This is a genomic window from Serratia sp. 121840015-1, assembly GCF_053627655.1.
The window spans coordinates 55619-109928 of the sequence record NZ_JBSEYF010000003.1; the positions used below are offsets into that span (position 1 = coordinate 55619).

Genomic DNA, 54310 nt, shown 5'->3' on the forward strand with positions numbered 1-54310 from the left:
AACGGGCTATCGTCGGCAAGGCCTCGTCGCTCTGGGTCCATTGCCACTGTGCATAGCGTTGCTCAGGGGCGAGAAAATAGACGCCCAGCGCGCTGGCCAAAAACAGCGTCAGGATAATAAGGGGTCTTTTATAAAGCGCTAACGTCATCATTTCAGCTCCGTCACCTGCTCCTGCCGCCATAGCCTGCGGCGCAGATTGCGCAGGTATTTGAACGTCTTAAACGTGCGGTGCTGCTCAAAAGCGTAGAGGCGACAGATCTGGGCGAAGCCCTCGATCAGCAGCGCCAGGCCGCTGATCATCAACATCAGCAGCAGCAGAATCGGCGGCAATTCACTGCCGAGGCGCTTCAGGGTCCAGGCATCCAGGTAAACGCCCGCTGGGGTATCGGCGTTATCCCACACGATAAGGCCGAGCATCAAACACATCATGATCGCGCCGAGGATGAAGACGACGCGCGCGCTCAGGCTAAGGCCGGCTTCGGTGAAGTAGCGGCTGCCGCCGATGAGATAGGTCTGGCGATCGCGGTGATTGATGATCCCACGCACCGTAGGCAGCTCGGGGACGGTGTCGTTCTCGCAATACAACACCTGCAGCGGATCGCCTTTGGCGATGAAAAGCGGATGCTGCCGACGAAATACCGGATGCAGTTTGGTATTGGGGACGTTGAGCGCGCGGGTCGTCAACGCGAAGTGCGTCTCCTTCTGGCGCCACGCATAAGTGTCCAAATACTGCACCTGCCGCGGGATCTCATAGTGGAGGAGTTCGTAGCTCAGGGCGTTGACCGTCTCGATGCCGGAGGCCTCGACGCCGTCAGGGAGGGGAAACTCGGTTTGTTGCGATGTGGGCGCTGACGTTGCGTCTGCACGGATGGCCCGGTATCTGATGCCGGGGATTTTCAGGCTGAGCGAGCCGGGCGGCGTGACGTCTTGCCCCTGCAGCACGCGATCCAGCGCCCTGAGCAGGCGCCTGCGGCCGCGGTGCGCTATCAGCAGGAGCTCCGAACCGACGAACAGCACCAGGCCGATGCCGATAAGGCCGGCGATAATGGCGATAAAGAACAGGGCGATGGTCAGCCAGGAATCTTCTCGGTCCATGATGAAAAAGGCCGCCGGGAAACCGCCGGTGAGCGCCGCGCCCAGCACCAGCAGGGCGAAGTATTTCAGCTTGTATTTCAGCGTTCTGTCTGGCTCCAGCCGGCCTTTAGTGCCGTGTAGCAGCCAGTGCAGCCAATAGCTGCCGTCTTGCAGGCGGTGGGCGCCAATCTTCACCCGATCGCCGGCGGCGAGCCTGGCCAGCAGATTTTCGCTGTCGCTGAAGTCGTCACGGTAAAAAAAGAACGTCTGGCCGGAAGCGATGATCCTCACCAGGTTGTCGGGCGCCGTCTGTTGGCTAGCGCATTGCTCGACGGTCACATGAAAAAATTGGGTTTGCATGTCATTCCCTGTCAGCGGGCGTGGCCCGAAAATTCATCCCTGGCGCCAGGTAGTCAGCGCTTTTTCATCAGTGGCAGCATGCGCACCAGCGCATTGTCCTTGACGATATAGTGGTGGAACAGCGCGGCGGCAGCATGCAGGCCGATCAGCCAGTAGCCGAACGACGCCAGCGTTTTGTGCCAGCCGATAATCATCCGCGCCTGCGGCCGATCCGCCACGTCGGCGAACGGCATCGGCAGGCCGAACAGATACCACTCCTTGCCGCCCAGATAGCGCGAGTACACCCCCAGTACCGGCAGCGTTAGCAGCAGCAGGTAAATCAGGGTGTGCGTCAGGTGCGCCAGGCCGGTTTGCCACTTCGGCGGTTTGGGCACGATAGCGGGCGAAGGGTGGCGCCAGCGCAGGAACAGGCGGGCGATCATCAGCGCAAACACCGTTACGCCGCAGCTGAAGTGGGTGACAACCAGCACGTACCAGGGGGCGCTGCCCGGTTCGGCAAAGCCGCGCAGCTCGATGGTGACGCAGGTGATGACCAGCAGGATCGCCACCAGCCAGTGCAGGCGAATTTGCCACGGCATGTAGGTGTTCTGCACCGGGTTACCTTTTGATGTTAAAGGGTCTGTGTGCCGATGGTAACGAAATGTTACAGGCGAGGAAAGCGCCTGCGTGCAGTTTAAGCAAAATGCCAGGGATTACGCCGCTTATTAAGCTATGAACTTAGTGGATTAAATGCCTGGCGGCAGGGGAGGGCGCTAGCATCGTAAGTTGTGAAGTTAATGCGCGGTAGGTTCAGAGGCTGGCAGCTTATTAAGCGATGAGGCGGGTAGCGCCGCAGCTCTCGCCGCGGCGCCTGGGATCAGTTCAATTTGGCCTTGGCGAAGTCGCTGCCGTTCACGTCCACCACGTAGCCGCTCAGGTTGCTGCGGGTGGCGTAGAACACTTTGCCGGTGGCCAGCGGCAGCCACGGCGCCTGTTTGGCGAAGATCACCTGCGCCTGTTGATACAGCTTGGCGCGCGCCTGCGGCTGATTTTCCTGAATCGCCTGCTGGATCAGGCTGTCGTAATCCTTATCGCACCAGCGCGCCACGTTGGCGCCGCTCTGCACCCCGGCGCAGCCGAGCAGGGTGGCGAAGTTATCCGGATCGCCGTTGTCCGACACCCAACCGTACAGCGCGCTCTGCTGTTCGCCTTTGCGCAGCCCGGCCAGATACTGGCCCCACTCCCAGGTGACGATCTTGGCTTTCACGCCCACCTTCGCCCAGTCGCTCTGGATCATCTCGGCGATGCGCTTCGAGTTCGGGTTGTAGGGGCGCTGTACCGGCATCGACCAGATGTCGGTCTCAAAGCCCTGCTCCAGCCCGGCCTGCTTCAGCAGCTCGCGCGCCTTCTGCGGATCGTAGGCGTACTCCGGCAGTTTATCGTTGTAGCCCAGCATGCCCGGCGGCAGCAGCGAGTTGGCCGGCGTGCCGCTGTCTTTGAACACTGCGGCGACGATCGCTTTCTTGTCCACTGCATAGCTCAGCGCCTGGCGCACCAGCAGGTTGTCGAACGGTTTTTTCTGGGTGTTGAACGCCAGATAGCCGACGTTCAGCCCGGTAATGTCGTGCAGCTGCAGGTTGCCGTCGGCCTTGATGGCGGCGAACTGTTCCGGCAGCGGCGCGGGGATGATCTGGCATTCATTGGTCTTCAGCTTGGCCAGCCGGGTTTGCGGATCCGGCGTAATCGAGAAGATCAGATGCTTGCTGGCCACTTCGCCCTGCCAGTAGTGCGGGTTGGCGATGTAGCGGATCAGCGAATCCTGCTTGTACTGCTGCAGCGCGAACGGCCCGGTGCCGATCGGCCAGTTGTCGACGTATTCCGGCGTGCCCTTTTTCAGCATGGCGTCGGCGTATTCGGCGGACAGGATTGAGGCGAAATCCATCGCCCAGTCGGCGACGAAGGCGGCGTTGGGCTGGCTCAGCGTGAAGCGTACGTGATGCTCGTCCACCGCTTCCACCTTGGCGATCAGTTTATCCAGGCCCATGTCGGTGAAGTATTCATAGTTGCCGCCGGAGACCTTGTGATACGGGTTAGCGGGATCCTTCTGCCGCATCACGGTGAACACCACGTCTTCGGCGTTGAAGTCGCGCGTTGGGGTGAAATATTTGTTGCTGTTGAATTTCACGCCCTGGCGCAGGGTAAAGGTGTAGGTCTTGCCGTCCGGGCTGACGCTCCACTCGGTGGCCAGCGAAGGGGCAGGGGTTTTATCGCTTTCGCGCAGAGTTACCAGCCGGTTGTACAGCACCTGCGAGGTGGCGATAAAGGTCGGCCCGGAGCTGGAAAGCTGCGGGTTGAACGATTCCGGCGAGGCGACGGTGCAGTACACCAGCGCATCGGAAGCGGCCAGCGCGCTGCCCGCCGACAGCAGGCCGGCGCTTGCCAGCGCCAGCGCGGCGATAGGGTGTTTTGAAAACGTCAAGGCAAGATCCTCAGGTGGGGGGAGCCGTTAGCGGCGAATTGATTTAACTATAGATAACGGATGGCGCGACGGGGAACAAGCGCCTCAGCTGCGCATTCTGTGCGCCCCGCGTTGCCTGCCACCGCAGCGCAGATCTACACTGCGGGACAATCAGTCACTCGCAAGGATTTCCCGATGAGCCACTTTCGCCCTGTCGCCCTCGAACACGCCAGCCGCCTGCTGAACCACGGCCCGACGGTATTGATCACCAGCCGCAGCCGCGACGGCGCCAAACGCAACGTGATGGCTGCCGCCTGGTCGATGCCGGTGGAGTTCAGCCCGCCGCGCATTGCCATCGTGGTGGACAAAGGGGCGCACAGCCGGCAAATGATCGAGGAAAGCGGCGCATTCGGCATTTGCGTGCCGGCGGCCATGTTCATCGACGCCACCTACGCGGTCGGCAGCGTGTCCGGGCTGGATGACGACAAGTTCGCCCGCTTCCACATCGCCGCGGCGCCGAGCGCCACCCTGCAGGTGCCGCTGATCGAACAGGGTTGCGTGGCGTGGCTGGAGTGCCGCTTATTGCCGGAAAGCGGCGCGCAGGAAAAATACGACACCTGCTTCGGCGAGGTGCTGAGCGCGGCGGCGGACGAGCGGGTGTTCCAGCAGGGGCGCTGGAACTTCACCGCCGCCAATGCGGATCTGCATACGATTCATCATCTGGGGGCGGGCAACTTCGTGCGCAGCGGCGAGACGCTGCGGGCCAAACCGCTTTAATCGGCCTCGCGCCCGCGGTCGGCATCATAGCGCTCGCGGGCGGCGTCCAACTCGGGGAAATGGTATTCCGCCCATCGGTCCAGCGCCGTCAGCGTCTCGACCAGCGAGCAGGCGACGGCGCTGAGCCGGTATTCCACATGCGCCTGATTCTTTTCACTTAAATCCAGCCGTTCGAGCAGCCCGTTGCGTTCCAGCTGGCGCAGCGTTTGCGTCAGCACCTTCTGTGAAATGCCGTCGATGCGGCGCAGCAGCTCGCCGTTGCGCATCGGCCGCTGCGCCAGCGCGGGCAGGATCAGCATCACCCACTTGCCGGAAATCAGCGCCAGCGCATCGCGCGCGGAGCATTTACTCGAATAGACGTCGCCGGGATAGGCCATGGGGGGTTACCTTCAGGTGCGTAATTGCCAAGGATGCGATAAAGCCACAGCATAGCAGCACCACCTTACCGTGGGAGAAACAGGATGAACGTGCTGATTGTGCTGGCTCACCCCGAGCCACATTCTTTCAATGCCCATTTGGCCGAACAGGCGCGGCAGGCCTGGCTGGCGCAGGGGCACCAGGTGAAGACGGTCGATCTGTATCAGGAGGGGGTTGATCCGCGCGAAGGCGCCGGCCATTACCCCAGCAGAAAGCAGGCGGACAGGTTCGATGCGATGCAGGAGCAGCGCCATCACTGGACGATCCAGGCGCTGCCGGCGGAGATTCGGCGGCATATCGAGCTGCTGCGCTGGGCGGATACGCTGGTGCTGCAGTTCCCTTTCTGGTGGTTCGGCGCACCGGCCATCCTCAAAGGCTGGATGGATCGGGTGTTCGTTTACGGCGGGGTGTACGACAGCCGCCACCGCCATGAGAACGGCGTGATGCGCGGCAAACGGGCGCTGCTGACCGTTACCGCTGGCGCTTCCGCTCAGGCCTGTGCGCCGGACGGGCGTGACGGCGATATGCGGTTGATGCTGTGGCCGATCATGCATGCGCTGCACTATATCGGCTTTAGCGTGCTGGAGCCGTTCCTGGTCTATGGCGTGCGCGGCGGGTTGGCGGGCGAGGAGCGGCGGGCGCAGAACGCCGCTTTGGCGCAGGTGACGCAGGCGTATCGGGAAGGCTTAAGCGATCTTGCCGCCTGGCCGGCGGTACCGTTCAACCGCAATGACGATTTTGACGCCGATATGGCGCTGAAGCCCGGCGCGCCGGTCTACAGCCCGTTCGTGCGGCACCGCGATCCGATTTAGAACCCGGCCTTCAGCAGTTCCTCGCGCAAGTCGTCGATAATCGCCGGTTCGATGTCGGGGAACTGTTGCTGGATATCGGCGATGGCGTCGGCCACGCTCGGGCCGGCGAAGGTGCCGGAGAAGGGCACCAGCGGCAGGTTGGCGTCGCTGTCCGGCAGTTCACCGCGGATAGTGCCGGTGATCATGCCCGCTTTTTTTTCCGCCGTGAGGTCGTACTCCCCCACGTTTTTGTCGATCGGTTTCATTGGCCGCCTCGCTGTCGGTGAGTGTTTACCCTGTTCTGTTAAAGCATAGTGTTTCAGGCAATGAATACCAATCAATGTATATAATATTAATATAAAACAATATGATGCGATTTTTTGTCGTTTGACGTTCACCGGGGGCCGGCGCTATGCTCTTGGCGCTAAAGGACCTTCCTCACTGACAGGGACAGACGACATGAAAAAACTGAAAAGCGCGGCGCTGTTGTTGCCGCTGTTGGCGCTCAGCGCCTGCACCCACCACCTCAGCAGCGCGGAGCTGCACGCCAAGCATTACGTTTATCAAACGCGCGACGACTTCGATCCGCAATTCCGCACCGATGTGAACGGCAGCATTAAAAACGCCGTGCCGATGTTCGAACAGTTCTACCAATGGGGGAAAAAGGATCGCGCGGCGGGCGTAGCGCGCAGCGAGGCGCAGAAAAAGGCCGACTATCTGGCCAGCGCGGAGTTCCAGCAGAACATGGAACACAAGACCATTTTCATCAATCGCGCCTACAGCGGCTCCGACAATCCTAAGCGTCGCCAGGTGCTGTCGCAGGAAGCGGTAGGTGCCTATTGGGACGGCTACGAAGGGCGCTGACTGAATCCCACATAAACAGAAGGTAATAAAAACTGGCCTTCTTCCGGTTATTTGATTATAAAAACCGCCGCTAAGGACGATGTTCATAATCGAAACCAGGAGTGTTTATGTTGGCAAAAGTTAAGCGTTCGTTCGCCGCCGCCGTCGTATTGATGTTGGCGTTGCCCGCGGTTCAGGCCGCGGATTACCGTGCGGGCGAGCAATACACCCGGCTGGATAAGCCGGTGGCCGCCGCGCCGGCGGTGGTGGAATTTTTCTCCTTCTACTGCGGCCCTTGCTATCAGTTCGCCGAAACCTACCGCGTAGGCAGTACTGTGGCGCAGGCGTTGCCCGCCGGTGAGAAAGTCACCAAGTATCACGTCAGCCTGATGGGCAAACTGGGCAATGAGCTGACCGAAGCCTGGGCGGTGGCGACGGTGCTGGGCGTGGAAGACAAGATTGAAGGAGCGATGTTCGACGCGGTGCAGAAACAGCGCGCCGTCAACGGCGCCGAAGATATTCAGCGGGTGTTCACGGCGGCCGGCATCGATGCCGCTACCTATGAAAACGCGCGTCACAGCCTGCTGGTCAAAGGATTGATCGCCAAGCAGAATGAAGCGGTGAAAGCGTTCGAGGTGCGCGGCACCCCATCGTTCTACGTGGCAGGCAAATACAAGATAGACAATGCCGGCATGGCGAGCACCAGCGTCGAAGGCTACGCCAAAGAGTACGCGGCGGTGGTGCGTTACCTGTTGGACAAGCAGCCGTAAACCGGGCCATCAGGGCCCGGTGTTAGCCGCCGGGTCTATTTTTCCGCAGGCAAATCCAGCGCCAGGCGCAGCTCGTCGCGCGCTTGCCGGTACTGCTGCTGGAAATCCTGCTGCTGTGAAAGCTGCTGGCTGATCACGCTGCCGGCGATGCGGCCCATCTCGATATCGGAAGGGTAGTGGATCCCTGCCACCACTCGGTTGTCACCGTATTGCCAGGCGCGGGTCATAATGGCGGCGCGCTTTTCCGGCACCATATTGGCCAGGGTGATGCCCATCAGCGTGCCCAGCGTGGTGTGGCCGGAAGGCCAGGAGCCGGAGCTGGAGCGCTTGACGATCGGCTCGATGCGGCTGTCCAGCATATGCGGGCGCGGGCGCTTCCAGAAATCTTTCGCCGGATCGACCACCGCCGCTTCGGTGGCGACGATGCGATCGAAGAAGGCGCTCACGGCCGGCAACGCTTTGGCGTTGAACTTCGGCCCCATCACGTTGCTGTACACCCAGACGTTCTCTTCCGCATCCGCCTTGGCCTGGCTGGCCATTTCCGGCGTGCGTTTCTGCTGCATGTCGAGCACTTCCCGCAGTTCGCGCTGGGTCTGCGCCGAGTCGTTGGCCGGCGGCGGCGGCAGGATGTGGGTCAGATCCACCTGCTGCGCGGTGGTGAACGGTTGGGCTTCCTCTGCCGCCTGCGCGTGGAACGCGGTCAGGGCGCTGGTGGTAAACAAACACAGCGCTAAAACGGATTTCTGCAACGATTTCATCGGATCATGTCCAGGGTGTCAAAGTGAAAGGGGAGCAGTCTGTATCTTTGGCGAGGCCTGTGACGATGAGATGACGGTTTCGTGGCGGATTGATGACGGGCGCCGGGTGAACTGTGATCGCGGCGCCAAATCCCCCGCTCGCCATTGATTGTGTGTTAACGGATTGTTATGGTGTTTTTCTGTTCAACGGCGCAGCACCGCTGCTGTTTGAAGGGAGAGATCATGACGGCATTGGCAACGCTCCGGGACGTCGGCTTCGAAGAGTGGCTGGGGAAAATCAACACCGCCTGCGGCCGATTCTGCGCGAAAACGCTGGGGCCGGGCTTCAGCGGGGCGATGCAGGAATTCCGCGCCCATGCGCTGCGCCTGAGCGTGGTCGACGTGTCTCAGGCCCGGCTGTACCGCACGCCGCGCGAGATCGCCCGCAGCGACGGCGCGCACTTTTTTACCGTCTTCCAGCTGCGCGGCAGCGCGTTGATGGAACAGGGCGAGAGCCAGACGGTGCTCTCTCCCGGCGACATCACGCTGATCGACGCCTCACGGCCCAGCAGCTTCACCTTCCAGCGCGATTCACGCCAAATCTCACTGCTGTTGCCGCGCGGCTGCCTGCCGGTGCCGCCGCCTTGTGCCCAGCGTCTCGGAGCAGAGCTCAGCGCGGTGCGCCTCAGCCGCCAGCTGGTGCTGAGCAGCATGCAGGATCCTCAGCTCGCCGCGGCGGAAAGCGAAGCGGTGCTGAATGCGCTGGCGGCGCTGCTGCGCCCGGCGCTGGCGCTCGAACAGGCGCGCCCGGAGGGGCAACAGCCGGTTTTCGACAAGGCGCTGGCGTTGATTGACAGGCATATTCAGTCGGCGCAGCTGCGCCCGGAATGGGTGGCGGCCGAGTTGGGGGTGTCGCTGCGCAGCCTGTATCGGCTGTTCGCCCGCCAGGGGCTGGTGGTGGCGCAGTACATCAGAAATCGCCGGCTGGATCTGTGCGCGCAGGCGCTGCGCAGTGCCGCCGGGCAGGAAAAGCTGGCCGGAGTCGGCCTCGACTGGGGTTTCGCCGATCACAGCCATTTCTCGACCGCTTTCAAGCAGCGTTTCGGCATGTCGCCGAGCGAGTACCGCCGGCAATATCAATAAGTCAGGGCGCGGGCCAGGCCCGCGCCGCCTCACTCAATAGCGGATGCAGACCGATTTGGTTTCGGTGTAGGCATCCAGCCAATCCGGGCCGAAGTCACGGCCGCTGCCCGACTGTTTGAACCCGCCGAACGGCATGTTCGGGTCGATCAGCGTATGGGTGTTGACCCACACGGTGCCGGCCTGGATGCGCGGCGTCAGCGCCATCGCTTTCTGCAGGCTGGTGGTCCACAGGCTGGCGGTCAGCCCGAAGTCGGTGTCGTTGGCCTTGCTCAATGCCTCTTCGGCGCTCGCTACCCGAATCAGGTTAACCACCGGGCCGAACACTTCCTCGCGCGTCAGGTTCAGCCTGTCGTCCGGGTTGATCACCAGCGTTGGCGGGATGTAGAAGCCATTGGCATCCGGCCCGGCCGCGCCGCCGATAAGCTCGGCGTTTTTCGCCCGGGCATCGTCCAGGTAGGCCGCTACCTTGTTGCGGTGCGCGAGCGACACCAGCGGGTTGATTTGCGCGCCGGTATCCATGCCCGGCCCGACCGACAGCGATTTCACCGCCTGTTCGAAACCGGCCACCAGTTGGTCATAGATCGGCGCTTCGATATAAATCCGCGAGCTGGCAGCGCACACCTGCCCCTGGTTGAGGAAGCTGCCGAGCATCAGGCCTTCGACCACCTGCTGCGGATCGGCGTCTTTCAGCACGATGGCCGGGTTTTTGCCGCCCAGCTCCAGCGTCACGCGGGTCAGGCGATCCGCCGCCGCGCGCGCGATGCTTTTGCCCACCGGCGTGGAGCCGGTAAAGCTGACTTTGGCGATCAGCGGATGTTCGGTCAGCGCCTTGCCGCACAGGGTGCCGCGGCCGGTGACCACGTTGAACACGCCCGGCGGCACGCCGGCTTCGCTCGCCAGTTCGGCCATGCGCAGCAGGGTGAGCGGGGTGGTTTCCGACGGCTTGATGACGATGGAGCAGCCTGCCGCCAGCGCCGGCATCACTTTCCACATGCCGATCATCAGCGGGAAGTTCCAGGGCACGATGCCAGCGACCACGCCAATCGGCTCTTTACGGGTATAAACCTGATATTTGGCGCCCGGCGGCATCGGAATGGAGACGTCCAGCGTCTGGCCGGTGATTTTGGTTGCCAGACCGGCGGTGTAGCGCATCCAGTTCAGGGTGCTGCCGACTTCGAAAGCGCGGGCGATGTTGATGGACTTGCCCTGCTCCAGGGTTTCCAGCTGCGCCAGCTCCTCGGCGTGTTGCTCCACCAAATCGGCGTAGCGCAGCAGGATGCGTTCGCGCTCTACCGGCAGACGCTGTGCCCAGACGCCTTCGCTGAAGGCTTTGTGGGCGGACTGCACCGCCAGCGCGACGTCTTGCTCGTTGGCGTCGGCGGTGGTGGCGATCTGCTGCCCATTGGCGGGGTTATACACCGCCAGGCGGCCTTCCGCGGCGGACGCGCGCCACTGGCCGTCGATATACAGCCCATGCTGACGATCGAGAAAACGCGACACGCTATCCAGCACGGCTACGGTATTGTCAGACATACATCCTCCGATCAGGCTCATCAGGTTATCGTTAACCCTGCAAGTCTAGATCAGCGGGAAAGCGGCGGCTTTGGTCTGCCTGACATTCGGTTTGCCCTGCGTGTCATTTTGCCGTGACGAACGAGTAAACCGCGGCCGGCGGGCGCCGGCCGGGAGGGATCACGAACTCAGGGTTGCCAGACGGGTGGCGAAGCCGAGGAACAGCAGGCCGATCAGGCCGTTGCCGAGCTTCGCCAGACCTTTCTTGTGATTGAAGAAATGCGCCAGCATCGCGCCGGAGAAGATCAGCGTGCTCATGTAGATAAAGCTGACGGCTTCGAGGATCAGCGCCAAAATGGTGAACGACAGTCCGGTGTGTGCGTAGTTGAAGTCGATGAACTGCACGAAGAACGACACGTAAAACAGGATAGCTTTTGGGTTGGTCAGGCTCAGCGTCAGCGATTTGCGCAGAATGCTGTGGCCGCCCTCAATTTGCTGCTGTTGCGCCTGCGCCTTCTGCACGAAGGTGGCGTAGAGGATTTTTGCGCCGAGGAACAGCAGGTAAATCGCGCCGAGAAAACGCACCAGGGTAAACAGGAACGGCGTGGTGCGGATCAGCGAAGCCACGCCGATATAGGCGCAGAAGATCAGGATCGCATCGCCGATGAACACGCCGAGCGCTGCGGTGTAGCCGGCGCGCACGCCGCGCGATACGCCGGTTTTCAGTACGTACAGCGTATTCGGCCCCGGCAGAATGATAATAAAGACCACCCCGGCCAAATAGGTCCATAAATTCAGGACGCCAAAACTCTCTAACACAATAACCTCTCCATGCGCGCAACTAACAGGCAAAAACACTGGCCACGCCCGTGGCCGGCCGCGATCCTAACGCTGTGCAACCGGGTTGGCAACGTAATAAACTTCATGTTGTTGGTTAAAAATTGTCGAAACATTGTTGAAAACGTCGGCGCCGAATTAAAAAGCAAGAGTCGGCGTGTTTCGCCAACGGCCCGTCACTATGCTGGTTAACATCGAAACCGCAGTGAGGAACGGATGATGAAAAACGTAATCGACAGCGCCGATCCGCGCTGGCTGGCGATCGTCAGCCGCGACAAGCACGCCGACGGCCGCTTTATCTACGCGGTGAAAACCACCGGCGTGTATTGCTCACCTTCTTGCCCGTCACGCCAGCCGAACCGGCAAAACGTGGAGCTGTTCGACGACGCCGAGCAGGCGGAGGCAGCGGGTTATCGGCCCTGCAAACGCTGCCGCCAGGGGCTGACGCCGTTGACGGAGCAGCATGCGCGGCAGATAGCCGAGGCCTGCCGCTATATCGAACGGGCGGAGAAAGCGCCGTCGCTGCAGACGCTGGCGCGCCACGTCGGGTTGAGCCAATACCATTTCCACCGGTTGTTCAAAGCGATCACCGGCCTGACGCCGAAAGGCTATGCCGACGCGCAGCGCAGCCAACGGCTGCGCACCGGTCTTACGCAGCAGGAGACGGTGACCGACGCGATCTTCGACGCCGGCTATGGCGCCAACGGCCGCTTCTACCAGCAAGCCAACGCCGCGCTGGGCATGACGCCGAAGGCTTACCGGGCGGGCGGCAAAGGCATGCGCATCCATTTCGCCGTCGGGCGCTGTTCGCTGGGCGAGATCCTGGCGGCACAGAGTGAGGTGGGCATCTGCGCCATTTTGCTGGGGGACGATGCGCAGCGGTTGGTGCAGGATCTGCAGGACAAGTTCCCTAATGCCGAGCTGATCGGCGGCGACGCGCAGTATGAAGCGCTGATGGCGCAGGTGGTGGGGTTGATTGAAGCGCCGGAGAACGGGTTGGCGCTGCCGCTGGATATTCGCGGCACCGCGTTTCAACAGCGGGTTTGGCAGGCGCTGCGGACGATACCGGTCGGCGAGACCGTCAGCTATGCCGATATCGCCCGGCGCATCGGCGCGCCCAAAGCGGTGCGCGCGGTGGCCGGCGCCTGCGCCGCCAACGTGCTGGCGGTGGCGATCCCCTGTCACCGGGTGGTGCGCAACGACGGCGCCTTGTCCGGCTATCGCTGGGGCGTCGAGCGCAAGCAAGCCTTGCTGGAAAAAGAGGCGCAGCGATGAGCGGCCCGCTGGCGGCGCGGCTGGCCGAATTGGACTGGGCGGCGATTGAACGCGAACTCGATGCGCAGGGCTGCGCGCGGTTGCCAGGCGTGCTCAGCCAAGACCTGTGCCGCGAGCTGGCGGCGTTCTACCCGCACGATGCGCACTTCCGCAGCCGCATCGTGATGGCGAAGCACGGTTTTGGCCGCGGCGAGTACCGCTATTTCGCCTATCCGCTGCCGCTTCCGGTGGCCGAGGTGCGCAGCCTGATGTATGCACGGCTGGCGCCGGTGGCCAACCGGTGGAATACCTTATTGGGTTTGACGGCGCGCTATCCCGCCGAACACGAGGCCTACCTGTCCGAATGCCACCGGGCCGGCCAACGGCGGCCGACGCCGCTGCTGTTGCGTTACGAAGCGGGGGATTACAACTGCCTGCATCAGGATCTGTACGGCGAGCGGGTGTTTCCGCTGCAGGTGGCGTTTTTACTTTCCGCCCCTGAACGGGACTTCACCGGCGGCGAATTCGTGCTGACCGAACAGCGGCCGCGGATGCAGAGTCGGCCTGAGGTGGTGCCGCTGCAGCAGGGCGACGCGGTAGTGTTCGCCGTGCATCACCGGCCGGTGGCGGGAGTGAAAGGCTACTATCGGGTCAATCTGCGCCACGGCGTCAGCCGGATACACGCCGGCCAACGCCACACGCTGGGGGTTATCTTTCACGACGCGCTATAGCTTGCGCGCCAGCAGGGTGGCGAAGCGCAGCGAGATGCGGTTGCCGGCGGCGTCGGTCTTGTGCAGTTGGCCGACGTCTTCGTTGTATTTGAGGATCTCCCAGTTGCGATAATAATGCTTCAGCTCACCCGGGCTGAAGGTGAACGGGAACGGCAGCGGGCAGGGATAATCCTCGGTATCCATCGCCGCCACGATCAGGTTATGGCCGCCGCGCACGGTGCTGTCCTGCATGTTTTGCACGATAGACGGAATTTGCTGGCGTTCGAGGAACATCATCACCACGGTGGACAGGATGAAGTCGTATTCGCCGCTGAAGCGGTGGGTATTGAGATCCTGCACGCTGGCGCTCAGGCGGGTCAGCTGCTCGGCGTCGATGATCTGATTGAGGCGGTCTATCGACGGCGCGTGCTTGTCCCAGGCGGTGACGTCGAAACCTTTCAGATTGAGATAGAGCGAATTGCGGCCGCCGCCGCAGCCCAGATCCAGCGCCTTGCCCGGCGCGATGCGCGCCGCCGCCTCGATCACTTCAGAGTGGGTGCGCGTCAGTTCGTATTTCTTGTGGTAGTAATCTTCCGGCGTGCAGTAAAACGCCAGCCGGCAGGTCATGTCGTCCGAGAAGGAAACGATGCGATGCCACTGCTGCGGTGCGATAAACGGCGGCTGGCTTTCGGGGCTGAACTGCCAGGTCTCGGTGGTGGCGCCGTCTTCGGTCATCATGGCGAACGTCAGGCTGCCGCTCAGGACGGTGAGCTTCGCCCAGGTGCCGCTCTGGGTGTTGTGGCGCTGGCGGAAGGCTTCCGGCAGCGTGTCGCTGTTCCATTCCGGCAGGGTTTTATAGCAAAGCAGCTGCTGCTCCATAAGGGGCTCCTCTGGCTGGACAAGCAAAGTGATTTATATGATGTATATAAAATACATCTTTATGAGGCGTTTGAACATAGCGGCCTGACGGGAAGGCGCGGCGATATCTTTATACTGGATTGTGCGCGGCGGCTGGGCTAATTTCAGTGCTGTTCATGTCATCACGTTCAGGGAAAAGATGCCGATACCTCGTTTATTTCACCCGACGCCCTTCCGTTGGCTGAGCCTGGCCGCGCTGCTGGCGCTGGCGGGCTGTACCAGTAAAACCCCCACCACGGCGCCGGCGGCGCGCCCCGCCGACGTCAAAGCCCGACTGATGACGCTGATCCCGGCCAACGCCGGCGATCGTCAGGGCTGGGCTACCGATATTACCGCCGCCTTTGCCGCGCAGGGCATCGAGCCGAGCGATGAGAACCTGTGTTCGGTGCTGGCGGTGACCGAACAGGAATCGACGTTCCAGGCCAACCCGCAGGTGCCGGGGCTGCCGAAGATCGCCTGGAAGGAGATCGATCGCCGTGCCGATCAGATGCACATCCCGAACTTTTTGGTGCACACCGCGTTGAAGATCTCGTCGTCGAACGGGAAGAGCTACAGCGAGCGGTTGGATAAGGTGCGTACCGAGAAGGATCTGAGCGATATCTTCGATGACATGATCGACCGCGTGCCGATGGGGCAGAAGCTGTTCGGGCATTTAAACCCGGTACATACCGGCGGCCCGATGCAGGTGAGCGTCGCCTTCGCCGAGGCGCACGCCAAAGGGTACCCTTATCCGATCGACGGCTCGATTCGCCGCGAAGTCTTCAGCCGGCGCGGTGGCATGTACTTCGGCATTATGCATTTGCTGGGGTATCCGGTCGATTACAGCCGGCCGATTTATCGCTTTGCCGACTTCAACGCCGGCTGGTACGCCAGCCGCAACGCGGCGTTCCAAAACGCGGTCAGCCGGGCGAGCGCGATTCCGCTGGCGCTGGACGGCGACCTGATCGATTTCGGCAGCGACAAGCCCGGCTCGACCGAGCTGGCGGTGCGCACGCTCGGCAAGCGCCTGAACATGAGCGACAGCGCCATTCGCCGGGCGCTCGAGAAAGGCGACACGGCCGGCTTTGCCGACACCGACCTGTATAAGAAGGTCTACGCGCTGGCGGGCGGCAAGCTGCCGCGTGAGATGCTGCCGGGTATCCAGCTGGAGAGCCCGAAAATCACCCGCAAGCTGACCACCGCCTGGTTCGCCAAGCGGGTGGACGAACGCCGCCAGCGTTGCATGGCGCGCGCCGGCGGGTAACGACATAAAAAAATGCCGCCGGTGGCCTGAACCACCGGCGGCGCGGTAGCGCCTCAGGCGCTGCGGCGTGGGTTGGTCAGGCCGAAGTTAAAGCTGTTGCAGCGGTTGCAGAACTCTTTCATCACCGGCGGCGTGTCCATCATCGGCACTTTCACCTCGATAAACGCCAGCCGATCCTGCCGCGAGGCGCGTTCCAGGGCCATTTCCAGCTGCTGCGTGGTCTCCACCGCCACGCTGAACGGCTGCGCCTGAGTATTCAGCACCGCCGGCAGTTTGGCGTAGTCCCACGGGCCGATGTCGTTGTAGGACGAGTTTTCGCCGAGGATATAACGCTCGATGGTGTAGCCGTCGTTGTTGATCAGGAAGATGATCGGCTTTTGCTCGCAGCGCAGCAGGGTAGACACTTCCTGCGCGGTGAGCTGGAAGGAGCCGTCACCGATGAACAGCAGATGCCGGCGCTCCGGCGCCGCCATCAGGGTGCCGAGCAGCGCCGGCAGGGTATAGCCGATCGAACCCCAGATCGGTTGGTTGACCACCTTGACGCCGCCGGGCATGCGCATGCCGCCGATGGCGGCGCCCGAGGTGCCGTTTTCCACCACCACCACGTCATCTGCCCGGATAAATCGCTGGATCCGTTGCCACAGATAGGCCTGGTCGATGGGGGTATCGCTCGGCGTCGCCAGCTTCTCTCGTGGATCGGGCAGCGGCGCCAGGGGCTGTACCGGCGCGTCTTCACTCAGATCCAGCAGCGCCTGCAGCAGATCCGCCGCCGCCACCGCCGGGTAGGAGGTGTTGTCCAGCTTCAGCGAGAACGGCTGGATATCCACCTGAGCGGCGGCGGGAATTTGCTGCGAGAAATAGCCGGTGGTGGAGTCCACCAGACGCACGCCGAAGCTCAGCACGCAGTCCGAGTGGGCCATGCGTTCATACAGTTCGGGGCGCGACAGGTTGCCGCTGTAGCCGCCCATCCAACCGGCGGTATCTTCCGGAATAATGCATTTGGCGGTCGGCATATTGGTCAGCGGAATGGCAAAGCGATGAGCGACCTCGATAACCCGCTGCTGCAGCTGATAGCGATCCACCATTTGGTCGATCAACATGATCGGGCGCTGTGCGCGTTTTATTTTGGTTAACAGCGCCATCGCCGCTAATTGCACATTGTATTTATCGCTGGCCGGCAACTGCGGCGCCGCTGCGGCTGCGGTGATTTCAATTTCGACGTCGCAAATATCGGAAGGCAGCTGTAAATAGACCGGTTTCTTCTCTATCCAGGCGCGGGAAATAACGCGCGGAATTTCCTGCGCGGCATTTTCCGGCGTAATCAAGGCTTGAGCAACGGTGAATTGTTTAAAACAGTTCATGACGTTGTCGAAATTGCCGTCGCCCAAGGTATGGTGCAATAGCTGATGATTCTTCATCGCGTGCAGCGGCGGCGTGCCGGCAATGCAGATCACCGGCGAAGATTCGGCATAGGCACCGGCGATGCCGGACAGCGCGGCCAGATCGCCAACGCCGTAGGTGACGATCAGCGCGCCGGCGCCTTTCATTCGGGCGTAGCCGTCGGCGGCGTAGGAGGCGTTCAATTCATTGCAGTTGCCGATAAACGCCAATCGGTCGTCGCTTTCCAGCAGCTCCAGCAGGCTGAGGTTATAGTCGCCGGGCACGCCGTAAATACGATCGACGTTCAGGGCGTGAAGCTGTTGCAGAATGAATGACCCGATAGTTATTTTCATTGATTGCTCCGGATTATTTATCTTTATTTTGTCAGGCGAAAATCAGCAAAAATAAATTGCTGGCGATGTTGTGTCGTTAGCTTTAACAGTTATTTAAAGCGTCGACTTGTTCAAGATAGGGTTGGCAGCCGAAAAATGGGCGGTTTGTATTCGGCGCTTTACGCGATTGAGTAATACATAAAAAGTAGGGGTATTGCGTATTGGCGTGCGGCGGTATTTTTCCTTGATGGAATATCAGCAGAGAAACGGCGCCGCGTTGGCATTTATCATGACGCAGGGGGAGTTTACCGGTACTTTTGATGCCGCGTTAAATCCTGTCTGGCGGTATCCGGCAGTTAGCCTGGAAAAGAAAAGCCGACGCTGACGTAAAGGGGGATTTTGGTGATCCGCCGCACGCTTATTTCAAGAAACCATTCTGTAACCAATTAAAAACAAAAAATTAACAGCGATCGTTTTTTATTCGTCGGTTTCCGTCAGCTTTGCTTTACGGGGGCGGCGGTGCGCGCCACGTCGGGCCGGCGTTAAAATGCGCCGCCACGGTCGCTAAGATAACGTGGTGGCCATCACATTCCGTGGGAAGTGATACGTAAACTTTTCTCTACGTGCGCGCAGATGGCGTATACCTACCAAAGAGGGCGGTGCCCCAGTGGCACTGACTGACGGGGGAAAGAGCGATGAAAAGCTATCGACACATTCTGGTACTGATTCACGATGAGCGCGATGGGCTGCCGTTACTGCGTCAAACGCTAGCGATGGTGGGCGGGCTGCCGATCGCCATCACCGTCGGCCACCTCAACGCCGACTATGCGGAGCTGGAGTACGGCAGCGATGCGCTGGTCAAAGATCGCCAGGCGCAGGAGGTGATCGCCGCCAAGGCGATGCTGAGCCGGCTGGTTAGCGCCGTCGAGGCGCCGGTTGCGGTCAAGGAAATCGTCACTATCCGGCGCTTTAAGGACGTCAACGATTTCATTCATCAGGCCGGTATCGATCTGGTGGTGGTCGGGCACCAGAATCGCCTGTTCGGTCTCTATTCTTCTTATTCCCTGGAGTTTGTGAACCGTCTCGATGTCGATGTGTTGGTCAAGCACCTTGCCCGCGAGTCGTGTGCGACAAAGCGGACTTTTCCCACGGCTTTGCCGCCCGAAAGGCGATAGCATACGCAGGCCGGCACAACCTGTTAAAAGTTATCGGGAATTTTCCGGTGCTAAACTTAACCAAAGCACAACGGGCGTTGGATAAATTAGATACAGCTTGATCTTGCCTGGGCTATCGGTAAGAATCTTCGGCCGTATTTTTACAGGAGCTTTACGATGTTTCTCAAACGGACTCTTTTGGCATGTTCTCTGGCGTTGATATTTCCTGCACTGCCTTCTTACGCTGAGGTTGGTACAGAAAGTGGCAATACCGCGCAGGCTGAAAAACCGGGTCTATGGCAGCGTTTTACCGATAACGTGGCGGAGACCTGGAACAACTCGCCTAACCACGATCTCTATATTCCGGCCATCACCTGGCACAACCGTTGGACTTACGATGATGAACATATCGATAAGTACAACGAGCGCCCGTGGGGGGCCGGTTACGGTATCTCCCGCTACGACAGCGACGGTGACTGGCACGGCATCTACATCATGGCGTTCAAGGATTCCTTCAACAAGTGGGAGCCGATCGGCGGCTACGCCTACGAGAAGATCTGGCGCCCGCTGGATGACAAGGATTTCCGCCTGGGGCTGGGCTTCACCGCCAGCGTCACCGCGCGTGACAACTGGAAATACATTCCTATCCCGGCACCGCTGCCGCTGGCCTCTATCGGCTATCAGCGGCTGACGTTCCAGGCGACCTACATTCCCGGCACCTATAACAACGGCAACGTGTTCTTCGCCTGGCTGCGCTGGCAGTTCTAAATTTCCTGAATTCCGAAAAACGGCGCAGCGGCGAGATAAAAGGAACTTGTCGCCGCCGGCGGCGTCGGAAGGGTATCCCGGCGCGCTGCGCCGATCGCATGCCGTTATTACAGGAGTTTTACCACTATGATCACCAAACATCGTTTACTGCTGGCCTTGGCGCTGTCCGCTACCCTGGCTAGCGGCGCCACTCAGGCTGCCGGGCTGATGGATTCCCTCAGCAGCGCGGCGGGCGAACTGAGCAAGTCGGGCGGCGACAGCAGCGGCGGCATGTCGCTCTCCTCGCTGACCGGCCTGTTGAACGGTGGCGACAAGGCGTTGAGCTCCAGCAGCATGACCAATGCCGCCGGTATCCTGCAGTACTGTGTGAAAAACAACGTGCTGTCGGCTAACGGTGCCGAAGGGGTGAAAGATCAGCTGCTCAGCAAGCTGGGCATCACCAGCACCGAAAACGCCAAGAGCCAGGATTATCAGCAGGGCCTGGGCGGCTTGCTGCAGACCGGCGAAGGCAAGAGCCTGGATCTGAACAGCCTGGGCACCTCGCAGATCACCGAGAAGGTGAAGCAAAAAGCCTGCGATCTGGTGCTGAAACAGGGCAAATCCTTTATTTCATGATGAACGAACGGCGGAGCGCTCCGCCGTTCTTTTTTGCATAAGCTGGAAAAATGAAAAAAACGTTGATGCTTTCCCTGTTGGCGGGGATGACGATGTTGCAGGGGTGTTCCGTGAAATCCAACGATGCGCCGCCACCGCCGCAGGTGAAACCGATCGGCATGGCGAACCCGGCCGACGTGTATTGCACCCAAATCGGCGGCAAGCTGAATGCCAAAGAGAACGCGGCAGGCCAGTATTCCACCTGCACCTTGCCGAGTGGGCAGGAAATTGAAAGCTGGGAACTGTTCCGCCGCGATCACCCGGTGAAAAAGTAACCCTCGCGGCGCCGGCGCTTCCGCCTGGTGCCCGATCAGAATTGGCGATCCCCTATCGACTGCAGCTGCAGGCTGCCGTCTTTTTGTAGCGTCAGCGGCATGCGCCAATCGCTCTGTTTATCCAGGTTGAACGGCCGGGAGCGGAACATGCAGCCGGTCTTGATGTTCTTGATTTTCATGACGTGTTCCGCGTCCGCATTGATTTTCACCTCGAAGCTGCCGGCGGGCGGAATAAAAACTTCCGCCAGCTGCTGCGGTGCCGTCGGCGTTTCCAGCTTGACCAGCACCGCGAAATCGTTGCCCTGATTATCCAGCGTCAGCCGATGCAGACCGGTCGCGGGCAGCCGCATCGGCTGGTGCAGATAACCGGCTGAGGCGGGCCACGGCTGCCCGGCATTGTCGTGCAGCGGCCCCCCGCACTGTTCACGCGCCTCGCGCAGCGGCATTTCGCGCTTTATCGCGCGGTTGTAATCGGTGGGGGCGGCGAGGCTGAACTCGTCGTCATATTGATGAGCGCGCAGATAGCGCTTGGCGCCGAGCACCGCGATGGCGACCAGCATAAAGAACAAAAATATCCTCAGGCGATTTTTAAAAATCAGCCCGAACAGCTTCCCGGGGAGTTGAAACAGCCACCTTGCGATCGTCAATAACATCGTTTTCCCTTTACGCCCAAGCCGTTACGTCTACGGTAACTTCGCCTGCCTCAGTATAGCCAAAGCGTTGCCTCCGGGCGGCATGCGCCATGAAATTCCTGTTTTTTTACCCCAAACCTTCCTCTAACAGCAACAGCAGCAGGAAGCCGGCAAAGAACATCGCGGTGGCGAACGGTGTCTCTTTTCCGCCTTCATGCGCTTCGACCAGCAGCTCCTCGGTGACCAGGTAGAGCAGGGCGATCAGGCCAAAGGCCAAAAAGGCGGTCAGCCAAAATGCGCCCAGCATGGCCACCGGCGCCCCCAGCAGGCCACCGATGGGCAGCAGCAGCGCCAGGCCGACTATCGCCGCCATGGCCCGCAGCCGCCTGCCGAGAAAGTCTTTCAAATCGCCGACGATCGACAACCCCAGGAACAGCACTTCCAGCGTCAACGCCAGCGTCAACAGCAGACCGGCCTTGGCACCGGCCGCGAAGGCAATACCCAGCACCAGCCCATCGATAAAGATATCGACGCCGACCGCGGCGATAAAACCGACCGGCCCCTGCGCTTTTTCACCCAGATGCCTAACCAACAGCATTAACAGCACCCCCGCAGCGCCGCCCAGCAACACGGCCAAAGGCGACTGCTGCTTGAGATCGGGCAGGATTTCGGTGGCGGCGGCGGCAAAAACGATGCCGGCGGTAAAGTGATGGATGACGCGCATCGTGGCGGCACCGGGGCGGCGATAGAGTGCCACCGCAGCGCCGATGACGGTGGCTGCGGCGGGAAACAGCGTATAAAGCACGGCGGAGGTCATCGCGTCATAATCCCTTATCGGTGATGTCACTCTCAGTCTAGACGAGCGCCGCCGCTTCAGCGTGGCGAAAAAAATGATTGTTCGATTGTGTACGTTTATGTACATTCGTGATCACTTTAGCGTCACCGGATTTACGCGATGTCCAAACTGTTACCGAATGAACGCCACCAGGCCATTCTCGACGCGCTTCGCCAACAGGGGCGGGTGTTGGCCCTGGAGATGGCGCAGCGGTTGAATACCACCGAAGCCACCATCCGCCGCGATCTGCGCCAGCTGGCGGCGCAGAACCTGTGTAAACGTATCTATGGCGGCGCGCTGGCGCCGACGCCGGCCGAAGGCCCCGTTGCGGCGCGCATGGCGCTCAGCGGCGATGAGAAGCTGACGCTGGCGCAGACCGCGCTGGGGTTGATCGGTGAAGAGCAGCTGATCTTCCTCGATGCCGGCAGCACCCACCTGTATCTGGCGGATATGTTGCCGCGCGATCGGCGTTTGACGGTGGTGACCAATGCATTGAGCATCGCCGGCAAAATGCTGGAACGGCCGGGGATCCGCACCATCCTGATCGGCGGTGAGCTGGATGCGCAGGTTGGCGGCTGCGTGGACGCCAAGGCGGCGGAAGAGATAGATGGTTTCCATTTCGATCTGGTGTTCACCGGCATCTGCGCCTACGACCCGGACGGCGGCTTCTCCGCGCTGAGCTACCAGGACGCCACCTTCAAAAAGCGGCTGCTGACGCGCGCCGGCAGCGTGGCGGTGCTGTGTACCCGCGACAAGCTCAATACCTACGCCCCTTACCCCTTCCTGCCCGCCGGGCGGGTGGATCATCTGGTGACGGCGCGCGGCGCGCACCCGCAGCTCGAGCTGCAGGTGGCGCAGGGCGGCGGCCAGGTTTGGCACAGCGATTTACCGACCGGAGAATGATGATGAAAATAGCCCATGTTGCCCTGTGGACCCGTGATATCGACGCGCAGCTGGCGTTTTGGCAGCGCTATTTCAACGGTGAGGCGGGTGAGGAGTACGTCAGCCGCAACCGGCCGGGGTTTGTTTCCCGTTTCGTCAGCCTGGCGGCCGGGCCGACGCTGGAGATCATGCGCGTGCCGACGCTGTTGCCGGCGCAGGCCCTGGAAGAACGGGTGGGCTGGGCGCACATCGCGCTGTCGCTGGGGGATGAACGGCAGGTCGATCGATTGGCGCAGCGCGCGCAGCAGGAGGGTATCTTGCAGTCCGCTCCGCGCTGGACCGGCGACGGCTTCTATGAGGCCGTCATCCGCGATCCGGACGGCAACGCGATCGAAATTACCGCCTAATCACTCCTCTTCGATGCTGGCGAACTGCTCGCCCAGATAATCGAGCAGCAGCCGCACCGCCGGCAATAAACCGCGGCGCGACGGGTAGACCGCATGCACCACGCCGCCCTGCGGCTGCCAGCCGGGCAGCAGCTGGACCAGTTCGCCGCGCAGCATGTCGTCACGCATCATCATCGCCGGCAGCTGAACGATGCCGGCGCCGGCGATGGCGGCGGTGCGCAGCATCAGCATGTCGTCGGTGACCAGCCGCGGCGTGTGTTCCCACTCGACCCGTTCACCCTGCGGGCCGGTCAGCCGCCATTGGTGCTGAGCGCGCGCCGGGCCGAGATCGAGCGTCGGGTATTTACGCAGGTCTTCCGGCGTGTGCGCCGGCCCGAGGGTGCGCACCAGCGCCGGGCTGGCGGCGACGCACCAGGTGCGCTGCGCCAGGATCTTCAGCACCAGATCGCTGTCTTCCAGCGGCGGCGGCCGCACGCGGATCGCCAGATCCAACCCTTCCCCCACCACGTCCACCCGGCGGTTGGTGGCCTCCAGATGCACCGTCACCTTCGGATAGTCGGCCATAAAGGCCGCCACCATGCTGCCGACGCGGGTGTGCAGGATCGCCACCGGGCACGACATGCGCACCGTGCCGCAGGGCTCGGCGCGCGTCTGTTCGATCGCCTGCTGCGCCGCTTCCGCTTCCACCAGCATCGCCTTGCAGTGTGCGTAATAGTTTTGGCCGACCTCGGTCACCGAGAAACGCCGCGTCGAGCGCTGGATCAGGCGCACGCCCAGCCGCTCTTCCAGCAGCGCCACGCGGCGGCTGAGCTTGGATTTGGGAATGCCCAGCGCCCGGCCGGCGGGAGCAAATCCCTGGTGATCGACCACGCTGGCGAAGAAAAACAGATCGTTCAGATCGGTCAGCATCGTATCCCTTATCGTTCTACCAGTAGAACGCTGAGTGTACATCTTGCCTACTACTGCAGCAAACCCCGACAGATTAAACTTCTGCCATCAACTTAAGGCCGTGAGGTCTGAAACGGGAGTTCAAGATGAAAAAAATCCTCGGTATTCACAACAGCCCGGAAGCACATTGGGTCGGTAACGGTTTCCTGGTGAATTCGCTGTTCTCTTATAACGATTTGGGGGCGGAAATGAGCCCGTTCCTGCTGCTGGATCATGCGGCGCCAACCAAATTCCGCTCTGCCTCCGGCACCCGCGGCGTGGGTCAGCATCCGCATCGCGGGTTTGAAACGGTGACCATCGTCTATCAGGGCGAAGTGGAACACCGCGACTCGACCGGCAGCGGCGGGGTGATTGGCCCCGGCGACGTCCAGTGGATGACCGCCGCCTCCGGCATTCTGCACGAAGAGTTCCATTCGCGGGACTTCTCGCGCAAGGGCGGCACCATGGAAATGGTGCAGCTGTGGGTCAACCTGCCGGCCAAGGACAAAATGGCCGAGCCTGGTTACCAGACGCTGCTGAACGCCGATATTCCGGTGGTTCCGCTGGCGGACGGCGCAGGGCAGGTGCGGGTGATCGCCGGTGACTTTGGCGGCCACGCCGGCCCGGCACGCACTTTCAGTCCGCTCAACGTGTGGGATATGAAGCTGAATGCCGGCCACACCACCACGCTGACGGTGAAAGAAGGCCATACGCTGGCGCTGGTGATGCTGCACGGCGCGATCCTGGTCAACGGCGAAGAGGTGGTGCGCGAAACCCAAATGGTGCGTTTCGACCGGGCGGGGGATTCGATCACGATTGAAGCCAACAACGACGTCGCGCTGCTGGTGCTGAGCGGCGAACCGATCGATGAGCCTATCGTCGGCTACGGCCCGTTCGTCATGAACAGCGACGCGGAAATCCAGCAGGCGTTCCGCGACTTCAACAGCGGCAAGTTCGGTAGCATGAACGCCGAAGCGAGCGCCGGCTGACCTTGGTGCCTGGGGCGGGACGTGTTCCCCGGCCCAGGCGCTACACTTAAACCTCAACGCCCCGTCCCAGCGGCGGGGCGTTTCATCCGCAACATCAACCCCCACAGGAGTAAAACCATGACTGCAAATTACAAGCGCCTCGACAAGGACCAGGCCGCCGTATTGCTGGTGGATCATCAGGCAGGGCTGCTTTCGCTGGTGCGCGATATCGATCCCGATCGGTTTAAAAACAACGTGCTGGCGCTGGGTGATTTAGCGAAGTACTTCAATCTGCCGACCATTCTGACCACCAGTTTCGAAAACGGCCCCAACGGCCCGCTGGTGCCGGAGCTGAAGGCCCAATTCCCCGATGCCCCTTTTATTCCTCGCCCCGGCCAAATTAACGCCTGGGACAACGACGACTTCGTCAAGGCGGTAAAAGCCACCGGCCGTAAACAGCTGATCATCGCCGGTGTAGTGACCGAAGTGTGCGTGGCATTCCCGGCGCTGTCGGCGCTCAATGAAGGCTTTGAGGTCTTTGTGGTGACCGACGCCTCCGGCACCTTCAATGAGCTGACGCGTCAGTCGGCCTGGAGCCGCATGGAAGCCGCCGGCGCGCAGCTGATGACCTGGTTCGGCGTCGCCTGCGAGCTGCACCGCGACTGGCGCAACGACATCGAAGGCCTGGGCACGCTGTTCTCCAACCATATCCCGGACTACCGCAATCTGATGACCAGCTATAACACGCTGGCCGGCGGTAAGTAACACGGCGGCCCTTTACCCCACCTTTCGCCTTTCATCACGTTAGATGCGGGATGTAAGCAAAACGTAGCGGGGCGAAAAGGTAGCGAAAAGCGGCTTTCTCATTGGCCGGGGGCGGGGTAGCGTAATCCCGAACCCGGCAAATGAGGCTAATTCAATGAAACAAGCAATCAAGATCCTGGCGCTGCCCTGCATGGGCATGGCGCTGTTGTTCAGCGCGAGCGCGATGTCGGCCCCTGAGGCGCCTGCGGCCAAAGCGTTGCCGCCTGTGGCGGATGAACCGATGCGCATGCCGCCTTTCCCGGGCGGGCACCCGCCCAAACCGGGGTTCTGCCACGGCGGCGAACTGTTCTGCGCCACCTCGGCCAGCGACAATCCGGTGGAAACCATCAACAAACTGACGGCGGTGATCCCGGCGGGCAGCGCCAAGCATTACGAGGTGCGCGTCGCGGTGGTGGCCGTGCCTGACGCCCCGCCTGCGCCTTAACGGGCCCTGTCATCCCGCTCTGGTTCGCACGCTCAAGGCGCGTTAGGCTAAGGCGAGCGTTTATCGGGAGGCGGGATGACCCTTTTAGCACAACTGCCCTATCTCCAGTCCGGCGAGTGCGCGCTGTTGTTCGACGGCGAATGCAATCTGTGTCACGGGCTGGTGAGGTATCTTATTCGCGCCGATCGGCAGCGGCGCATTCTGTTGGCGACGGTGCAATCCGTCGAAGGGCAGGCGATCCTGCAGGCGCTGGGATTGCCGACCGATCGTTTCGATTCCGTGGTCTATGTTGAGCAGGGGCGTTATTGGCTGCGTTCGGCGGCGCTGTTCCAGGCGTTGCGCCAATTGGGGTGGCCGTACCGCGCGCTGGCGCTGGCGCGTTACCTGCCGCCGCGGCTGGCGGACAAGGTCTACGATGCGGTCGCCGGCAATCGCTACCGGCTGTTTGGCCGCAACGACGGCACCGGTTTGCCGGGCGCCAACCAGCCCGGGCGCTATCTGCCCCGGCGTCGGGAACCTCCGGCCTGAGCTTTACGCTTCTTTACCATCCAACCGCTTGAAATATCAGCACTCCAGCTCCATATAATGGAACGTTTAGCCAACAAGGAGCGCGTATGGGAATCAGTGAAGAAGAGCACATCCGCCGTTTGACCCAGGAGAAGAACGACATGGGCAATACGGCGAAATGGGTGGCGATCGTTTCCGCCGTGTACTTTGCCTTGATGGTGTTTTACGGCCACCCGACCGGCGTATTGGCGATGTCGGGCGCGGTGTTCATCGTTTCTACCGCCACCTGGCTGAAAAAGCGTCAGAAGGTCAAATCTTACCGCATGGCGTTGGCCAAAATCAGCGACGATCAGCCCTGATAGTCGCCGCGCTTTAGCGTATACACCAGGCTCGGCGCTGCGCCGGGCACGTCATCCAGCGTATCCACCCGCTGCATGCCAATCTTTTCCAGCACCCGCCACGAAGCCTGATTCTCCACGCGCACAATGGCAGAAATCTCACCCACCTCCAGACCGACAAACCCGTATTGCAGTGAAGCCCGCGCCATCTCGGTGGCCAGCCCCATGCCCCACACCCGGGTGTCGAAGCGATAGCCGAGGTTAACGGTGCGCTGCGCGCCGAGCGGTTTCCAGGACAAGCCGCCAAAACCGATAACCCAATCCGGCCGTTCGCGCAGGGCGAGCGCCCAGGAGCCGTAACCGTGTTGCCGCCAGACGGCGAGCCGCTCCTGCAGCGCCGAAGCGGCCTGCGCTTCGCTGGTGAGCGGGCCGGCGGGGTTGAAGCGTTGGGTTTGCGGATCGCCAAAGATGGCGTAGAAACGTTCGAGGTCTGTCATCACCGGCGGCCGCATCTGCAGGCGCTCGCTGAAGTACGGGGCTGAAGGATTAAAGCTCGGCATCGTTTCTCCCGGCCGGATCAATGAACAGCGTTCACTGTAGTCCAGATCGGCGAAACGGGAAATCCCCCTCTGCGGGTGAGAGGGGGAGAGGAGTATTACAGGAAGGAATCGTCGTCGTCGCTGTAATCGTCGTCGGCGTAGTCCGTGTCATCCTGATAGTTGGCGTTCTGGAAGCCGTTGTCCTGATTCAGGAAGCTGCCGCCGTCGCCGTTGTTGAAGGTATCAAGGTTGTTGGAGGCGTCGAAATTGCGCATCGCGCTGTCGTCCAGCGGTGCCGGGTTTTCTTCGATAATATTCACGATTTCCTGCGGCTGCGAATGGCGGAACATGCCGGTCAGCATGTCGGCCAATACCACGCCGCCGGCGACGCCCGCCGCGGTTTGCAAAGCCCCACCCAGGAAGCCGCCGGCGCGCGAAGGCGCCGCCTGCTGCGGTTGGGCATAGGCTGGCTGCTGCGGCTGTGAGTAGCCCCCTTGCTGCGCGTTGTTCCAGGCCGCCGTATTTTGCTGCTGCGCCTGATACTGTTCACGCGGGCTTGGCGTACTGCGGCTGCCGCCGCCGAACAGGCCGGCCAGGAAGCCGCCGCTGCTCTGTTGGCCGTTGGCGGTTTGCTCCAGCTGCGCGACCTGGGCTTCCAGCTCTTTGACCCGCTGGTCCATCTGTTTGAGCGCCGCTTCCTGAATGATCATTGCCTGCGCCATGTAATAAGGGGCGGAAGGCTGCTCGCGAATATGCTGATTAATTTGCTGTTCTGCCTGGAGATCCCGTGGGCCCGTCTTGGTCTCGGCTTCTTTCAGGCGGCCAAACAGACCATCGATAAGGCGTTGTTCTTCGGATTGCATAGGCGTACCTCGGGAGATAAATAACGGTGCTGGATGATCGTTGTCATCGGTAACAATCACCCTAGCGCGTTTGCATGAACCAATAAATAAATGGCGGGTAAACCTGTCTATGAATTTGTTACCAATTACCGCAGCGGGATCAGCATTACCAGCTTCAGACCGCCGTGCTCCGCCGGATGGAAGGTGAGCTGGCGATAGCGCAGCGCACCTTGCTGAGGGTGCTCGAACGCGCGCTCGCCGCCTTCGCGCGCCATCACGTCATGCTGTTTCCACCAGTGATTAAAGTCCGCGCTGTTGTGCGTCATGTTGCGCACGAAGGCGCGCATCTCTTCGGTGTTTTGGTGATGGCTGGTCTCGGCGCGAAACTCGGCCACCACGCGGCGGGCACGTTCTTCCCAATCGCTGACCAGCGTTTTCGCCAATGGGTGGAAGAACATGAAGTGCAGCAGGTTGGGGCTGTTGGCCACATCCAGCCAGCCGCTGAACAGCGCCGCCGCCTGCGGGTTCCAGGCGACGACGTTCCAGGTCACGTCCAGCAGGTAGCAGGGCACAGTCATCTGGTGCACGCTTTGCAGCACCGCGTCGTTGGCGGTTTCGCGGTGCGTTTCCTGCTCGGGATCGGCGACGCGCGCCAGGGTAAACAGGTAGTGGCGTTCGGCGGGGCCCAGCCGCAGCGCCTTGGCGATGCGTGCCAGCGTATAGGGGGAAATGGACACCTCGCGCCCCTGTTCGATCCAGGTATACCAGGTGGCGCTGATGCCGCTGATTTGCGCCAGCTCTTCGCGCCGTAGGCCGCTGGTGCGGCGGCGCGAGGAGCTGGGCAGGCCGAGCATTTCCGGCGTGATGCGCTCGCGGTGCGCGCGCAGGAATGCGCCGAGGGCCTTTGGCCCGGATAAGGCTTCTGATGACATAGCGTGGTACCTATTTATACCAGGATAACTGCTCATATTGTACCCGTATAGTAGCCTGATTATAGTAGCCGAAAGCCTTCAGGCACAGGCGCAAGCCGGATAATAACGGGAGCAAACATGAGCATCAGCAACAGCCATAAAAACGCGGTAGACCGGCAGTTCGGCGAGCAGGCCAACGCCTACTTAACCAGCGCGGTGCACGCGCAGGGCAAGGATTTGCAACGCCTTGCACAGTTACTGGAACCGCATGCCGGCGCGCGCTTGCTCGATCTGGGCTGCGGCGCCGGGCACGCCAGCTTCACGGCGGCGGCCAGGGTGGCGCAGGTGGTGGCCTACGATCTGTCGGCGCAAATGTTGGCGGTGGTGGAGCAGGCGGCGGCGGAAAAAGGCCTGGGCAACATTCAGCCGCAGCAGGGCGTGGCGGAGTCTTTACCCTTTGAGGACGCCAGCTTCGATCTGGTCATCAGCCGCTATTCGGCGCACCACTGGCACGATGTCGGCCAAGCGCTGCGTGAGGTCAGGCGGGTACTCAAGCCGGGCGGCAGAGCGATCTTTATGGACGTGGTCTCGCCGGGGCATCCGCTGCTGGATACCTACCTGCAAACCGTGGAAGTGCTGCGCGACACCTCGCACGTGCGCAACTATGCGCCGGGCGAGTGGCTGGCGTTATTGACCGAGGCCGGGCTGGTGGTGCGCGAGGTGACGTCGGATCGGTTGATGCTGGAGTTCGGCAGCTGGGTGGCGCGCATGCGCACGCCGGCGCATTTCGTTACCGCGATCCGTGCGCTGCAGCAAAGCGTGTCGCAGGAGGTCGCGGCGCACTTCGCCATTCAGCCGGACGGCTCCTTTACCAGCGATATCATGATGTTTGACGTGACGAAGGGCTGAAAGCAACGGGGCAGCCGATGAAGGCTGCCCCGTGAAACGCTATCGACTGCGATACGCTTATTTTTTGTCTTCCAGCAGGCAGCGGTAGATCAGGCCGCCGATAATGCCGCCGACCAGCGGCACCAGCCAGAATACCCACAGCTGCTGCAGCGCCCAGGTGCCCTGGAAGATCGCTACACCGGTGCTGCGCGCCGGGTTGACGGAGGTGTTGGTCACCGGGATGCTGATCAGGTGGATCAGGGTCAGCGTCAAGCCGATCGCCAGCGGGGCAAAGCCTGCCGGCGCGCGCTTGTCGGTTACGCCATGAATAACGATCAGGAAGAAGGCCGTCAGCACCAGCTCAATCACGATGGCTGATTGCAGAGAATAACCGCCCGGTGAGTGTTCGCCGTAACCGTTGGAGGCGAAACCGCCCGCGGTGGCGTCGAAACCGGCTTTGCCGCTGGCGATCAGATACAGCACCGCCGCTGCGGCGATACCGCCGATCACCTGTGCGATCACGTAAGGGATCACGTCTTTCGCCGCGAAACGGCCGCCGGCGAATAAGCCGACGGTGATCGCCGGGTTAAAGTGCCCGCCGGAAATATGGCCGACGGCATAGGCCATCGTCACCACGGTCAGACCGAAAGCGAGCGCGACGCCGAGGAAACCAATACCCAGTTGTGGGAATGCCGCTGCTAATACTGCGCTACCACAACCACCAAACACCAACCAAAATGTGCCAAAAAATTCAGCAAAAAGTCGCTTTGACATAGATTCCATCCTGCGGAATTGACTAACGGGCGTTAGCACTAAAAACTATAGAACAGCTTTTTCAGTTCATGCAGATATTCTATAGAATTTTCTTAATGCACCTTAAATAACGGCGGTATTAAATCCCCGGTATTTTATTTTGTCTATGAGAAAAACACCGTTTTTTGCCGTGCTGGCGTGCGTTTGCCGATTTTTTTTATCTTTGCCATAAGAATTTACCCTAAGCGAAATGGCGGGCTATTTTCGGGCGATTTTTTCCAGCGGTTTTCTCCATTCAATATCCCCAGGTTAATTGCTAATTTCTATTTGCCAGCCAACCTATTGCCTATTTCACATTTGACGAATTGCCTGTTGTCATCTAGGTGTCATGCTAAATTAATATCTTCGTCTGCCTGATAACGCTTCATTCAACCTCGGGTAAAAACCATGAAAATAAAATCGCTCTCCCTGCTGTTGGCTTCACTGTTTCCTGTATTCACCTACGCTGCAGATATTGAGGTGGCGCGTTATGTGGTCGGCTTCCCCGGCGGGGAACGCGTCGCCTATCAGGGGGCGTTCGCCAAGAATTTCCCGCAGGGGCTGCCGGTGGGGATCGGCTCCGGGCTGACGTTCAATCGCAAGCAGGGCGACGATCTGGTGCTGACGACGCTGACCGATCGCGGCCCGAATGCCGATGCCCCGGCGGTGGGCAAGCAAGAAGCCAAGATTTTCGCCAACCCGCAATTCGTGCCCCTGTTGATGGACATTCGTATCGGCGGCGGCAAGGCCGTGGCCGAGAATGCACGGCCCTTGCATGACGAAAAAGGGCCGATTAGTGGGCTGCCGCTGCCGAGCGAGCTGATTGGTTCCACGAACGAAGTGGCGTTGAACGACGCGTTGCAGCCGCTGTCCGGCGATCGCCGCGGGTTGGATACCGAAGGCATTACCGGTGACGGCAACGGTGGCTATTGGCTGTGCGATGAGTACGGTCCGTTTCTGATCCATATCGACGGCAAAGGTAAAATTCTCGCCAAATACGGCCCAACGCCGCAGGCCGGCGAGCAGGCGGTGGCGGGCGGTTTGCCGAACATCCTGAAATGGCGCCAGCCCAACCGTGGTTTTGAGGGGCTGACCCGGATGCCGGATGGGCGCATTCTGGCGGCGGTGCAGAGCACGCTGGATGTCGATGGCAAAAGCAAAAACAAGGCGCAGTTTACCCGGCTGGTGAGCTTCGATCCGCGCAGTGGCAAAACCGCCATGTACGGCTATCCCATCGATATCGACAGCTATAAAAAAGCCAAAGACGCCAAGATTGGCGATGTGGTGGCGTTGGACAACCAGCGCATCCTGTTGATTGAACAAGGAACCGGTAAAGATAAGACGATGATCAACAAGATCTATCTGGTGGATCTCGCGCAGGCCAGCGATCTGAGCGCGTTTGACGGCCAGGGGAAAGCGCTGGAGTTCGACGATGCGAAAGATCTCGCCAAACGCGGCGTGAAGCTGGCGCAGAAACAGGAAGTGGCGGATCTGCGCCAGTTGGGCTGGCGCCAGGAGAAAGCGGAAGGGTTGGCGCTGATCGACGATCGCACGCTGGCGGTGATTAATGACAACGATTTCGGCCTGCAGGCCAAGCTGGTGGACGCATCGCCAAAAAGCAAGAAAATCGGCGATTATCAGCTGGAGAAAGAAGGGCGGCTGAGCCTCGACGGCGACAAGACCGACGCCCGTATCGAATTGCGCCCGCTGGAGCAGCCGGAGTCGCTGAGCGAGCTCTGGGTGCTCACCTTGCCGCATCCCTTGAAGTGAGACAGCGGGGGCGATAGCGCCCCCGTCAGACCGTTGACAAAGGAGGAAAAAACGTGGTTTTTCCTCCTTTGTGGCCATCAGCCGAAAATCAATAAATTGATTTTCCTTGTTTTTTTATCCGCTACTCTCTGCAAACCCGGCAATGGCATGAGGTTTGTCATCAATCTCACAGCGGGGGCGGTGACGCCCCCGTTTGCTTCAGGCTTCCGCGTGCCGCTGCGGCGCTCTGCCGCGCGAGATGCTCTCCCACACCGCCACCACCACCATGATCAGCGTCGTCAGGCCATTGACCATCAGCAGATCGGTGAAATAGGCGACGGGGGCCAATACCGCCAGCGCCAGCAGCCCCACCAGGTGCGACAGCGGAAAGCGATGATACACCAGCCGTTTATACAGCGCGTTGGCGAACAGGTAGAGTGCCGGGCCGAGCAGCAACACCGCCGCCGTGGCGTTTTGGATGCGGCCGTCGGGATGGGCGATCACCAGCTCGTTGGCCACGGCGCAGACGATGATCGCTCCCACCAGCGCGACGTGCACGTAATGGAAGTAAGCGCCCAGCAGGCCGGGGTTTTCCGCCTGGCTGATGGCATGGCTGCCGGCTTTGCTGCTGGTGTCGAAGTAGACCCACCACATCGCCAGGCTGCCGAGAAAGGCCACCAGCGAGGCGATGAGCACCGGCAGGCTCCAGCTTTCCATCTCGCTCAGGGTGGCGCCGGTGATCAGAATGGTTTCCCCCAGCGCCACGATCACGAACAGCTGGCAGCGTTCCGCCAGATGGTGACCCTCGATGGTCCATTCGCTGCTGCTGTCCGAGCGCCCCAGCACCGGCAGCCGGAAGCCGAACATCGGCGAGACGTATTCGCACAAGACCGCGACCGCCCACAGCGCCAGGCGGGTGTTGCCTTCCGCCAGCCCACCGGCGATCCAGAAGACGGCGGAGATACACAGCCAGCCGAGAATGCGGTGAAAGTTTCGTTTTAACGGATGACCGGGCGCCAGCAGGCGCAGCACCGTGACGGAGCGCCCGACCTGAATGGCGACATAGAACAGTGCGAAGATCAGGCCGCGCTCGCCAAACGCCTGCGGCAGTGCGGCGGCGGCGAACAGCCCCTGCAGCATGATAGCGAACAGTAGCAGGCGGATCTGACGGGTATCCGGATTAAACCAGTTGGTGACCCAGGCGGTGTATTGCCAGGCCAGCCAGACGGCGAACCACAGCAACAGGGTTTCCAGCGCGCCGGTCAGCGTCAGGTGATGCAACAGATAGTGGGAAAGTTGGGTCACGGCGAAAACGTAGATCAGATCGAACAGCAGCTCGGAAAACGAGACCGAAGCGCCCTGACCGTCACGCACGCGCAGCAGGTTTTGCGACATAAGCGTTCTTCCTTAAAAGGGTAAGCCACAAAATCAGCGTAGCTCAGCGCGCCCCGGCGGGTAAAAAATCTTAAATAGCGGCGGCGCGCGTTCTTTCTTTCGCCCCGTCTTTAATTGTTCATCAAATAGGGGTAAGGTGAACCCTATAAAGTCATTTCCGCCTTAAAATACACACTCGCTCTCACTTCCTCCTTATTCTCCTCACAATGATTGATGTTCTTTACGTTGCATGACGTCCGTTTTCATTGGCTAGCGGATAATTAACATCACTGACAACGAGCTAATAAACAAGAACACCTGGAGTCAATCATGAAACTTAGCCCAAGCATCGCAGCAGTATTGATCGCCGCCGCTTCCTTCTCCACTTTCGCCGCGCCGCTGTCGTCGGTGAAACAGGTCAACAGCGAACAGGCCGCCAATCTGCAAAGCCTCGGCGTGGTGTCGGTTTCCGGCATTAGCGGCTCACCGCATGACGCCATTCACGCCCTGAAAGAAAAAGCCGCGGCGGACGGCGCCGGCCATTACCGCATTATCGGTCTGGACACCCCCGGGGATTCCAGCAACTGGCGCGGCAATGCGGAAATTTATCGCTAAGCGTTGGCTTTTTACCCTCTGGCCACGGCAACGTGGCCAATAAAATAAACGGTCGTAATAATTATCTGATAGGGCGCGCGTGGGCGGCTTATTTTCAGGTCATTATTACGGCCGTTTTTCATTTTTCCACTGCGGCTGAGGTTGCATTTTATTACAACTGTGTCCGCCGCTTTCGGAATCATGTTAATGAATACTTAAGAAATTCGGCTCACATTGAGGGCTTAACCCAAGGAGGCCTCAATGTTAAATGCGACCCGGCTGCAACTGATGAATCACTTCGCTTACCTGCAGCAATTTATGGCTTCACCGCGCACCGTCGGTACGCTGGCGCCTTCTTCCCCGTGGCTGTGCCAGGCGATGCTGAACCAGGTTGAATGGACCCGGGCGCTGTCGATCGCGGAGCTGGGCGCGGCGGACGGCGTATTGACCAAACGCATTCTGGGGCGGATGCGCGCCGATGCGGCGCTAGAGGCTTTCGAGATCCAACCGCATTTCGTGCATCGGCTGCGGGGGATAGACGATCGGCGGCTGCAGGTGATGGCCCATTCGGCGACACAAATGGCCACGGATTATGACGTGGTGTTTTCCTGCCTGCCGCTGCTGTCGATCCCGGTCAGGATCAGCGTGCGCATCCTTCAGCAGGCCCGGCAGCGGCTGCTGGCGCGCAACGGCACGCTGGTGCTGTTCCAATACAGCCACCTGTCGGAAAAATTGCTGTCCCGCTATTTTCACTGGAAGCGCCTGCGGGTGGTGCGCAATTTCCCGCCAGCGCTGGTGTATGTCTGTACGCCGCGTTAACTACAGCGTTTTCACCATCACCACCACGTCTTCGTCATACTGCCGCCGGCGCTCCAGAGGTTGCCAACCCCAGCCGGCGTACAGCGCTTCCGATTTGTCGGTGATGAGATGCAAAATCGAATGATGGCGCTGCCGCGCCGCTTCGACGATCGCCATCTCCAGGCGGTGGGCAATGCCCTTGCGGCGGTGATCGGGATGCACGAAGACGCCGGCCAGCCACGGGGTGAGATCCTGGCGCTGATGATCGTCGCTGGGCCACAGGCTGGCCATGCCCACCGGGCGATCGCCGTCGATCATCATCAGCGTCAGGTGATCGCCGCTTGGCCGGCTGCATTGGGCGAAGCGCAGCTGGGTGCGCTCCAGCGTGCCGCCGCGTTGTGAACCCCACTGGCCGAAGGCCCAGGCGGCGCACACATCGGCAAACTGCGGGCACTCCGACAGCGGAATAATGCGTTGATCCATGGATGTCTCCCTATTTTGGTGGTTTCCGCTCTATTTAACCGATTTCCCCGCCATTTTTTTAACTTTTTAAAGCCGCTCTTTTAGCGGTTTCGCCATGTTTCGCCGCGCGCCCGGCGCCGTTTCCCGGATTTCTTTTGGCAATCGCCGTGCAGGATTGCAAGTGCTAATGAGAGTGATTATCATGCGCACACTATTTCCCCGTGTCGGCTTAATCATGCGCAATTCCCTCATTTTACTGCTGCTTTCCCTGTGCTTCGGCGTGTTCTCCGCTCAGGCGAAGACGGTGACCGATATCACCGGCCGCCAGGTCGTGGTGCCGGACAACCCGCAGCGCATCGTGGTGGGGGAAAGCCGCATGCTGTATACGCTGGCGCTGCTGGAGCCGGGCAACCCGGCGCAGCGCATCGTCGGCTGGCCGGCGGATCTGGCGCGGTTCGATGCGCAAAGCTGGCAGCTCTATACGCAGAAGTTCCCGCAGATCGCCGCGATCCCCATTATCAGCGGCAATAATTTCCGCCAGGTCAATATTGAAAGCCTGCTGCAGCTGAAGCCGGATCTGGTGATCCTGGCGCGCTACGCGCGTGAAGACGGCGATAACGATCTGCTGGTTTCCGCGCTGAACAAGGCCGGCGTGGCGGTAATCTACGTCGATCTGCGCATCGATCTGCTGAACAACACCGTGCCGAGCGTGCGGCTGCTGGGCGAAGTGCTCAATCGCCAGCAGCGCGCTGAGCAGTTTATCGCGTTTTATCAGCAGCATATGGCTGTGATTCAGCAGCGGCTGGCGGGCTATCAGGGGCCGAAGCCCAAAGTGATGCTGCACCTGCATCTGGGGCGGCGTGACACCTGCTGCACCACCGCCGCGCACGGCAACCTCGGCGATCTGCTGAGCTTCGCCGGCGGCGACAACATCGCCAACGCCAGCGTCAAAGGGGTGTACGGTGAGCTGAACCCGGAAACCATTCTGAGCGCCAATCCCGACGTTTACCTCGCCACCGGCATGGCCGGGCCGCAGGGCAAGCGGCTATCCGATCTGCGCCTCGGGCCGCAGGTCAGCCAACAGGACGCCGCCGACAGCTTCCGCCGGCTGATCGCCACACAGCCGATGCTGGCCAGCCTGCAGGCGGTGAAGCATCACCGCGCCTGGAGCGTCTGGCACAACTTTTACCTCAGCCCGTACCACGTGGTGCTGGTCGAGATGTTCGCCAAAGCGTTTTACCCGGATCTGTTCGCCGACATTAACCCGCAGCAGACCTTCCAACAGCTGTATCAGCAGTTTTTGCCGTTACCTTTTTCAGGGACCTATTGGAGTCAGTTAGATAATGAATAACAACAAGCGCGGCTGGTGGTGCGCATTGCCTTTGGCGGCCTGCGCGACATCGCCGACGTGGGCGGCGGATAAAGCCGCGCCGCAGGAAGAGAGCCTGGTCGTGGTCGGCCGCAAAGATGCCGACGGCGTGCAGAGCTATCAGCCGTTGACCAGCGTCACCGGCACCCGCAGCGAAACCAACCTGCTGAACGTGCCGCAGGCGATCGACGTGGTGCCGCAGCAGGTGATTACCGATCAGGCGGTCAGCAGCCTGGACGAAGCGCTGTACAACGTCAGCGGCATTACCCAGGCCAACACGCTGGGCGGCACCCAAGACGCGGTCATGAAACGCGGCTTCGGCGACAACCGCGACGGCTCCATTCTGCGCGACGGCGTGCGCTCGGTGCAGGCGCGCAACTTTACGCCGACCACCGAGCGGGTGGAGGTGCTCAAGGGGCCGGCCTCGATGCTGTACGGCATGGGCGAGCCGGGCGGGATGATCAACATGATCACCAAAAAGCCCCAGCTGCAGCAGCATACCCACGTGGAAGGCTGGGGCAGCAGCTTCAACGGCGGCGGCGGCCAGCTCGACGTTACCGGGCCGCTCGGCACGTCGGGGTTTGCCTATCGCATGATCGTCGATCACGATGAAACCGATTACTGGCGCAACTTTGGCCGCAATCGCCAGACGGTGATCGCGCCGTCGTTGATGTGGTACGGCGAGAACACCACCGTGCGCTTGGCCTATGAACATATGGAATATCTGGTGCCGTTCGATCGCGGCACCATTATCGATTCGCGCACCGGCAAACCGGTGAATACGCCGCGCGATCGCCGTTTCGACGAAGCCTATAATGCCACCCGCGGCGATCAGGACAGCATTACCCTGCAGATCGATCAGACGCTCAACGAGCGCTGGAAAAGCTCACTGACCTACGCCTACAGCCGCAACAGCTACAGCGACAACCAGGCGCGCGCCACGGCGCTGAACCCGGTGACCGGCGTTTTGAGCCGCCAGGCCGACTCGACTGCCAACGCCGTCAGCCACGCCAACGCGGTACAGCTGACGCTCAATGGCGACGTGGACTGGGGCAGCATCAACCACCAGATGCTGTTCGGCTTCGATTTTGAAGATAACCGTACCTTCCGCGGCGACATGATCCGCGGCAAAAAGAACAGCGATTTCAATATCTATCATCCGGTATACGGCCTGATGCCGCCGTCGACGGCGGTCAGCGCCAAAGACAGCGACCAGCGGGAAAACCTCACCAGCTACGGTTGGTTTATGCAGGACTCCATCCAGCTAACCGATAAATGGCTGGTGATGGGCGGGCTGCGTTACGACGCTTTCGACGTCTATGCCGGCAAGGGGCGGCCGTTCCAGGCCAATACCGACAGCTCGGACAGCAAGCTGGTGCCGCGCGCCGGGGTGGTGTACAAGCTGACGCCTTATGTGTCGCTGTACAGCAGCTATACCGAGTCGTTCAAGCCGAACTCTTCCATCGCCACCCAAATTGGTTCGCTGCCGCCGGAGCAGGGCAAGTCGTGGGAAGTCGGCGGCAAGCTGGCGTTGCCGAACGGCGTCACCGGCACGCTGGCGCTGTTCGACATCACCAAGCGCAACGTGATGGTCAATGAGCTGGTGGAGGGCGAAACCGTGACGCGCACCGCCGGGCGCGTGCGTTCGCAGGGCGTGGAGCTGGACGTAGCCGGTAACCTCACCGATTCGCTGAGCCTGATCGGCTCCTATGCGTATACCGACGCGCGGGTGGTGGACGATCCGGACAACAAGGGGAAAGAGATGACCAACGTGGCGCGCCACACCGCCTCGCTGTTCCTGACCCAGAACCTGGGCAGCCCGGGCTTCTACAGCGGCGATGAGGTGCGCATTGGCGCCGGTGCGCGCTACGTAGGACGCCGCCCGGGTGACGCCGCCAACAGCTTCTCCCTGGATAATTACACCGTTGCCGATGCGTTCGCCGCTTACACCATGCCGATCAACGGCTATCGGGTGAAATGGCAGCTGAACGTGAAGAACCTGTTCGATAAAACCTACTACCCGTCCAGCGGCGGTAATTTGCGCGTGGCGGTGGGGGAACCGCGTGAGGTGGTGCTGCGCGGCAGTATCGATTTCTAAGCTACGGGCGGTGAAATTTGCTTAAATAACCGCCCCAACGTTAAGGAGAACCCATGAGCCTGCAGATTCGTTTGGCGCAGCAGCGGGATATCGTGCATCTGATGGCGGTTGAACGTTCGGCGGCGCAGCTGTTTCGCCAGCAGCCGGAATGGCGCTTTATCGCCGAAGGCGAGGTGATGGCCCCGCAGCAGCATGCCGCGTTTATTGCCGAACGCCGTGAATGGCTGGCGGAAAGCGACAACGGCGAGTGCGCCGGTTTTATCGCCGTGCAGGTTCAGGGGGGCGATTGGCACATCGCCGAATTGTCGGTCGCCGGCACCTGGCAGCGGCAGGGCGTCGGCCGTCGCCTGATCGGCGCGGTGGCGGAAGAGGCCAAACGGCAGGGCGCTGGCCGCCTGACGCTCACTACCTTCATTGAGGTGCCGTGGAATGCGCCTTACTACCGGCGGCTGGGATTCCGGCCGCTCGACGACGCGCGGCTCACGGCTGCCCTGCGGCGGCATCTGGATGAGGATCTGGCGCACGGCTTTGCCGTCGGCAGTCGCTGTGCCATGGAATTTACACTATCGTAAATATTGAAATACAGAGCGGGCAGGGTATGATGCTGCCACCACGCCATCGCACCCGCTCGGTATTTTGGTATGCAATGCACTCAAGTCACCGCATAAGGGACAACCCGTAATGACACAAACCCTGTTCATGATAGGCGCTCGCGGAGCCGGCAAGACGACGGTAGGCAGCGCATTGGCGCTGGCGTTGGGCTATCAGTTCGTCGATACCGATCTGTTTATGCAGCAGGCGGCGCAGATGAGCGTGGCGGAAATGGTTGAGTGCGAGGGCTGGCTGGGGTTCCGCCGCCGCGAGACCATCGCGTTGCAAACCGTGACCAAGCCGTCAACTATAGTTGCCACCGGCGGCGGGGCGATCCTGGCGGAGGAGAACCGTCAGTTTATGCGTCAACATGGCACCGTTATCTACCTGCGCGCGCCGGCCAGCGTGTTGGCGCGGCGGTTGGAAGAGTTCCCGGAAGATGCGCAGCGCCCGACGCTCACCGGCAGGCCGATCGCCGAGGAGATGCTCGAGGTGCTGGCGGCGCGCGAAGCGCTGTATCAGGACGCCGCGCATTACGTGATAGACGGCGCCGCCGATCCGCAGCGGGTGGTGGAACAAATCCTCGCGGTGCTGCCGCGTGAGACGGTGAAGTAACCCTTTCTTCTCTTCGGGCGCTGGGCGCCCGTTTTCTTATTCCGTTTGCCGAGCCGGCGCAAAGTACGCCCCGGGCGTGACGCCGAAGCGGCGGCGAAAGGCGGCGATATAGGCGCTGACGTTGTCATAGCCACAGGCGTCGGCCACCTCGCTGACCGCTTCGCCGCGTGATAATCCCTCCAGTGAACGCAATACCCGCGCCTGCTGGCGCCACAGCGCGAAGCTGATGCCGGTTTCCTGCAGAAAACGGCGGCTCAGGGTGCGCGGGCTGAGCCCGGCCCAGGCGGCCCAGTCGCGCTGGCTGCGCAGGCTGGCGGGATCGTTCAGCAGCGCCCGGGCGATGTTCAGCAACCGGGCGTCCTGCGGCAGCGGCAATTGCAAAGGGGCGCGGCTTGCCGCGTGCATTTCGTCCAGCAGCACCTGCAGCAGCCGCCGTTGCGGCGCACTCAGCGGGCCGGCGGGGAACTGCGCGATGCGCTCTACCAGGGCCTGCAACAGCGCAGAGGCCGTGAACAGCTGCGGCTGCGGCGGCATCTCCGGCACGCTTTCCACCGGCAGATACAGACTCCAGCCTGCCACGTCGCCGCAGGCCAGCGCCTGATGGGCGCATCCCGGCGGCAGCCAGCCCAGCGTACCGCCGGCGATCGCCCATTGCCGGCCCGGGAGTTCCATGGCCAGCATGCCGCGCGTCAAGAGATAGATCTGGCCGCCTTCGTGCCGGTGCCAGGGCGTCAGGTGCTTTTTTTCATGCTGAAGGCGTTGGCTGCGGATCTGCGTCATGTTGGCCGTTTAACGTTATTGAAAGTCTTGATGTAGTTATTATGCCATCGCCGGACCGGGATAGGATCGTCGTTCACCCTATTTCGGAGAAACGTGATGACTCAACTTACCCCACTGGATCTGGTACTCGATACGCTGCAGCAGGTCGTCGCCAGCCCGGAACATCGCCCGGCGCAGATCGCCGCCCGCTTCAGCGTGGGCTACCGCCAGCAGGTGGATGGCAAGGCGCTGAACTTCGAGCAGTTTGAGCAACATATGGCGCTGCTGAAGCGGCAAACCCGCCGCATGACGCTGAGCGTGATCGCGGCGGCGGAGCAGGGCGAGGCGGTGCTGACCCACCATCTGGTCGAGCTGGAAAAGCGCGATGGTTCCTGCAGCCGCGTGCGGGTGCTGGCGCACTTCACCGTGCGTGAGGGCCGCATTTGCGCCTGTGACGAACTGACCGAGCTGTTGGCGGGCTCCCCCGGCGATCGCGATCTTGGCTCGCGCGTGTCGGAATGAGGGCGGCTGCTATACTTGCTACTGTGTGAAACACACGGGAGAACGGCATGCGCGAAAATGATCAACCTGCTTATCCACGGAGCGCCCGCGTCGTAGAGGTGTTTCGGGGCGACCCGAGCCTGCATCTGCGCCGTTTTGAAGTGCGCACCGACGACATTGAGCCGAATACGCTGCTCAGTGAACATGAAACCGAGCAGGAAGCGCTCGACGCCAAGCATCGCTATGAGGACGAGGCGTTAGAGCTCTGACCTGCAGCCCAGCGGAAACCGGCGTCAGGCCGGTTTCCTGTTTATCCCCGCCTTAGCACATATTTCCTAGAACAATATTGATAATGATAATCATTTATGTGATTTTTATCGCCCCTATTGGGTGTTTCACTTCTGGGAAAAGAGATGTCCAATTCCGAGTTGCAGGCGCTGTTTCTGCGCCACATGCGGCCGCTGCAAACTTATTTGAACGCTAAACTGCGCGACCCTCAGCTGGCCGCGGATTTGGCGCAGGAAAGTTTTACCCGCCTTACCGAGCAATACCCGCAGGGTAACATTCTCGATATTGAGGCCTACCTGTATAAAACCGCCAAAAACCTGATGCTCGACCATCTGCGCCAGCAGCAGCGGCGGCAGACCGAAGCGGTAGAAGACGACATTCTGGCGCAGTATCCCTCCGGCGAACCGGCGCTTGAACAACTGGCGATCGATAGCCAACTGCTGCAGCTGTTGCAACAGGCGTTGGCGGGCATGCCGTCGCGCACGCAGCAGATTTTCCGCCTTAACCGGCTCGATGGCCTGACCCAGGCGCAGGTGGCGGCGCAGCTGGGCGTGTCGCTCAGCACGGTGGAAAAACACCTGGCCAGCGCGCTCGAGCGGCTGATGGCGCGTATGGAAGAACAATAATGGCAATTTTTTTACGGGTTTATCCGCCCTCAGACGTCTTAACCTATAACCAGAAAAAACAGGGGGCTACGTCATCATGAAACCGCTAACCGCGCAGGCGCGACAGCAGGCGGCCGCCTGGGCCGTACGCCTGGCCGAAGGGGCGCTGCCCGCCGAACGGCGGCAAGCGCTGGACGCCTGGCTGGCCGATGATCCGCAGCATCCGGCGGCGCTGCGTCAGGCGCGCCAGCTTTGGGCGACGCTGGGGCAGCTGCCGCCAGAGCAGCGGCAGGCCTTACAGCCGCAGGTGGCGGCGCTGAAAACGCCCTCTCGCCATCGATGGCCACGCTGGGCGGTGGAGGCGGCGGTGGCGATCGCCGTTTCCTTCGGCGTTTATCGCGGGCCGGATCTGTGGATAGGCATGCAGGCGGATTATCAAACCGTTCGCGGCGAAGTGCGCGAAGTTGCGTTGCCGGACGGCAGCCGGGTGGCGCTGGACAGCGGCAGCGCGATCGCGCTGGCGTATTCTGCAGACGAGCGCAAGGTGCGATTGCTGCGCGGCACCGCCTATTTTATCGTCGCGCCGCTGGGCGGGGCGGAACGTCGCCCGTTCAGGGTGGAGGCGGAAAATGGCGTCACGCAGGCGCTGGGCACCGAGTTCAGCGTAGCGCGCACCGAGCAGGGCGTGGATGTCAGCGTGCATCAGCACAGTGTGCGGGTGACGCTCGAGCGCGGCGAGCGCTCGCTGGTGGTCGCGCAACGTCAGGCGGCGCATTACCGCAGCGGCCTGCTGTGGCTGACGCGGCAAGCGGCCGGTGATGACGCCTGGCGGCGCGGCTGGCTGGTGATCGACCGCCAACCGCTGGCGCAGGCGCTCGCGCAGCTCAATCGCTATCGCGAAACCCGCATCGTGGCGGTCAACCCCGCGCTAAGAGCACGCACGGTGAGTGGCGTGTTCGCGCTCAATAAACTCGATGACGGCGTCGGCGCCATTCGTCAGGAACTCTCCGCCCGTCAGCTGAATCTCCCCGGCATCACGCTGCTGTACTGAGCGGCAAAGGCGGGCCGGGATGCCCGTTTCGCCGCTATTTTCACTTTCTGTAAAAAATCTTTACGGGTTTTTGCCTCCCGGAACGTCCTTATGTTTAAACGAGATTGATTTCCATTATCACTTGGTTTGGCATTCTTTCGGGTGGAACACACACGCATGTTTATTCACAAGGGAACCACGCCGGCCGGCCGATTGGCCACGGCGCTACGCGCCGCGCTGGCGGCGATGATGCTGACTCAGCCGGCGGTGGCGCTCGCCGCCCAGGCTGACGCGAGCAGCGCGCAGGCCGCACAGCAAAAGCATTTCAACATTGCGGCGCAGCCGCTGCAGAGCGCCATGTTGCGCTTCGCCGAGCAGGCCGATATGCAGGTATTTTTCGACGAGGTGAAGCTCGACGGCATGCAGGCGGCAGCGCTGAACGGCAGCATGAGCGTCGAACAGGGCCTGCGGCGCTTGATTGGCGACAATCCGGTGGCTTTCCGCCTGCAGCCGCAGGGGCAGATCGTATTGAGCCGGCTGCCGACGGCAAACGGCGACGGCGGTGCGCTGGCGCTGGATAGCCTGACGGTGCTGGGCGCCGGCGGCATCAACGCCAACGATTGGGTTTACGACGAACCGCGCTCGGTCAGCGTCATCAGCCGCGAACAGATGGATAACCGCCCGGCGCGACACGCGGCCGATATTCTGGAGCAGACGACGGGGGCCTATTCCAGCGTCAGCCAGCAAGATCCGGCGCTGTCGGTCAACATCCGCGGCATACAAGACTATGGCCGGGTGAACATGAACATCGACGGCATGCGGCAGAATTTTCAAAAGAGCGGCCATGGCCAGCGTAACGGCACCATGTACATCGATTCCGAGCTGCTGTCCGGCGTGACCATCGACAAGGGCACCTCCGGCGGCATGGGCAGCGCCGGTACGCTCGGCGGTATCGCCACCTTCAATACCGTCAGCGCGAGCGATTTCCTGGCGCCGGGCAAAGAGCTGGGCGGCAAGCTGCACGCCAGCACCGGCGATAACGGCACCCACTTCATCGGCAGCGGCATACTGGCATTGGGCAACGAAACCGGCGATATCCTGCTGGCCGCCAGTGAACGCCACCTCGGCGACTATTGGCCCGGCAACAAGGGCGATATCGGCAACATTCGCATCAATAACGACACCGGCAATTACGATCGCTACGCCGAGAGCATCAAGAACAACAAAATCCCCGACACAAATTACCGCATGCACTCGCGGCTGGCCAAGGTGGGCTGGAACCTGCCCGCCAATCAGCGCCTGCAGCTGAGCTATCTGCAGACCCAAACCGCGTCGCCGATCGCCGGCACCTTGACCAACCTGGGCACCCGCCCGCCCTATGAACTGGGCTGGAAGCGCACCGGTTACAGCGACGTGATGGCGCGCAATGCGGCGTTCGACTACAGCCTGGCGCCGGAAGGCGTCAACTGGCTCGATTTTCAGGCCAAGCTTTATTACGTCGATACTCAGGACGACAGCGACACCTACAGCACCAGCTCGCTGCTGGACAACGGCTACGCGACGCGCACTCGTCTGCGTACCTATGGCGCGCAGGCGCAAAACACCTCGCGCTTCAGCCTGGCGCCGGGGCACGACTTCCGCGCCAACTACGGGCTGGAGTTCTATTACGACAAAGCGACCAGCGACTCTTCCCGTCAGGGCATGGAAGGGGTGACGCCGGCCGGCAACCGTTCGGTAGCCAGCCTGTTCGCCAACCTGACCTACGACTACGACGGCTGGCTGACGCTGGAGGGCGGGCTGCGTTACGACCGCTATCGCCTGCGCGGCCAGACCGGCCTGAGCTATCCGGATTTGGCTAAGGATGGGCAACGCTACACGATTGATAATCCTTGCAAAGCGCTGCGTCTGACCGGCTGTTCAACCACCACCCGCGAGGATTGGGCGGTTGACCGCGATCAGGGCAAACTGTCGCCGACGCTGGCGGTGGCGGTGCGCCCCGGCGTGGAGTGGCTGGAGCTGTATTCCACCTACGGCAAATCCTGGCGGCCGCCGGCGATCACCGAAACGCTGACCAACGGCAGCGCGCACAGTTCTTCCACGCAATACCCTAACCCGTTCCTGCAGCCCGAGCGCTCGCGCGCCTGGGAAGTCGGGTTCAACGTGCAGCAGCCGGATCTGTGGTTTGAGGGCGATCGGCTGGTGGCCAAGGTGGCCTACTTCGACACCAAAGTGGATAACTACATCAACCTGGCGATAGACCGCAATAAACCGGGGCTGGTGCAGCCGAGCATCGGCAATGCCGCTTACGTCAACAACCTGTCGAAAACCCGCTTCCGCGGGCTGGAGTATCAGCTCAACTATGACGCCGGGGTGTTCTACGCCGACCTGACCTACACCCACATGATCGGCAAAAACGAGTTCTGCTCGAACAAAGCCTGGCTGGGAGGGCGTCTGCGCTACGGCGACGGTTCGCGCCGCGGCAACTTCTATGTTGAACCGGATGCCGCGTCCAATGATGCCGTCACGTGCGACGGCGGCTCGCAGTTCGGCACCGCTGCCTATCTGCCGGGCGATCGCGGCTCGGTGACGCTGGGCGGCCGCGCCTTCGATCGCAAGCTGGACGCCGGGGTGACCGTGCGCTTCGCGCCGGGCTATCAGGACAGCTCGGTGCCGTCCAACTACCCGTACCTGGCCGACTGGCCGAAGTACACCCTGTTCGATCTGTACGCCAGCTACAAGCTGACCGACAGCCTGACGCTGCGCGGCTCGGTGGAGAACCTGACCAACCGCGCCTACGTCGTCAGCTACGGCGAGACGCTGGCCAACACGCTGGGGCGTGGCCGCACCGTGCAGGGCGGGGTGGAATACCGTTTTTAAGCAGTAAAAGGGCGTTGCTCATTCTTGAGCACAAGGGCGGCCTCGCAAGGGGCGCCATTCATCAATGGAGATAGAGAAATGGCATTTTCAGTCAACTATGACAGCAGCTTCGGCAGCTACAGCATCCATAACTATCTGAACGAGTGGGCGTCGTCATTTGGCGATATCAACCACACCAACGGTAACGTCACCGACTCCAACAGCGGCGGCTTCTATGGCGGCAGCCTGTCCGGCAGCCAATACGCCGTGACCAGCACCGCCAACAACGTTACCTCGTTCGTGGCGGGCGGCAACCTGACCTACACCTTGTTCAATGCCCCGGCGCACACCCTGTACGGCCAGCTGGATTCGCTGTCGTTCGGCGACGGCCTGAACGGCGGCGGCTCCACGCCTTACAACATCCAGGTGCCTGACGTCAGCTTCGGCGGCCTGAACCTCAGCAGCCTGCAGGCGCAGGGCCACGATGGCGTGGTACACCAGGTGGTGTACGGCCTGATGTCCGGCGATACCGGCGCGCTGGAAACCGCGCTGAACGGCATCCTCGACGACTACGGCCTGAGCGTCAATTCCACCTTCGATCAGGTGGCGGCGGCGACGGCGGTGGGCGTGCAGCATGCCGACAGCCCGGAACTGCTGGCGGCCTGATCGCGGCCGTTTGCCCGCCGGTGCCGCGCGCCCCGGCGGGCATTTTCTCGTTTTTAGCCGATGGAAAACGCCATGAAAAACGCCGTCAGGCGCGGAGAAGTGATGAGCGTGCTGGCCGCATACCGGCGCGGATTTTGGGGCATCGCGCTGTTTACTGCGGTGATCAACCTGCTGATGCTGGCCCCGGCGCTGTACATGTTGCAGGTCTACGATCGCGTGTTGCCGTCGGGCAACCGCATGACGCTGGCGATGCTGACCCTGATGGTGGTCGGCCTTTACCTGTTTATGGGGCTGCTGGAGTGGGTGCGCAGTCAGGTGGTGATCCGCCTCGGCGCCCAGATGGATATGCGCCTGAATCAGCGGGTCTACGACGCCGCCTTCGAAACCAATCTGAAAACCGGCAACCCGCTGGCGGGGCAGGCGCTGAACGATCTGACCAACCTGCGCCAGTTCGCCACCGGCAATGCGCTGTTCGCCTTTTTCGATGCCCCCTGGTTCCCGGTTTATCTGCTGGTGGTTTTTCTGCTCCACCCCTGGCTTGGCGCGTTGGCCAGCGCCGGAGTGATCGTGCTGGTGCTGCTGGCCTGGCTCAACCAGCGGGTGTCGCAGGCGCCGCTCGCGGAGGCCGGCCGGGTCGCGCTGAGCGCCACGCAGCAGGCCAACGGCAACCTGCGCAATGCGGAGGCCATCGCCGCCATGGGGATGCTGACCGATTTACGCCTGCGCTGGCTACGGCAGCATCAGCAGTTCCTGCTGTTGCAGAACCGCGCCAGCGAGAAAATCGCCGCCGTCACCGCCTGGTCGAAAACCGTGCGGCTGGCGCTGCAGTCGCTGATGTTGGGCTGCGGGGCGCTGCTGGCGATCAACGGCGACATTACGCCGGGCATGATGATCGCCGGATCGATCCTGATTGGCAGGGTGCTGGGGCCGATCGATCAGCTGATCGGCGCCTGGAAGCAGTGGTCGTCGGCGCGCCAGTCCCTGCAGCGGCTGGAGGTGATGCTGGCCGCCAACCCGCCGCAGGCGGCGAGCCTGCCGCTGCCGGCGCCCAGCGGCGCATTGGCCGTGAATCAGCTGACCGCCGCTGCGCCCGGGGGGAGCGTACCGGTGTTGCACGGCGTCAGTTTTCGTCTGGAGGCCGGCGAGGTGCTGGGCGTCATTGGCGCATCCGGCTCCGGCAAAACGCTGCTGATGCGCCAACTGGTCGGCGCGCTGACGCCGCTCAGCGGCGACGTGCGGCTGGACGGCGCGGATCTCCGGCAGTGGGACAAACAGCAGCTGGGGCCGCATATCGGCTATCTGCCGCAGGATATCCAGCTGTTCGCCGGTACGCTGACGGAAAACATCGCCCGCTTTGGCCAGGTTGACGCCGAGAAGGTGGTGGCCGCCGCCGCGCTGGCCGGCGTGCACCAATTGATCCTGCATTTGCCCAAAGGGTATGAAACCGAGCTGGGCGAGAGCGGCAGCGGCCTGTCCGGCGGCCAGCGTCAGCGGGTGGCGCTGGCGCGCGCGCTGTATGGCTCTCCGGCGTTGGTGGTGCTGGATGAACCGAATGCCAACCTCGATCGTGAAGGGGAAGAGGCGCTGCAGCGGGCGATCGAAGCGCTGAAGGCGCGCGGCACCACCAGCGTGTTGGTGACTCATAAACCGGCGATCCTGGCGACGACCGACAAATTGCTGGTGCTGGCTGCCGGTCAGGTGCAGCACTTCGGCCCCAGCGACGCCATCCTGAAGAAACTGCCTGGTTTTACGCCCGCTGCCGTACCGGCCAATGCCGGCCGCAGCAGCGGCGGTTTCAACGTCAACTACGCCAACTTTGCCAAAACGGCCAGCGGTGAACGAAAAGTATGAGCAATCAGAGTGTGATCCCCGGCGATATCGACGCCCTTTCCCGACAGTTCGACGAAGGGCGTCATCTGCGGCTCGGCAGCTGGCTGGTGCTGCTGGGATTTGGCGGCTTCCTGCTGTGGGGGCTGTTGGCACCGTTGGATAAGGGCGTGCCGGTTTCCGGCAGCGTGGTGGTGGCCGGTAACCGCAAGGCGGTACAGCACCCGAGCGGCGGCGTGGTGTCGCAAATTCAGGTGCATGAGGGGGATCGGGTCCGCGCCGGGCAGGTGCTGTTGCTGATGGATACCGTCGACAGCCGCACCCAGCGCGATGCGCTGCGCAGCCAGCAGTTGAGCAACGCCGCGCAGCGGGCGCGGCTGCAGGCCGAGCGCGACGGCCTGCAGGCGATCGTTTTCCCCGCGTTGTTGCAAGCGCGGCGGGAGGAGCCGGAGGTGATGTCGTTGATGCTGTTGCAACAGCAGCTGTTCACCAGCCGCCGTGCGGCGTTGCAGAGCGAGCTGGCGGCGATCGCGGAGAGCATCGCCGGATCGCAGGCGATGCTGGAGGGGATCCGGCAGTCTTACGCCAGCAAACAGCGGCAAAAGGCCATGTTGCAGGAGCAGCTGGGCGGCATGCGCAAGCTGGCGGCGCAGGGGTATGTGGCGCGCAACCGGCTGCTGGATCTGGAAGGGCAGTATGCGCAGATCGACGGCCAGGCGTCCGAGGACACGGGCAATATCGGCCGCCTGGGGCGCCAGATCCTGGAGCTGAAGCTGCGGGCGATCCAGCGGCGGGAAGAGTATCAGAAAGAGGTCAGCAGCCAGCTGGCCGAGGTGCGGATGAAGCTGGACGAACTGGATAACCGCCTGGCCAAGGCAGAGGCCGATCTGGGCCATACGCAGGTGAAAGCGCCGGTGGCGGGCACCGTGGTGGGGCTGAGCGTGTTCACCGAAGGCGGCGTGATCGGCGCCGGTCAGCAGCTGATGGAGATCGTGCCCAGCGATCGGGGGCTGCAGGTAGAGGCGCGTATTCCGGTCGAGCTGATCGACAAGGTGCAGGTGGGCTTGCCGGTCGAGCTGTTGTTCTCGGCGTTTAACCAAAGCACCACACCGCGCGTTGAGGGCGAAGTGACGCTGGTCGGGGCCGATCGCCTGACCGACGAGAAAAGCGGTGCGCCCTATTACAGCGTGCGCGCCAAGGTCAGCGAAGCGGGTCTGCAGCGGTTGAACGGGTTGGAGATCCGCCCGGGGATGCCGGTCGAAGGGTTCATCCGCACCGGCGAGCGTTCGATGATGAACTACCTGTTCAAACCGCTGACCGATCGCCTTCATCTGGCGCTGACGGAAGAGTGAGCATGTCGGTTTCTCCACTGCCTTTCGCCGCGCCCGGCGCCGCTATGCCCTGGCGCCGTTGCCTGGTGCTGGTGCTGGCGCTGCACCTGCTGGCCGCGGCGCTGCTCTGGCCCTGGCGAGACAAGGCCGCGCCGCCGTGGGTGCCGCCGCCGGCGGTCATGGTGGTGATGGCCGCCGCACCGCAGGCCCCGGCCGAGGTAAAACAACCGCCGGGAGAAAGGACGCCGCCGCCTCAGGTTGAACCGCCGGCGCCGCCGGAACCCTTGCCGACGGTGAAGGTGCCTGAAGCCGTACGGCCGAACATCGCCGTAGCGCCGAAGCAGAAAAAACCGCCCAAGCCGGTGAAGAAAACCCTCCCGCCACGCACGCCGCCGCAGGAGAAAACGATCGCGCCGCCGAAGGTTCAGGAGCAAAGCGTCGGCGCGCCGCCGCCGGGCCGGGCGGATAAAACGGCCGCGCCGCAGACCCGCCTGACGCCCTATGCGCAGGCGGGGGAGGATAGCTGGCGCAGCCGTATCAACAGCCGCCTTAATCGCTTTAAGCGTTACCCCAAAGACGCATTGCGGCTGAAGCGCCAGGGCGTCGGGCAGGTGCGTTTCACGTTGGACAGGCAGGGCCATGTGCTGGCGGTGACGCTGGTCAGCAGCGCCGGGCTGCCGTCGCTGGATCGCGAAATCCAGGCGCTGGTCAAGCGCGCTTCGCCGTTGCCTACGCCGCCGGCGGATGCTTACGTCAACGGCACGGTGGAATTGACGTTGCCGATCGATTTCAGTTTGCGCGGCGCGGGTTTTTGAGCCGCGACAATATCTCCTCCTGATAAACTCATTTTTCAGCAGCTTGTCCTGCCATTCATTATTTTCGAAGCGTATCGTTATTTTATTTGGCGCGGATAAGTTGGCGTTCTGCGAGATATTTTCATTTAAAAAGCACGAATGCCTTTTATTTCGCGGCTGACAAAAAATAAACAGCTTGACGCTGAGGAGTTCGGGTTCTAGTTTTTAATTATAAAACAGGAACTGAGTTCCATATAATGGAACAAGGCGGATCATGACAACGCTGGAAAATGCCGCTGCGGTATTAAAACTCTTTTCTCAACAACGCGTGATGCATGGCCAGCCGGGCATTGCATTCAGCGACGTGGTGGGCCAACTGGCGTTGCCGAAAAGCACGGTATCGCGCCTGCTGCAGACCATGGAAAATCAGGGCATGCTGGAGCGCGATCCTGATAGCCGGCGTTACCGCATCGGCGCGCTGTTGCTGGCGGCATCCAGCCACTACCTGTCGATGCCGCTGGTGGACAGCCTGGCGGCCAGTATGGCGCAGCTGTGCCGCCAGACGGCCTGTACCGGCTACCTTTCGATATTGGAAGGGCAGGAAATCATGGTGATGCGCATGTTCCCCGGCCGCCACTTTTTGCAGGTGGTGACTCCGGCGGGTTACCGTTCACCGGCGGCGGAAACCTCGGTCGGCCGGGCGATATTGGCGCGTGAAAGCGACGAGCAGGTTCGGGCGCGTTACGCCGGCGGTTACCGGGCGACTTCGCCCAATGCGCCGCAAACGTTGGATGCGCTGTTGCAGAAGTTGCAGCAGGTGAGGCGTGAGGGATGGTCGCTGGCGCGCAATGAAACCCTGAACAGCATCAGTTCGCTGGCGACCGCGCTGGTGAACAAGCACGGCAGCGAGACGGTGGGGTTGTGCCTGTCCTTCCCCTCGCAGGGCGAGGAGCAGCCGTTTGTACCGGAAGTCCTGGCTGAATTAATCGCAGTCAGCCGCCAACTGGCGGAAAAATATGGCGATGATTATTGGCAGCAGATCAAATAACGCGCCTGAGCTATCGTGTTGCATCATAATTAACGAGCGCCGACACCAGGGAACTCATTAATTATATTTCACCGTATTTTATTGGTGATAAATAGATAGGGTAAATAAGAAAATAATCACGTTATGACGCCGGCAGTTCCAAATAATGGAACTGCCGCGGCGAGCTATCGCCTGGCGTTATTTCCGCCACGCGGCAGGGAATATTCAGGGAAACCAAGCATGAAATCAAATAATCCGCTAAAAGAGGCCGGCACGCTGTTGGTCATGGCGCTGCTTTCGGTGGTGGGAGCGATCATCGGCGTTCAGCTGATCACCACGCTGGGCGTGACGCCCAACACCTCGATCATCGGTGCGCTGATCGCCATGCTGTTGGCACGTATTCCGCTGCAAATGTTCCAACGCTACCGCTCGGTGCACACCCAGAACCTGGCGCAGACGGTGATCTCCTCCGCCACCTTCGGCGCGGCCAATTGCCTGCTGATGCCGATTGCGGTGCCTTACGTGATGGGGCAACCGCAGCTTATTTTACCGATGTTCTGCGGCGTGGCGGCGGCGATGCTGCTCGACGCCTATCTGCTTTATCGCCTGTTCGATACCAAAGTGTTTCCCGCCGCCAATGCCTGGCCGCCCGGCGTCGCCGCCGCGGAGGCGATTAAAGCCGGCGATCGCGGCGGCAAGCAGGCCTGGCTTTTGGTGGTGGGCGTAGGGGTGGGCATCGCCGGATCAATGCTCAAGATCCCCATGGCGGCCTTCGGCACCGCCTTTATCGGCAATATCTGGGCGCTGAGCATGTTCGGCGTCGGGCTATTGCTGCGGGCTTACGCCGAGCCGGTGGCCGGTTTCGATATCAATGTCCATTTTATTCCGCACGGCGTGATGGTCGGCGCCGGCCTGGTGGCGCTGATCCAGGTTGCGCAGGTGATCCGTAGCCGCCGCGCCGATAGCGCCGGTTATACCCAGCCGGACAGTGCGGTAAGCAAAGCGCTCGGCCTGGGCGCAGTCGGCTACATCGCCATCGCCGCGTTTTTGGCTCTGGTCGGCGGGCTGTTTAGCGAGATGTCGCTGCCGATGTTGGCGCTGTTCGTGATTTACGCGGCGTTCGCCGCTTTCGTTCATGAGCTGATCGTCGGTATCGCCGCCATGCACTCCGGCTGGTTTCCGGCGTTCGCGGTGGCGTTGATCACCCTGATCGTCGGTATCCTGATCGGTTTCCCACCGCTGGCGCTGTGCATCCTGACCGGTTTTACCGCCGCCACCGGGCCGGCTTTCGCCGACATGGGCTTTGATTTGAAAGCCGGCTTCATCCTGCGCGGCTACGGCGAGGATCTGCGGCAGGAGCTGCTGGGGCGCCGCATTCAGCTGTTTGCGGCGCTGATCGCCTTCCTCATCGCCATTCCGGTGGTTTACCTCTCTTATCACAGCTATTTCCTGCAGGACCTGATCCCGCCGGTCGCGCGCGTTTACGCGAAGACCATCGAAGCCGGTGCGCAGCCGGGCATCGCCTGGAGCCTTTTGATCTGGGCGATCCCCGGCGCCGTGGTACAGCTGATCGGCGGCCCTAAGCGCCAGCTCGGCGTGCTGCTGGCGACCGGCCTGCTGATCAACAACGCCTTGGCCGGGTGGGCGGTGCTGGTGGGCATCGCGCTGCGCGTGGCGATCCTGCGCCGTTGGGGCGATCGCGGCCGCACGCCGATGGAGATCATGGCGGCCGGGTTTATCGCCGGCGACGCGCTCTACAACTTCTTCAGCTCGATTTTTTCCAGCAAGGGCAAATAGCCCCTGCCGATGACATTGGTGAGGTAAAACGACCATGAGTTTGCAACAAACGCTGCAGGTTTTTGAATTGATGGAT

General features: G+C 61.5%; 60 protein-coding genes (2 of these 60 cut by a window edge). 39 read left to right on the forward strand and 21 right to left on the reverse strand.

All coding sequences use genetic code 11. The features are described from left to right. From ACUXAC_RS16520 to ACUXAC_RS16535, 4 genes are all read right to left on the reverse strand, one after another. On the reverse strand, positions 1 to 151 hold the 5' portion of the coding sequence (locus ACUXAC_RS16520; protein WP_387443365.1) for a hypothetical protein. It extends 1025 nt beyond the left edge of the window; 151 of the gene's 1176 nt are visible here — the first part of the coding sequence; it begins with the start codon at positions 149 to 151; its stop codon lies off the left edge, out of view. Beyond that, positions 148 to 1434 (reverse strand): hypothetical protein, encoded by a 1287-nt coding sequence (locus ACUXAC_RS16525; RefSeq protein ID WP_387443368.1) that lies wholly within the window; start codon positions 1432 to 1434, stop codon positions 148 to 150. The genes ACUXAC_RS16520 and ACUXAC_RS16525 overlap by 4 nt, the downstream gene beginning before the upstream one ends. A gap of 53 nt (positions 1435 to 1487) precedes the next feature. After that, positions 1488 to 2012 (reverse strand): cytochrome b561, encoded by a 525-nt coding sequence (gene cybB / locus ACUXAC_RS16530; protein ID WP_072265465.1) that lies wholly within the window; start codon positions 2010 to 2012, stop codon positions 1488 to 1490. A gap of 278 nt (positions 2013 to 2290) precedes the next feature. Further along, the gene (locus tag ACUXAC_RS16535) at positions 2291 to 3892 is read right to left on the reverse strand and encodes an ABC transporter substrate-binding protein (protein ID WP_055312975.1); all 1602 of its coding nucleotides are present in this window, start codon (positions 3890 to 3892) and stop codon (positions 2291 to 2293) included. Between the two features lie 174 nt (positions 3893 to 4066). On the opposite strand from ACUXAC_RS16535, the gene ACUXAC_RS16540 reads away from it, so the two are divergent. Beyond that, complete coding sequence (locus tag ACUXAC_RS16540; protein WP_033641194.1) at positions 4067 to 4648, forward strand: flavin reductase family protein; 582 nt, start codon at positions 4067 to 4069, stop codon at positions 4646 to 4648. On the opposite strand, the gene ACUXAC_RS16545 is transcribed toward ACUXAC_RS16540, so the two are convergent. After that, positions 4645 to 5025: a winged helix-turn-helix transcriptional regulator gene (locus tag ACUXAC_RS16545; protein WP_142109339.1), complete on the reverse strand. Its 381-nt coding sequence runs from the start codon at positions 5023 to 5025 to the stop codon at positions 4645 to 4647. The genes ACUXAC_RS16540 and ACUXAC_RS16545 overlap by 4 nt on opposite strands. 84 nt (positions 5026 to 5109) lie before the next feature. Here ACUXAC_RS16545 and ACUXAC_RS16550 point away from each other — a divergent pair, with 84 nt between their 5' ends. Then, positions 5110 to 5877 carry an NAD(P)H-dependent oxidoreductase gene (locus ACUXAC_RS16550; RefSeq protein ID WP_387443371.1) on the forward strand — a complete coding sequence of 256 codons (768 nt, stop codon included), beginning with the start codon at positions 5110 to 5112 and terminating at the stop codon, positions 5875 to 5877. Here ACUXAC_RS16550 and ACUXAC_RS16555 read toward each other — a convergent pair. Next, positions 5874 to 6122 carry a hypothetical protein gene (locus ACUXAC_RS16555; protein WP_038873128.1) on the reverse strand — a complete coding sequence of 83 codons (249 nt, stop codon included), beginning with the start codon at positions 6120 to 6122 and terminating at the stop codon, positions 5874 to 5876. The two genes, ACUXAC_RS16550 and ACUXAC_RS16555, sit on opposite strands and share 4 nt — an antisense overlap. A 193-nt stretch (positions 6123 to 6315) precedes the next feature. Here ACUXAC_RS16555 and ACUXAC_RS16560 point away from each other — a divergent pair, with 193 nt between their 5' ends. Next, positions 6316 to 6720 (forward strand): Exc2 family lipoprotein, encoded by a 405-nt coding sequence (locus ACUXAC_RS16560; protein WP_197809654.1) that lies wholly within the window; start codon positions 6316 to 6318, stop codon positions 6718 to 6720. Positions 6721 to 6827: 107 nt separating this feature from the next. Next, complete coding sequence (locus tag ACUXAC_RS16565) at positions 6828 to 7469, forward strand: DsbA family protein (RefSeq protein ID WP_049202306.1); 642 nt, start codon at positions 6828 to 6830, stop codon at positions 7467 to 7469. A gap of 35 nt (positions 7470 to 7504) precedes the next feature. Here ACUXAC_RS16565 and ACUXAC_RS16570 read toward each other — a convergent pair whose 3' ends face one another. Next, positions 7505 to 8227 (reverse strand): acid phosphatase, encoded by a 723-nt coding sequence (locus ACUXAC_RS16570; protein ID WP_049202307.1) that lies wholly within the window; start codon positions 8225 to 8227, stop codon positions 7505 to 7507. Positions 8228 to 8449: 222 nt separating this feature from the next. Between ACUXAC_RS16570 and feaR the strand changes: the two genes are divergently transcribed. Further along, the gene (gene feaR / locus ACUXAC_RS16575) at positions 8450 to 9349 is read left to right on the forward strand and encodes a transcriptional regulator FeaR (RefSeq protein WP_038873140.1); all 900 of its coding nucleotides are present in this window, start codon (positions 8450 to 8452) and stop codon (positions 9347 to 9349) included. A 33-nt stretch (positions 9350 to 9382) separates the two neighbouring features. Here the strand turns inward: feaR and ACUXAC_RS16580 are convergent, their stop codons facing one another. Continuing rightward, positions 9383 to 10882, reverse strand: coding sequence for an aldehyde dehydrogenase family protein (locus ACUXAC_RS16580; RefSeq protein ID WP_060432523.1), 1500 nt, complete (start codon positions 10880 to 10882; stop codon positions 9383 to 9385). A 159-nt stretch (positions 10883 to 11041) separates the two neighbouring features. After that, positions 11042 to 11680, reverse strand: coding sequence for a leucine efflux protein LeuE (gene leuE / locus ACUXAC_RS16585; RefSeq protein WP_016928933.1), 639 nt, complete (start codon positions 11678 to 11680; stop codon positions 11042 to 11044). Positions 11681 to 11917: 237 nt separating this feature from the next. Between leuE and ada the strand changes: the two genes are divergently transcribed. Together ada and ACUXAC_RS16595 are read left to right on the forward strand one after the other, a co-directional pair. Continuing rightward, positions 11918 to 12973: a bifunctional DNA-binding transcriptional regulator/O6-methylguanine-DNA methyltransferase Ada gene (gene ada, locus ACUXAC_RS16590; protein ID WP_049202310.1), complete on the forward strand. Its 1056-nt coding sequence runs from the start codon at positions 11918 to 11920 to the stop codon at positions 12971 to 12973. Further along, entirely contained in the window at positions 12970 to 13683 is a 714-nt protein-coding gene (locus ACUXAC_RS16595) for a 2OG-Fe(II) oxygenase (RefSeq protein ID WP_100396247.1), read from the forward strand. The genes ada and ACUXAC_RS16595 overlap by 4 nt, the downstream gene beginning before the upstream one ends. Here ACUXAC_RS16595 and tehB read toward each other — a convergent pair. After that, entirely contained in the window at positions 13678 to 14541 is an 864-nt protein-coding gene (gene tehB, locus ACUXAC_RS16600; protein WP_060423195.1) for an SAM-dependent methyltransferase TehB, read from the reverse strand. The two genes, ACUXAC_RS16595 and tehB, sit on opposite strands and share 6 nt — an antisense overlap. Before the next feature lie 178 nt (positions 14542 to 14719). On the opposite strand from tehB, the gene ACUXAC_RS16605 reads away from it, so the two are divergent. Further along, positions 14720 to 15823 carry a DUF1615 domain-containing protein gene (locus ACUXAC_RS16605; protein WP_060423200.1) on the forward strand — a complete coding sequence of 368 codons (1104 nt, stop codon included), beginning with the start codon at positions 14720 to 14722 and terminating at the stop codon, positions 15821 to 15823. A gap of 53 nt (positions 15824 to 15876) precedes the next feature. Here ACUXAC_RS16605 and ACUXAC_RS16610 read toward each other — a convergent pair whose 3' ends face one another. Beyond that, the gene (locus ACUXAC_RS16610) at positions 15877 to 17556 is read right to left on the reverse strand and encodes an alpha-keto acid decarboxylase family protein (RefSeq protein ID WP_060423204.1); all 1680 of its coding nucleotides are present in this window, start codon (positions 17554 to 17556) and stop codon (positions 15877 to 15879) included. A gap of 674 nt (positions 17557 to 18230) precedes the next feature. On the opposite strand from ACUXAC_RS16610, the gene ACUXAC_RS16615 reads away from it, so the two are divergent. The 4 genes from ACUXAC_RS16615 to ACUXAC_RS16630 all read left to right on the forward strand — a co-directional run bounded on the left by ACUXAC_RS16615 (position 18231) and on the right by ACUXAC_RS16630 (position 20386). Further along, positions 18231 to 18710, forward strand: coding sequence for an adenine nucleotide alpha hydrolase family protein (locus ACUXAC_RS16615; RefSeq protein ID WP_060423210.1), 480 nt, complete (start codon positions 18231 to 18233; stop codon positions 18708 to 18710). Between the two features lie 156 nt (positions 18711 to 18866). Next, the gene (gene pagP / locus ACUXAC_RS16620; RefSeq protein WP_025301698.1) at positions 18867 to 19457 is read left to right on the forward strand and encodes a lipid IV(A) palmitoyltransferase PagP; all 591 of its coding nucleotides are present in this window, start codon (positions 18867 to 18869) and stop codon (positions 19455 to 19457) included. 126 nt (positions 19458 to 19583) lie between these two features. Further along, the gene (locus ACUXAC_RS16625) at positions 19584 to 20072 is read left to right on the forward strand and encodes a DUF2501 domain-containing protein (protein ID WP_015376789.1); all 489 of its coding nucleotides are present in this window, start codon (positions 19584 to 19586) and stop codon (positions 20070 to 20072) included. A 50-nt stretch (positions 20073 to 20122) separates the two neighbouring features. Beyond that, positions 20123 to 20386, forward strand: coding sequence for a putative hemolysin (locus ACUXAC_RS16630; protein ID WP_004940597.1), 264 nt, complete (start codon positions 20123 to 20125; stop codon positions 20384 to 20386). 35 nt (positions 20387 to 20421) lie between these two features. Here ACUXAC_RS16630 and ACUXAC_RS16635 read toward each other — a convergent pair whose 3' ends face one another. Next, a complete protein-coding gene (locus ACUXAC_RS16635) occupies positions 20422 to 21039 on the reverse strand; it encodes a hypothetical protein (protein WP_342120906.1) in 618 nt (205 codons plus the stop codon). 106 nt (positions 21040 to 21145) lie between these two features. Beyond that, positions 21146 to 21835, reverse strand: coding sequence for a ZIP family metal transporter (locus ACUXAC_RS16640; protein ID WP_102984194.1), 690 nt, complete (start codon positions 21833 to 21835; stop codon positions 21146 to 21148). Between the two features lie 138 nt (positions 21836 to 21973). Between ACUXAC_RS16640 and ACUXAC_RS16645 the strand changes: the two genes are divergently transcribed. Together ACUXAC_RS16645 and ACUXAC_RS16650 are read left to right on the forward strand one after the other, a co-directional pair. Further along, positions 21974 to 22756, forward strand: coding sequence for a DeoR/GlpR family DNA-binding transcription regulator (locus ACUXAC_RS16645; RefSeq protein ID WP_060423217.1), 783 nt, complete (start codon positions 21974 to 21976; stop codon positions 22754 to 22756). Between the two features lie 2 nt (positions 22757 to 22758). Beyond that, the gene (locus ACUXAC_RS16650) at positions 22759 to 23142 is read left to right on the forward strand and encodes a VOC family protein (RefSeq protein ID WP_060423221.1); all 384 of its coding nucleotides are present in this window, start codon (positions 22759 to 22761) and stop codon (positions 23140 to 23142) included. On the opposite strand, the gene ACUXAC_RS16655 is transcribed toward ACUXAC_RS16650, so the two are convergent. Further along, on the reverse strand, positions 23143 to 24051 hold the full coding sequence (locus ACUXAC_RS16655) for a LysR family transcriptional regulator (protein ID WP_049273915.1): 909 nt from the start codon (positions 24049 to 24051) through the stop codon (positions 23143 to 23145). A gap of 125 nt (positions 24052 to 24176) precedes the next feature. On the opposite strand from ACUXAC_RS16655, the gene ACUXAC_RS16660 reads away from it, so the two are divergent. The 5 genes from ACUXAC_RS16660 to ACUXAC_RS16680 all read left to right on the forward strand — a co-directional run bounded on the left by ACUXAC_RS16660 (position 24177) and on the right by ACUXAC_RS16680 (position 27152). Then, a complete protein-coding gene (locus ACUXAC_RS16660; protein ID WP_038873171.1) occupies positions 24177 to 25058 on the forward strand; it encodes a pirin family protein in 882 nt (293 codons plus the stop codon). Positions 25059 to 25175: 117 nt separating this feature from the next. Then, positions 25176 to 25802, forward strand: a complete 627-nt coding sequence (ycaC, locus tag ACUXAC_RS16665) for an isochorismate family cysteine hydrolase YcaC (protein WP_060423224.1) — start codon at positions 25176 to 25178, stop codon at positions 25800 to 25802. 154 nt (positions 25803 to 25956) lie between these two features. After that, positions 25957 to 26286: a hypothetical protein gene (locus ACUXAC_RS16670; RefSeq protein WP_025301705.1), complete on the forward strand. Its 330-nt coding sequence runs from the start codon at positions 25957 to 25959 to the stop codon at positions 26284 to 26286. A 75-nt stretch (positions 26287 to 26361) separates the two neighbouring features. Beyond that, positions 26362 to 26814, forward strand: a complete 453-nt coding sequence (locus tag ACUXAC_RS16675) for a thiol-disulfide oxidoreductase DCC family protein (protein ID WP_387443389.1) — start codon at positions 26362 to 26364, stop codon at positions 26812 to 26814. A gap of 86 nt (positions 26815 to 26900) precedes the next feature. Then, positions 26901 to 27152, forward strand: coding sequence for a hypothetical protein (locus ACUXAC_RS16680; protein WP_033642017.1), 252 nt, complete (start codon positions 26901 to 26903; stop codon positions 27150 to 27152). On the opposite strand, the gene ACUXAC_RS16685 is transcribed toward ACUXAC_RS16680, so the two are convergent. The 3 genes from ACUXAC_RS16685 to ACUXAC_RS16695 all read right to left on the reverse strand — a co-directional run bounded on the left by ACUXAC_RS16685 (position 27143) and on the right by ACUXAC_RS16695 (position 29444). Continuing rightward, entirely contained in the window at positions 27143 to 27691 is a 549-nt protein-coding gene (locus ACUXAC_RS16685) for a GNAT family N-acetyltransferase (RefSeq protein ID WP_197827246.1), read from the reverse strand. The two genes, ACUXAC_RS16680 and ACUXAC_RS16685, sit on opposite strands and share 10 nt — an antisense overlap. Before the next feature lie 95 nt (positions 27692 to 27786). Next, the gene (locus ACUXAC_RS16690; RefSeq protein WP_308343419.1) at positions 27787 to 28533 is read right to left on the reverse strand and encodes a DUF2076 domain-containing protein; all 747 of its coding nucleotides are present in this window, start codon (positions 28531 to 28533) and stop codon (positions 27787 to 27789) included. Positions 28534 to 28658: 125 nt separating this feature from the next. Further along, complete coding sequence (locus ACUXAC_RS16695) at positions 28659 to 29444, reverse strand: helix-turn-helix transcriptional regulator (protein WP_197786019.1); 786 nt, start codon at positions 29442 to 29444, stop codon at positions 28659 to 28661. A gap of 117 nt (positions 29445 to 29561) precedes the next feature. Between ACUXAC_RS16695 and ACUXAC_RS16700 the strand changes: the two genes are divergently transcribed. Then, positions 29562 to 30332, forward strand: coding sequence for a class I SAM-dependent methyltransferase (locus ACUXAC_RS16700; RefSeq protein ID WP_197786017.1), 771 nt, complete (start codon positions 29562 to 29564; stop codon positions 30330 to 30332). Between the two features lie 57 nt (positions 30333 to 30389). On the opposite strand, the gene aqpZ is transcribed toward ACUXAC_RS16700, so the two are convergent. Next, positions 30390 to 31085: an aquaporin Z gene (gene aqpZ / locus ACUXAC_RS16705; protein WP_025301712.1), complete on the reverse strand. Its 696-nt coding sequence runs from the start codon at positions 31083 to 31085 to the stop codon at positions 30390 to 30392. A 426-nt stretch (positions 31086 to 31511) separates the two neighbouring features. Between aqpZ and ACUXAC_RS16710 the strand changes: the two genes are divergently transcribed. Further along, positions 31512 to 32873 (forward strand): esterase-like activity of phytase family protein, encoded by a 1362-nt coding sequence (locus ACUXAC_RS16710; RefSeq protein ID WP_197786014.1) that lies wholly within the window; start codon positions 31512 to 31514, stop codon positions 32871 to 32873. 198 nt (positions 32874 to 33071) lie between these two features. On the opposite strand, the gene ACUXAC_RS16715 is transcribed toward ACUXAC_RS16710, so the two are convergent. After that, positions 33072 to 34247 carry a low temperature requirement protein A gene (locus ACUXAC_RS16715; RefSeq protein ID WP_454266787.1) on the reverse strand — a complete coding sequence of 392 codons (1176 nt, stop codon included), beginning with the start codon at positions 34245 to 34247 and terminating at the stop codon, positions 33072 to 33074. A gap of 309 nt (positions 34248 to 34556) precedes the next feature. Here ACUXAC_RS16715 and ACUXAC_RS16720 point away from each other — a divergent pair, with 309 nt between their 5' ends. Both ACUXAC_RS16720 and ACUXAC_RS16725 read left to right on the forward strand, forming a co-directional pair. After that, positions 34557 to 34841, forward strand: coding sequence for a YdgH/BhsA/McbA-like domain containing protein (locus ACUXAC_RS16720; protein ID WP_187322062.1), 285 nt, complete (start codon positions 34557 to 34559; stop codon positions 34839 to 34841). Between the two features lie 240 nt (positions 34842 to 35081). Further along, the gene (locus ACUXAC_RS16725; RefSeq protein ID WP_060423257.1) at positions 35082 to 35639 is read left to right on the forward strand and encodes a class I SAM-dependent methyltransferase; all 558 of its coding nucleotides are present in this window, start codon (positions 35082 to 35084) and stop codon (positions 35637 to 35639) included. On the opposite strand, the gene ACUXAC_RS16730 is transcribed toward ACUXAC_RS16725, so the two are convergent. Beyond that, on the reverse strand, positions 35640 to 36101 hold the full coding sequence (locus tag ACUXAC_RS16730) for a GNAT family N-acetyltransferase (RefSeq protein WP_089185551.1): 462 nt from the start codon (positions 36099 to 36101) through the stop codon (positions 35640 to 35642). A gap of 214 nt (positions 36102 to 36315) precedes the next feature. On the opposite strand from ACUXAC_RS16730, the gene ACUXAC_RS16735 reads away from it, so the two are divergent. From ACUXAC_RS16735 to aroL, 4 genes are all read left to right on the forward strand, one after another. Then, the gene (locus ACUXAC_RS16735; RefSeq protein WP_089185552.1) at positions 36316 to 37431 is read left to right on the forward strand and encodes an ABC transporter substrate-binding protein; all 1116 of its coding nucleotides are present in this window, start codon (positions 36316 to 36318) and stop codon (positions 37429 to 37431) included. Continuing rightward, positions 37424 to 39547, forward strand: coding sequence for a TonB-dependent siderophore receptor (locus tag ACUXAC_RS16740; protein ID WP_060440598.1), 2124 nt, complete (start codon positions 37424 to 37426; stop codon positions 39545 to 39547). Before ACUXAC_RS16735 ends, ACUXAC_RS16740 begins: the two co-directional genes overlap by 8 nt. Positions 39548 to 39600: 53 nt before the next feature. Further along, entirely contained in the window at positions 39601 to 40119 is a 519-nt protein-coding gene (locus tag ACUXAC_RS16745; RefSeq protein ID WP_147839372.1) for a GNAT family N-acetyltransferase, read from the forward strand. A gap of 109 nt (positions 40120 to 40228) precedes the next feature. Then, positions 40229 to 40753, forward strand: coding sequence for a shikimate kinase AroL (gene aroL / locus ACUXAC_RS16750; RefSeq protein WP_147839373.1), 525 nt, complete (start codon positions 40229 to 40231; stop codon positions 40751 to 40753). Between the two features lie 36 nt (positions 40754 to 40789). Here aroL and ACUXAC_RS16755 read toward each other — a convergent pair whose 3' ends face one another. Continuing rightward, positions 40790 to 41533: a helix-turn-helix domain-containing protein gene (locus ACUXAC_RS16755; RefSeq protein WP_193158707.1), complete on the reverse strand. Its 744-nt coding sequence runs from the start codon at positions 41531 to 41533 to the stop codon at positions 40790 to 40792. 96 nt (positions 41534 to 41629) lie between these two features. Between ACUXAC_RS16755 and ACUXAC_RS16760 the strand changes: the two genes are divergently transcribed. The 12 genes from ACUXAC_RS16760 to ACUXAC_RS16815 form a co-directional block, all read left to right on the forward strand. Continuing rightward, positions 41630 to 42034, forward strand: coding sequence for a nuclear transport factor 2 family protein (locus ACUXAC_RS16760; RefSeq protein ID WP_169318091.1), 405 nt, complete (start codon positions 41630 to 41632; stop codon positions 42032 to 42034). Positions 42035 to 42081: 47 nt separating this feature from the next. Further along, complete coding sequence (locus tag ACUXAC_RS16765) at positions 42082 to 42282, forward strand: YaiA family protein (RefSeq protein ID WP_046688340.1); 201 nt, start codon at positions 42082 to 42084, stop codon at positions 42280 to 42282. A gap of 144 nt (positions 42283 to 42426) precedes the next feature. After that, on the forward strand, positions 42427 to 42927 hold the full coding sequence (locus ACUXAC_RS16770) for an RNA polymerase sigma factor (protein ID WP_060423284.1): 501 nt from the start codon (positions 42427 to 42429) through the stop codon (positions 42925 to 42927). Between the two features lie 76 nt (positions 42928 to 43003). Next, on the forward strand, positions 43004 to 43957 hold the full coding sequence (locus ACUXAC_RS16775) for a FecR family protein (protein ID WP_454266788.1): 954 nt from the start codon (positions 43004 to 43006) through the stop codon (positions 43955 to 43957). A 156-nt stretch (positions 43958 to 44113) separates the two neighbouring features. Then, positions 44114 to 46813, forward strand: coding sequence for a TonB-dependent receptor (locus tag ACUXAC_RS16780; protein WP_387443404.1), 2700 nt, complete (start codon positions 44114 to 44116; stop codon positions 46811 to 46813). Between the two features lie 78 nt (positions 46814 to 46891). Beyond that, a complete protein-coding gene (locus ACUXAC_RS16785) occupies positions 46892 to 47458 on the forward strand; it encodes a heme acquisition protein HasA (RefSeq protein ID WP_033642038.1) in 567 nt (188 codons plus the stop codon). A gap of 72 nt (positions 47459 to 47530) precedes the next feature. Next, entirely contained in the window at positions 47531 to 49309 is a 1779-nt protein-coding gene (locus ACUXAC_RS16790) for a type I secretion system permease/ATPase (protein WP_387443407.1), read from the forward strand. After that, the gene (locus ACUXAC_RS16795; protein WP_060423298.1) at positions 49306 to 50637 is read left to right on the forward strand and encodes an HlyD family type I secretion periplasmic adaptor subunit; all 1332 of its coding nucleotides are present in this window, start codon (positions 49306 to 49308) and stop codon (positions 50635 to 50637) included. Before ACUXAC_RS16790 ends, ACUXAC_RS16795 begins: the two co-directional genes overlap by 4 nt. 2 nt (positions 50638 to 50639) lie before the next feature. Continuing rightward, positions 50640 to 51431: an energy transducer TonB gene (locus ACUXAC_RS16800; protein WP_060440590.1), complete on the forward strand. Its 792-nt coding sequence runs from the start codon at positions 50640 to 50642 to the stop codon at positions 51429 to 51431. Positions 51432 to 51684: 253 nt separating this feature from the next. Further along, positions 51685 to 52458: an IclR family transcriptional regulator gene (locus tag ACUXAC_RS16805; protein WP_060423304.1), complete on the forward strand. Its 774-nt coding sequence runs from the start codon at positions 51685 to 51687 to the stop codon at positions 52456 to 52458. Between the two features lie 219 nt (positions 52459 to 52677). Next, the gene (locus tag ACUXAC_RS16810) at positions 52678 to 54234 is read left to right on the forward strand and encodes an OPT/YSL family transporter (RefSeq protein WP_387443412.1); all 1557 of its coding nucleotides are present in this window, start codon (positions 52678 to 52680) and stop codon (positions 54232 to 54234) included. Between the two features lie 34 nt (positions 54235 to 54268). Next, a protein-coding gene (locus ACUXAC_RS16815) for a DUF1177 domain-containing protein (RefSeq protein WP_387443413.1) crosses the window boundary here: on the forward strand, positions 54269 to 54310 show its 5' portion. Its footprint extends 888 nt past the window's final position; 42 of the gene's 930 nt are visible here — the first part of the coding sequence; it begins with the start codon at positions 54269 to 54271; its stop codon lies beyond the right edge, outside the window.

Coding starts and splice junctions, on each gene's coding strand:
- cybB (WP_072265465.1), bottom strand. CDS start 2,012: ATGCCGTGGCAAATTCGCCTGCACTGGCTGGTGGCGATCCTGCTGGTC.
- feaR (WP_038873140.1), top strand. CDS start 8,450: ATGACGGCATTGGCAACGCTCCGGGACGTCGGCTTCGAAGAGTGGCTG.
- ACUXAC_RS16690 (WP_308343419.1), bottom strand. CDS start 28,533: ATGCAATCCGAAGAACAACGCCTTATCGATGGTCTGTTTGGCCGCCTG.
- ACUXAC_RS16640 (WP_102984194.1), bottom strand. CDS start 21,835: ATGACCTCCGCCGTGCTTTATACGCTGTTTCCCGCCGCAGCCACCGTC.
- aqpZ (WP_025301712.1), bottom strand. CDS start 31,085: ATGTCAAAGCGACTTTTTGCTGAATTTTTTGGCACATTTTGGTTGGTG.
- ACUXAC_RS16710 (WP_197786014.1), top strand. CDS start 31,512: ATGAAAATAAAATCGCTCTCCCTGCTGTTGGCTTCACTGTTTCCTGTA.
- ACUXAC_RS16685 (WP_197827246.1), bottom strand. CDS start 27,691: ATGCCGAGCTTTAATCCTTCAGCCCCGTACTTCAGCGAGCGCCTGCAG.
- ACUXAC_RS16625 (WP_015376789.1), top strand. CDS start 19,584: ATGATCACCAAACATCGTTTACTGCTGGCCTTGGCGCTGTCCGCTACC.
- ycaC (WP_060423224.1), top strand. CDS start 25,176: ATGACTGCAAATTACAAGCGCCTCGACAAGGACCAGGCCGCCGTATTG.
- ACUXAC_RS16655 (WP_049273915.1), bottom strand. CDS start 24,051: ATGCTGACCGATCTGAACGATCTGTTTTTCTTCGCCAGCGTGGTCGAT.
- ACUXAC_RS16610 (WP_060423204.1), bottom strand. CDS start 17,556: ATGAAAATAACTATCGGGTCATTCATTCTGCAACAGCTTCACGCCCTG.
- ACUXAC_RS16580 (WP_060432523.1), bottom strand. CDS start 10,882: ATGTCTGACAATACCGTAGCCGTGCTGGATAGCGTGTCGCGTTTTCTC.
- ACUXAC_RS16745 (WP_147839372.1), top strand. CDS start 39,601: ATGAGCCTGCAGATTCGTTTGGCGCAGCAGCGGGATATCGTGCATCTG.
- ACUXAC_RS16785 (WP_033642038.1), top strand. CDS start 46,892: ATGGCATTTTCAGTCAACTATGACAGCAGCTTCGGCAGCTACAGCATC.
- ACUXAC_RS16675 (WP_387443389.1), top strand. CDS start 26,362: ATGACCCTTTTAGCACAACTGCCCTATCTCCAGTCCGGCGAGTGCGCG.
- ACUXAC_RS16660 (WP_038873171.1), top strand. CDS start 24,177: ATGAAAAAAATCCTCGGTATTCACAACAGCCCGGAAGCACATTGGGTC.
- ACUXAC_RS16780 (WP_387443404.1), top strand. CDS start 44,114: ATGTTTATTCACAAGGGAACCACGCCGGCCGGCCGATTGGCCACGGCG.
- ACUXAC_RS16630 (WP_004940597.1), top strand. CDS start 20,123: ATGAAAAAAACGTTGATGCTTTCCCTGTTGGCGGGGATGACGATGTTG.
- ACUXAC_RS16770 (WP_060423284.1), top strand. CDS start 42,427: ATGTCCAATTCCGAGTTGCAGGCGCTGTTTCTGCGCCACATGCGGCCG.
- ACUXAC_RS16695 (WP_197786019.1), bottom strand. CDS start 29,444: ATGTCATCAGAAGCCTTATCCGGGCCAAAGGCCCTCGGCGCATTCCTG.
- ACUXAC_RS16810 (WP_387443412.1), top strand. CDS start 52,678: ATGAAATCAAATAATCCGCTAAAAGAGGCCGGCACGCTGTTGGTCATG.
- ACUXAC_RS16560 (WP_197809654.1), top strand. CDS start 6,316: ATGAAAAAACTGAAAAGCGCGGCGCTGTTGTTGCCGCTGTTGGCGCTC.
- ACUXAC_RS16740 (WP_060440598.1), top strand. CDS start 37,424: ATGAATAACAACAAGCGCGGCTGGTGGTGCGCATTGCCTTTGGCGGCC.
- pagP (WP_025301698.1), top strand. CDS start 18,867: ATGTTTCTCAAACGGACTCTTTTGGCATGTTCTCTGGCGTTGATATTT.
- ACUXAC_RS16735 (WP_089185552.1), top strand. CDS start 36,316: ATGCGCAATTCCCTCATTTTACTGCTGCTTTCCCTGTGCTTCGGCGTG.
- ACUXAC_RS16595 (WP_100396247.1), top strand. CDS start 12,970: ATGAGCGGCCCGCTGGCGGCGCGGCTGGCCGAATTGGACTGGGCGGCG.
- ACUXAC_RS16670 (WP_025301705.1), top strand. CDS start 25,957: ATGAAACAAGCAATCAAGATCCTGGCGCTGCCCTGCATGGGCATGGCG.
- aroL (WP_147839373.1), top strand. CDS start 40,229: ATGACACAAACCCTGTTCATGATAGGCGCTCGCGGAGCCGGCAAGACG.
- ACUXAC_RS16650 (WP_060423221.1), top strand. CDS start 22,759: ATGAAAATAGCCCATGTTGCCCTGTGGACCCGTGATATCGACGCGCAG.
- ACUXAC_RS16565 (WP_049202306.1), top strand. CDS start 6,828: ATGTTGGCAAAAGTTAAGCGTTCGTTCGCCGCCGCCGTCGTATTGATG.
- ACUXAC_RS16800 (WP_060440590.1), top strand. CDS start 50,640: ATGTCGGTTTCTCCACTGCCTTTCGCCGCGCCCGGCGCCGCTATGCCC.
- ACUXAC_RS16680 (WP_033642017.1), top strand. CDS start 26,901: ATGGGAATCAGTGAAGAAGAGCACATCCGCCGTTTGACCCAGGAGAAG.
- ACUXAC_RS16775 (WP_454266788.1), top strand. CDS start 43,004: ATGAAACCGCTAACCGCGCAGGCGCGACAGCAGGCGGCCGCCTGGGCC.
- ACUXAC_RS16635 (WP_342120906.1), bottom strand. CDS start 21,039: ATGTTATTGACGATCGCAAGGTGGCTGTTTCAACTCCCCGGGAAGCTG.
- ACUXAC_RS16765 (WP_046688340.1), top strand. CDS start 42,082: ATGCGCGAAAATGATCAACCTGCTTATCCACGGAGCGCCCGCGTCGTA.
- ACUXAC_RS16555 (WP_038873128.1), bottom strand. CDS start 6,122: ATGAAACCGATCGACAAAAACGTGGGGGAGTACGACCTCACGGCGGAA.
- ACUXAC_RS16720 (WP_187322062.1), top strand. CDS start 34,557: ATGAAACTTAGCCCAAGCATCGCAGCAGTATTGATCGCCGCCGCTTCC.
- ACUXAC_RS16550 (WP_387443371.1), top strand. CDS start 5,110: ATGAACGTGCTGATTGTGCTGGCTCACCCCGAGCCACATTCTTTCAAT.
- ACUXAC_RS16700 (WP_197786017.1), top strand. CDS start 29,562: ATGAGCATCAGCAACAGCCATAAAAACGCGGTAGACCGGCAGTTCGGC.
- ACUXAC_RS16615 (WP_060423210.1), top strand. CDS start 18,231: ATGAAAAGCTATCGACACATTCTGGTACTGATTCACGATGAGCGCGAT.
- ACUXAC_RS16605 (WP_060423200.1), top strand. CDS start 14,720: ATGCCGATACCTCGTTTATTTCACCCGACGCCCTTCCGTTGGCTGAGC.
- ACUXAC_RS16645 (WP_060423217.1), top strand. CDS start 21,974: ATGTCCAAACTGTTACCGAATGAACGCCACCAGGCCATTCTCGACGCG.
- ACUXAC_RS16790 (WP_387443407.1), top strand. CDS start 47,531: ATGAAAAACGCCGTCAGGCGCGGAGAAGTGATGAGCGTGCTGGCCGCA.
- ACUXAC_RS16715 (WP_454266787.1), bottom strand. CDS start 34,247: ATGTCGCAAAACCTGCTGCGCGTGCGTGACGGTCAGGGCGCTTCGGTC.
- ACUXAC_RS16760 (WP_169318091.1), top strand. CDS start 41,630: ATGACTCAACTTACCCCACTGGATCTGGTACTCGATACGCTGCAGCAG.
- ada (WP_049202310.1), top strand. CDS start 11,918: ATGAAAAACGTAATCGACAGCGCCGATCCGCGCTGGCTGGCGATCGTC.
- ACUXAC_RS16805 (WP_060423304.1), top strand. CDS start 51,685: ATGACAACGCTGGAAAATGCCGCTGCGGTATTAAAACTCTTTTCTCAA.
- tehB (WP_060423195.1), bottom strand. CDS start 14,541: ATGGAGCAGCAGCTGCTTTGCTATAAAACCCTGCCGGAATGGAACAGC.
- ACUXAC_RS16755 (WP_193158707.1), bottom strand. CDS start 41,533: ATGACGCAGATCCGCAGCCAACGCCTTCAGCATGAAAAAAAGCACCTG.
- ACUXAC_RS16525 (WP_387443368.1), bottom strand. CDS start 1,434: ATGCAAACCCAATTTTTTCATGTGACCGTCGAGCAATGCGCTAGCCAA.
- ACUXAC_RS16545 (WP_142109339.1), bottom strand. CDS start 5,025: ATGGCCTATCCCGGCGACGTCTATTCGAGTAAATGCTCCGCGCGCGAT.
- ACUXAC_RS16570 (WP_049202307.1), bottom strand. CDS start 8,227: ATGAAATCGTTGCAGAAATCCGTTTTAGCGCTGTGTTTGTTTACCACC.
- ACUXAC_RS16540 (WP_033641194.1), top strand. CDS start 4,067: ATGAGCCACTTTCGCCCTGTCGCCCTCGAACACGCCAGCCGCCTGCTG.
- ACUXAC_RS16730 (WP_089185551.1), bottom strand. CDS start 36,101: ATGGATCAACGCATTATTCCGCTGTCGGAGTGCCCGCAGTTTGCCGAT.
- ACUXAC_RS16725 (WP_060423257.1), top strand. CDS start 35,082: ATGTTAAATGCGACCCGGCTGCAACTGATGAATCACTTCGCTTACCTG.
- ACUXAC_RS16795 (WP_060423298.1), top strand. CDS start 49,306: ATGAGCAATCAGAGTGTGATCCCCGGCGATATCGACGCCCTTTCCCGA.